The organism is Streptomyces sp. ISL-11 (genome assembly GCF_018614525.1).
In the GTDB taxonomy this organism is placed as follows: domain Bacteria; phylum Actinomycetota; class Actinomycetes; order Streptomycetales; family Streptomycetaceae; genus Streptomyces.
This window is the reverse complement of sequence record NZ_JAGGOL010000125.1, coordinates 1-49,497: the sequence shown is the minus strand read 5'-3', so window position 1 is coordinate 49,497 and position 49,497 is coordinate 1. Positions and strand designations below refer to the sequence as shown.

General features: G+C 70.5%; 51 protein-coding genes, 1 tRNA gene and 3 pseudogenes. 23 read left to right on the top strand and 32 right to left on the bottom strand.

Annotated features, from left to right (window positions below; translation table 11 throughout):
• Positions 1-734: 734 nt before the first annotated feature.
• Positions 735-1,889: a methyltransferase domain-containing protein gene (locus J7E86_RS23815; protein ID WP_308312703.1), complete on the bottom strand. Its 1,155-nt coding sequence runs from the start codon at positions 1,887-1,889 to the stop codon at positions 735-737.
• A gap of 445 nt (positions 1,890-2,334) precedes the next feature.
• Here J7E86_RS23815 and J7E86_RS23810 point away from each other — a divergent pair, with 445 nt between their 5' ends.
• Positions 2,335-4,902, top strand: coding sequence for a DEAD/DEAH box helicase (locus J7E86_RS23810; RefSeq protein WP_215084011.1), 2,568 nt, complete (start codon positions 2,335-2,337; stop codon positions 4,900-4,902).
• Between the two features lie 293 nt (positions 4,903-5,195).
• Here J7E86_RS23810 and J7E86_RS23805 read toward each other — a convergent pair whose 3' ends face one another.
• Positions 5,196-5,510, bottom strand: coding sequence for a hypothetical protein (locus J7E86_RS23805; protein WP_215084009.1), 315 nt, complete (start codon positions 5,508-5,510; stop codon positions 5,196-5,198).
• A gap of 316 nt (positions 5,511-5,826) precedes the next feature.
• Between J7E86_RS23805 and J7E86_RS23800 the strand changes: the two genes are divergently transcribed.
• Positions 5,827-6,330: a hypothetical protein gene (locus tag J7E86_RS23800; RefSeq protein ID WP_215084008.1), complete on the top strand. Its 504-nt coding sequence runs from the start codon at positions 5,827-5,829 to the stop codon at positions 6,328-6,330.
• A gap of 252 nt (positions 6,331-6,582) precedes the next feature.
• On the opposite strand, the gene J7E86_RS23795 is transcribed toward J7E86_RS23800, so the two are convergent.
• A complete protein-coding gene (locus J7E86_RS23795; protein ID WP_308312702.1) occupies positions 6,583-7,233 on the bottom strand; it encodes an HAD-IA family hydrolase in 651 nt (216 codons plus the stop codon).
• Positions 7,234-8,125: 892 nt separating this feature from the next.
• On the opposite strand from J7E86_RS23795, the gene J7E86_RS31330 reads away from it, so the two are divergent.
• On the top strand, positions 8,126-8,635 hold the full coding sequence (locus tag J7E86_RS31330; RefSeq protein ID WP_251019573.1) for a helix-turn-helix domain-containing protein: 510 nt from the start codon (positions 8,126-8,128) through the stop codon (positions 8,633-8,635).
• 299 nt (positions 8,636-8,934) lie between these two features.
• Here the strand turns inward: J7E86_RS31330 and J7E86_RS23785 are convergent, their stop codons facing one another.
• From J7E86_RS23785 to J7E86_RS23760, 6 genes are all read right to left on the bottom strand, one after another.
• Positions 8,935-9,681: an alpha/beta hydrolase gene (locus J7E86_RS23785; RefSeq protein ID WP_215084004.1), complete on the bottom strand. Its 747-nt coding sequence runs from the start codon at positions 9,679-9,681 to the stop codon at positions 8,935-8,937.
• Positions 9,682-9,846: 165 nt separating this feature from the next.
• On the bottom strand, positions 9,847-10,047 hold the full coding sequence (locus tag J7E86_RS31325; protein WP_251019572.1) for a hypothetical protein: 201 nt from the start codon (positions 10,045-10,047) through the stop codon (positions 9,847-9,849).
• A gap of 73 nt (positions 10,048-10,120) precedes the next feature.
• The gene (locus tag J7E86_RS23775) at positions 10,121-10,492 is read right to left on the bottom strand and encodes a hypothetical protein (RefSeq protein WP_215084002.1); all 372 of its coding nucleotides are present in this window, start codon (positions 10,490-10,492) and stop codon (positions 10,121-10,123) included.
• Positions 10,493-10,648: 156 nt separating this feature from the next.
• Positions 10,649-10,861, bottom strand: coding sequence for a DUF4287 domain-containing protein (locus tag J7E86_RS23770; RefSeq protein WP_215084000.1), 213 nt, complete (start codon positions 10,859-10,861; stop codon positions 10,649-10,651).
• 52 nt (positions 10,862-10,913) lie between these two features.
• The gene (locus J7E86_RS23765) at positions 10,914-11,486 is read right to left on the bottom strand and encodes a dihydrofolate reductase family protein (RefSeq protein WP_215083998.1); all 573 of its coding nucleotides are present in this window, start codon (positions 11,484-11,486) and stop codon (positions 10,914-10,916) included.
• Between the two features lie 159 nt (positions 11,487-11,645).
• Positions 11,646-12,206 (bottom strand): dihydrofolate reductase family protein, encoded by a 561-nt coding sequence (locus J7E86_RS23760; RefSeq protein WP_215083996.1) that lies wholly within the window; start codon positions 12,204-12,206, stop codon positions 11,646-11,648.
• A 131-nt stretch (positions 12,207-12,337) separates the two neighbouring features.
• On the opposite strand from J7E86_RS23760, the gene J7E86_RS23755 reads away from it, so the two are divergent.
• Positions 12,338-13,009 (top strand): TetR/AcrR family transcriptional regulator, encoded by a 672-nt coding sequence (locus J7E86_RS23755; protein WP_251019571.1) that lies wholly within the window; start codon positions 12,338-12,340, stop codon positions 13,007-13,009.
• Between the two features lie 350 nt (positions 13,010-13,359).
• On the opposite strand, the pseudogene J7E86_RS23750 reads toward J7E86_RS23755, so the two are convergent.
• Positions 13,360-13,610: pseudogene (locus J7E86_RS23750) on the bottom strand (transcriptional regulator); the annotation flags it as partial.
• Between the two features lie 156 nt (positions 13,611-13,766).
• On the opposite strand from J7E86_RS23750, the gene J7E86_RS23745 reads away from it, so the two are divergent.
• The 6 genes from J7E86_RS23745 (at position 13,767) to J7E86_RS23720 (ending at position 21,997) form a co-directional block, all read left to right on the top strand.
• A complete protein-coding gene (locus J7E86_RS23745; protein ID WP_215083994.1) occupies positions 13,767-14,459 on the top strand; it encodes a GNAT family N-acetyltransferase in 693 nt (230 codons plus the stop codon).
• Between the two features lie 223 nt (positions 14,460-14,682).
• The gene (locus J7E86_RS23740) at positions 14,683-15,102 is read left to right on the top strand and encodes a VOC family protein (RefSeq protein WP_215083992.1); all 420 of its coding nucleotides are present in this window, start codon (positions 14,683-14,685) and stop codon (positions 15,100-15,102) included.
• Between the two features lie 170 nt (positions 15,103-15,272).
• A complete protein-coding gene (locus tag J7E86_RS23735; RefSeq protein WP_215083990.1) occupies positions 15,273-15,710 on the top strand; it encodes a glutaredoxin domain-containing protein in 438 nt (145 codons plus the stop codon).
• Between the two features lie 1,159 nt (positions 15,711-16,869).
• The gene (locus J7E86_RS23730) at positions 16,870-18,279 is read left to right on the top strand and encodes an aminotransferase class I/II-fold pyridoxal phosphate-dependent enzyme (protein ID WP_215083989.1); all 1,410 of its coding nucleotides are present in this window, start codon (positions 16,870-16,872) and stop codon (positions 18,277-18,279) included.
• Positions 18,276-19,190, top strand: a complete 915-nt coding sequence (locus J7E86_RS23725; protein WP_215083987.1) for a hypothetical protein — start codon at positions 18,276-18,278, stop codon at positions 19,188-19,190. Before J7E86_RS23730 ends, J7E86_RS23725 begins: the two co-directional genes overlap by 4 nt.
• A complete protein-coding gene (locus J7E86_RS23720) occupies positions 19,178-21,997 on the top strand; it encodes a pyridoxal-dependent decarboxylase (protein ID WP_215083985.1) in 2,820 nt (939 codons plus the stop codon). The genes J7E86_RS23725 and J7E86_RS23720 overlap by 13 nt, the downstream gene beginning before the upstream one ends.
• Here the strand turns inward: J7E86_RS23720 and J7E86_RS23715 are convergent.
• From J7E86_RS23715 to J7E86_RS23680, 8 genes are all read right to left on the bottom strand, one after another.
• On the bottom strand, positions 21,977-22,396 hold the full coding sequence (locus J7E86_RS23715; protein WP_215083983.1) for a hypothetical protein: 420 nt from the start codon (positions 22,394-22,396) through the stop codon (positions 21,977-21,979). The two genes, J7E86_RS23720 and J7E86_RS23715, sit on opposite strands and share 21 nt — an antisense overlap.
• 719 nt (positions 22,397-23,115) lie before the next feature.
• Positions 23,116-23,189, bottom strand: a tRNA-Met gene (locus tag J7E86_RS23710).
• A 187-nt stretch (positions 23,190-23,376) separates the two neighbouring features.
• The gene (locus tag J7E86_RS23705) at positions 23,377-23,802 is read right to left on the bottom strand and encodes a contact-dependent growth inhibition system immunity protein (RefSeq protein WP_215083982.1); all 426 of its coding nucleotides are present in this window, start codon (positions 23,800-23,802) and stop codon (positions 23,377-23,379) included.
• Between the two features lie 113 nt (positions 23,803-23,915).
• Positions 23,916-24,488, bottom strand: coding sequence for a transcriptional regulator (locus J7E86_RS23700; protein ID WP_215083981.1), 573 nt, complete (start codon positions 24,486-24,488; stop codon positions 23,916-23,918).
• Complete coding sequence (locus J7E86_RS23695; protein WP_215083980.1) at positions 24,488-26,035, bottom strand: helix-turn-helix transcriptional regulator; 1,548 nt, start codon at positions 26,033-26,035, stop codon at positions 24,488-24,490. Before J7E86_RS23695 ends, J7E86_RS23700 begins: the two co-directional genes overlap by 1 nt.
• A complete protein-coding gene (locus J7E86_RS23690) occupies positions 26,028-26,315 on the bottom strand; it encodes a helix-turn-helix domain-containing protein (RefSeq protein WP_215083979.1) in 288 nt (95 codons plus the stop codon). Before J7E86_RS23690 ends, J7E86_RS23695 begins: the two co-directional genes overlap by 8 nt.
• A 202-nt stretch (positions 26,316-26,517) precedes the next feature.
• Positions 26,518-26,901, bottom strand: coding sequence for a VOC family protein (locus tag J7E86_RS23685; protein WP_215083978.1), 384 nt, complete (start codon positions 26,899-26,901; stop codon positions 26,518-26,520).
• Positions 26,902-27,248: 347 nt separating this feature from the next.
• The gene (locus J7E86_RS23680) at positions 27,249-28,484 is read right to left on the bottom strand and encodes an MFS transporter (RefSeq protein WP_215083977.1); all 1,236 of its coding nucleotides are present in this window, start codon (positions 28,482-28,484) and stop codon (positions 27,249-27,251) included.
• Positions 28,485-28,567: 83 nt separating this feature from the next.
• Between J7E86_RS23680 and J7E86_RS23675 the strand changes: the two genes are divergently transcribed.
• Entirely contained in the window at positions 28,568-29,041 is a 474-nt protein-coding gene (locus tag J7E86_RS23675) for a helix-turn-helix domain-containing protein (RefSeq protein WP_215083976.1), read from the top strand.
• A 129-nt stretch (positions 29,042-29,170) separates the two neighbouring features.
• Here the strand turns inward: J7E86_RS23675 and J7E86_RS23670 are convergent, their stop codons facing one another.
• The 5 genes and pseudogenes from J7E86_RS23670 to J7E86_RS23650 all read right to left on the bottom strand — a co-directional run bounded on the left by J7E86_RS23670 (position 29,171) and on the right by J7E86_RS23650 (position 31,340).
• Complete coding sequence (locus J7E86_RS23670) at positions 29,171-29,332, bottom strand: DUF885 family protein (protein WP_308312705.1); 162 nt, start codon at positions 29,330-29,332, stop codon at positions 29,171-29,173.
• Positions 29,333-29,452: 120 nt separating this feature from the next.
• A pseudogene (locus tag J7E86_RS31320) lies at positions 29,453-29,759 on the bottom strand (DUF885 family protein); the annotation flags it as partial.
• A gap of 71 nt (positions 29,760-29,830) precedes the next feature.
• The gene (locus tag J7E86_RS23660; protein ID WP_215083975.1) at positions 29,831-30,136 is read right to left on the bottom strand and encodes an EamA family transporter; all 306 of its coding nucleotides are present in this window, start codon (positions 30,134-30,136) and stop codon (positions 29,831-29,833) included.
• A 170-nt stretch (positions 30,137-30,306) separates the two neighbouring features.
• Entirely contained in the window at positions 30,307-30,738 is a 432-nt protein-coding gene (locus tag J7E86_RS23655) for a nitroreductase/quinone reductase family protein (RefSeq protein WP_215083973.1), read from the bottom strand.
• Positions 30,735-31,340 (bottom strand): NAD(P)-dependent oxidoreductase, encoded by a 606-nt coding sequence (locus tag J7E86_RS23650; RefSeq protein ID WP_215083971.1) that lies wholly within the window; start codon positions 31,338-31,340, stop codon positions 30,735-30,737. Before J7E86_RS23650 ends, J7E86_RS23655 begins: the two co-directional genes overlap by 4 nt.
• Before the next feature lie 59 nt (positions 31,341-31,399).
• Here J7E86_RS23650 and J7E86_RS23645 point away from each other — a divergent pair, with 59 nt between their 5' ends.
• Entirely contained in the window at positions 31,400-31,780 is a 381-nt protein-coding gene (locus J7E86_RS23645; RefSeq protein ID WP_215083969.1) for a helix-turn-helix domain-containing protein, read from the top strand.
• 144 nt (positions 31,781-31,924) lie between these two features.
• Here the strand turns inward: J7E86_RS23645 and J7E86_RS23640 are convergent, their stop codons facing one another.
• The 3 genes from J7E86_RS23640 to J7E86_RS23630 form a co-directional block, all read right to left on the bottom strand.
• Entirely contained in the window at positions 31,925-32,245 is a 321-nt protein-coding gene (locus J7E86_RS23640; protein WP_215084015.1) for a hypothetical protein, read from the bottom strand.
• Between the two features lie 187 nt (positions 32,246-32,432).
• Positions 32,433-32,840, bottom strand: a complete 408-nt coding sequence (locus tag J7E86_RS23635; RefSeq protein ID WP_215083967.1) for a peptidase inhibitor family I36 protein — start codon at positions 32,838-32,840, stop codon at positions 32,433-32,435.
• Positions 32,841-32,912: 72 nt separating this feature from the next.
• The gene (locus tag J7E86_RS23630; RefSeq protein ID WP_215083966.1) at positions 32,913-34,139 is read right to left on the bottom strand and encodes an RNA-guided endonuclease TnpB family protein; all 1,227 of its coding nucleotides are present in this window, start codon (positions 34,137-34,139) and stop codon (positions 32,913-32,915) included.
• Positions 34,140-34,165: 26 nt separating this feature from the next.
• On the opposite strand from J7E86_RS23630, the gene tnpA reads away from it, so the two are divergent.
• Complete coding sequence (tnpA, locus tag J7E86_RS23625; RefSeq protein ID WP_215083964.1) at positions 34,166-34,582, top strand: IS200/IS605 family transposase; 417 nt, start codon at positions 34,166-34,168, stop codon at positions 34,580-34,582.
• A 182-nt stretch (positions 34,583-34,764) separates the two neighbouring features.
• Positions 34,765-36,147 carry a S8 family serine peptidase gene (locus tag J7E86_RS23620; protein WP_215083962.1) on the top strand — a complete coding sequence of 461 codons (1,383 nt, stop codon included), beginning with the start codon at positions 34,765-34,767 and terminating at the stop codon, positions 36,145-36,147.
• A gap of 128 nt (positions 36,148-36,275) precedes the next feature.
• Here the strand turns inward: J7E86_RS23620 and J7E86_RS23615 are convergent, their stop codons facing one another.
• Entirely contained in the window at positions 36,276-36,578 is a 303-nt protein-coding gene (locus J7E86_RS23615; RefSeq protein WP_215083955.1) for a DUF1232 domain-containing protein, read from the bottom strand.
• Between the two features lie 201 nt (positions 36,579-36,779).
• On the opposite strand from J7E86_RS23615, the gene J7E86_RS23610 reads away from it, so the two are divergent.
• Both J7E86_RS23610 and J7E86_RS23605 read left to right on the top strand, forming a co-directional pair.
• Positions 36,780-37,286 (top strand): carboxymuconolactone decarboxylase family protein, encoded by a 507-nt coding sequence (locus J7E86_RS23610; RefSeq protein ID WP_215083953.1) that lies wholly within the window; start codon positions 36,780-36,782, stop codon positions 37,284-37,286.
• A gap of 251 nt (positions 37,287-37,537) precedes the next feature.
• Positions 37,538-38,014 (top strand): VOC family protein, encoded by a 477-nt coding sequence (locus tag J7E86_RS23605; RefSeq protein ID WP_215083951.1) that lies wholly within the window; start codon positions 37,538-37,540, stop codon positions 38,012-38,014.
• 35 nt (positions 38,015-38,049) lie between these two features.
• On the opposite strand, the gene J7E86_RS23600 is transcribed toward J7E86_RS23605, so the two are convergent.
• Positions 38,050-38,367: a hypothetical protein gene (locus J7E86_RS23600; RefSeq protein WP_215083949.1), complete on the bottom strand. Its 318-nt coding sequence runs from the start codon at positions 38,365-38,367 to the stop codon at positions 38,050-38,052.
• A 402-nt stretch (positions 38,368-38,769) separates the two neighbouring features.
• Between J7E86_RS23600 and J7E86_RS23595 the strand changes: the two genes are divergently transcribed.
• The gene (locus J7E86_RS23595; protein WP_215083947.1) at positions 38,770-39,429 is read left to right on the top strand and encodes an NAD(P)-binding domain-containing protein; all 660 of its coding nucleotides are present in this window, start codon (positions 38,770-38,772) and stop codon (positions 39,427-39,429) included.
• Between the two features lie 47 nt (positions 39,430-39,476).
• Here J7E86_RS23595 and J7E86_RS23590 read toward each other — a convergent pair whose 3' ends face one another.
• Positions 39,477-40,604 (bottom strand): amidase domain-containing protein, encoded by a 1,128-nt coding sequence (locus J7E86_RS23590; protein WP_215083945.1) that lies wholly within the window; start codon positions 40,602-40,604, stop codon positions 39,477-39,479.
• A 137-nt stretch (positions 40,605-40,741) separates the two neighbouring features.
• A complete protein-coding gene (locus tag J7E86_RS23585) occupies positions 40,742-40,966 on the bottom strand; it encodes a hypothetical protein (RefSeq protein WP_215083943.1) in 225 nt (74 codons plus the stop codon).
• Positions 40,967-41,033: 67 nt separating this feature from the next.
• Between J7E86_RS23585 and J7E86_RS23580 the strand changes: the two genes are divergently transcribed.
• The 3 genes from J7E86_RS23580 to J7E86_RS23570 all read left to right on the top strand — a co-directional run bounded on the left by J7E86_RS23580 (position 41,034) and on the right by J7E86_RS23570 (position 43,513).
• Positions 41,034-41,273 (top strand): DUF6480 family protein, encoded by a 240-nt coding sequence (locus J7E86_RS23580; RefSeq protein ID WP_215083942.1) that lies wholly within the window; start codon positions 41,034-41,036, stop codon positions 41,271-41,273.
• 291 nt (positions 41,274-41,564) lie between these two features.
• Positions 41,565-43,244, top strand: coding sequence for a ubiquinol-cytochrome c reductase cytochrome b subunit (locus J7E86_RS23575; protein ID WP_215083940.1), 1,680 nt, complete (start codon positions 41,565-41,567; stop codon positions 43,242-43,244).
• The gene (locus J7E86_RS23570) at positions 43,244-43,513 is read left to right on the top strand and encodes a hypothetical protein (protein ID WP_215083938.1); all 270 of its coding nucleotides are present in this window, start codon (positions 43,244-43,246) and stop codon (positions 43,511-43,513) included. The genes J7E86_RS23575 and J7E86_RS23570 overlap by 1 nt, the downstream gene beginning before the upstream one ends.
• A gap of 19 nt (positions 43,514-43,532) precedes the next feature.
• Here J7E86_RS23570 and J7E86_RS23565 read toward each other — a convergent pair whose 3' ends face one another.
• Positions 43,533-45,713 carry a SpoIIE family protein phosphatase gene (locus J7E86_RS23565; protein ID WP_215083936.1) on the bottom strand — a complete coding sequence of 727 codons (2,181 nt, stop codon included), beginning with the start codon at positions 45,711-45,713 and terminating at the stop codon, positions 43,533-43,535.
• A 1,177-nt stretch (positions 45,714-46,890) separates the two neighbouring features.
• Here J7E86_RS23565 and J7E86_RS23560 point away from each other — a divergent pair.
• The 3 genes and pseudogenes from J7E86_RS23560 to J7E86_RS31315 form a co-directional block, all read left to right on the top strand.
• Positions 46,891-47,301 carry an SRPBCC family protein gene (locus tag J7E86_RS23560; protein WP_215083934.1) on the top strand — a complete coding sequence of 137 codons (411 nt, stop codon included), beginning with the start codon at positions 46,891-46,893 and terminating at the stop codon, positions 47,299-47,301.
• Between the two features lie 165 nt (positions 47,302-47,466).
• The gene (locus J7E86_RS23555) at positions 47,467-47,700 is read left to right on the top strand and encodes a hypothetical protein (RefSeq protein WP_215084013.1); all 234 of its coding nucleotides are present in this window, start codon (positions 47,467-47,469) and stop codon (positions 47,698-47,700) included.
• Positions 47,701-47,751: 51 nt separating this feature from the next.
• Positions 47,752-48,684 (top strand): annotated as a pseudogene (locus J7E86_RS31315) (DUF5995 family protein); the annotation flags it as partial.
• Positions 48,685-48,837: 153 nt separating this feature from the next.
• On the opposite strand, the gene J7E86_RS23545 reads toward J7E86_RS31315, so the two are convergent.
• Complete coding sequence (locus tag J7E86_RS23545; protein WP_215083930.1) at positions 48,838-49,209, bottom strand: hypothetical protein; 372 nt, start codon at positions 49,207-49,209, stop codon at positions 48,838-48,840.
• Positions 49,210-49,497: the final 288 nt, after the last annotated feature.

The window sequence follows — 49,497 nt, the reverse complement described above, 5'->3', positions numbered from 1 at the left end:
GTGCGGTGCGTCTTTCCGTCGCTACGCGACGGAAAGACGCACCGCACTCCGTGCGGAACCGGGACTCCGTCCCGGGAATCTGGGTCACTCCGTGACCCCCGAGTCCAACTCCGTTGGACTCGGGCCCGGATCGCTCCGCGATCCGGGCAACGGACCGCGCTCCGCGCGGTCCTACAGGCTGACTGGGGGCGGGAGTTGGCGCAGTGTCGGTTGACGGTTTCAGGTGGAGTGGGTCCTGACGGTGTGCCGCACGTCTGGAAACGGCCTGCCCGAGAACAGGAGGGAGCCAGAACTGCCTTGGAGCCCACGGTAGCAGGACTGGTCATTTCTGAACAGTTCCCACGACCCGTGTGCGTCATCTTGAGTGAGCCGCTACCTTATGGGGGATCAGGCCACCCCCGACACGGGGGTTGGACGAGCTCCGCTGAGGATGGCGGGCAACTTAATAAACGGCCACAAACTGGCTCGTGCAAGTCTTTCCGGTTTCCGGTAATTCGATTGAAAAACCGGGTTCCAGTGACCGTTAAAGCGCGTGTCGAAAATGTCAGAGCAGCAATTGGAAAGAGGAGCGAATGCCGGGGAAGCTGTTCCCGCATCAAGTGGAAGCAGTAGACGTCGTGCTGAGGGACCTACAGGCACCCGCCGGTGGACCCATGCCGCCCCAGGGACTACGGACACAGGTCTCATTGGGAGATGAACCGGCGTATTCCTCCGGCCTGTTTCATGATTCTGCGTCAGGCGATGGCGGGATGATCCGTGCGGTGGATCGGCCATCGAGGTCCCGTGGCTGCATCGTTGGCCCACATGTACTGCGTGCCGTCCGCTTTGATCGTCATGCCGAAGTCGTACAGCTCGGGACTGCCCGCCGTGATCCAGCGGTCCCAGGCTTCCTCGAGCTCGTCGGCCAGGCGGCGTGGCCCGCCCTGGTCGACGACGGTTGTGCCGTCCCCGAGGGCGGAGAGCACCGCCCAGGAAGCGATGCCGTCGTGGATCCAGGCGTTGAGCCCGTCACCGTCCTCGGCCATGGTGATCTGGACGTCCGGCAGTGCGACGCGCACGGCGAAGCGCAGGTGCCAGTCCTGTTGGAGGGGTTGAAGGTCGCGCACGAAGGGCCGTTTGTCGTCGGCTGCCTGGGTGCCGCGTACCTGGCCGAAGCCGTGGGCGCGGTGGGTGGTGGTGCTGCGGGCCGGCATGAACTGGGCGAGGCCCTGGACCCAGCCGCTGGCCGACTGGCCGTCGTCGGCGACGGTGAGCGCCACGTGTCCCAGCTGCCCCCAGGGGGTGACGATCCTGCCCCCGGGTCGGGTCTGTTCCACCCACGCCCACGGGAGGTACTCCACAGCGTACGTCGAGATGACGCGTTCGTACGGCGCCCCCAGGGGCCAGCCCGCAGCACCGTCCCCAACCTTCACCATGACTCCGGGATGTAGCGCATCCAGGCGCGTGCGGGCCGGCGTCGCGAGGTCCGGGTCTACTTCGACACTGATCACCTGGCCCGGGCCCGTCCGCCACGCGAGCAGGGCGGCGTTCCAGCCTGTGCCGGTGCCCAGTTCCAGAACCCGCTGCCCGGGTTCGAGTAGGAGGGAGTCGAGCATGTCGACCACGACCGCCTGGCAGGACAGGCTCGAGGTCGCCAGCCCGGCGGTGACCTGGGTGACCGCCGCGGCATCCGGGCTGGCGTATACCTCGGCCGCCCAGCGTGCGGCATCGTCACTTCTGTCCACGGGTACGTAGGCGTGGCCGTCCCAGTGCCAGAGGCGGTCCGGGGCGAACTGATGGCGGGGCAGGGCGTCGATGGCCGCGCGGATCCACGGGGACCGGGCGGGCCAGGTGCCACGCCGGGTCATGTCGGCTGCCAGGCGCCGGCGCTCCTTATCGAACTGGGCCACAGCTCCTACTTCTTGTGCTTGCCATCGGAAGGAGGCGGGGGCGGTACTTGTCCGTCCGTGTTCCCGGGGGGCGGCTTGCCCTGCGACGGATCCGGCGGCGGCTTCTCATGCTTGGCCACAGCAGTTCCCCCTTCGGCATCGGAACAGCACGTCCATCGTGACGCACGATCGGGCTGCTTGATAGAAGGCGGGACGGCACGGTGCGTACGAGCGGCACAGAGTCGCCTTCCTCCAGCTGATGCCAGAGGGTCCGCAGCCGCCTCTCGCGCACCGGGCCGCGAGGACGGTACGGGACATGCAGTAGGAGACAACACGCATCGTCCCTGTTCACAGGCCATGCCATGTATCGCTGAGCGCCACTCGTACGTCTCACAACCGGACGACCCGTTCCCCTTCAAGGGAAACGACCACCAGCCCAGAAAACACGGGCCAGAAGGGGAAACATATGCGGGGGAAAGAGCTGTTCCCACATCAGGTGGAGGCGGTCGATGCCGTTCTCCGCGTCCTACAGACGCCCGCCAGCGGGCTCATGCCACCGCAGGGACTGCGGACACAGGTCATCGCCGCCACAGGCTCAGGCAAGACCCTCATCGCCGCTGAAACAGCTCAGAAACTGAGTGCGCGGCGGGTGCTGGTCCTGGTGCCGACGCTCGATCTGTTGGTCCAGACGGCGGCCGCGTGGCGCGAGGGAGGCCGTACGGGGGCGATGGTGGGGGTCTGCTCGCTCCGGGCCGAGGATTCCGACGGCGTGCCGTGTACAACGGATCCGCGGGAACTGGTCGCCTGGGTACAGGGGTCGGAGCGGTTGGTGGTGTTTGCCACGTATGCCGCTGTCGGCCTCGGCATCCTCCAGCGCGCGCATGCGGCAGGGCTGGGGGTGTGGGACCTGATGGTCGTGGACGAGGCGCACCGCACCAGCGGGGACGCGGGCAAGCCATGGGCGGCCGTACACGACCAGGAGAAGATCCCGGCGGTGCGCCGGCTGTACATGACGGCCACGCGCAGGATCTGGGAAGCGCCCGAGGACGCGCGCGGGGACGGGTACGGGCAGCCGCGGCTGATCGCGAGCATGGACCCGGACTCGCCGGTGTTCGGGCCGGTGGCGTTCAAGTTGACCCTGTCCGAGGCCATCAGCCGCGGCCTGGTCGCGCCGTACCAGGTGGTGTGCGTGGATATCGCCGATCCCGAGCTCCACGAGGCTCGTCAGGCGGCCGGCCCCGGCTCCGACGTGGCACGCGGAGCGCGGCTGGCAGCGCTCCAGACCGGCGTGCTGACGGCGGCCACGCAGGAGAACCTGCGGAAGGTCCTGGCGTTCCACAGCAAGGTCAGCGAGGCCGAGGCCATGGCCGCCGGGGTCGTCGACGTCGCGACGCGGCTGCGGGAGGAGGATCCGCGGCGGTTCCCCCAGCCGGAACGGGTGTGGGCCGACTGGCTGTACGGCGAGCACTCCCCCGGCCACCGGCGGGCCGTGCTCACCGAGTTCGCCTCGGACGTCATCGACGACGGGCAGGGGCTCCGGCCGGCCGCGCTGCGTGTGCTCAGCTCGGTGAAGGTGCTGGGTGAAGGCGTCGATACAGCTAATTGTGATGCGGTCGCCTTTTGTGATGCGCGAGGGTCGATGGTCGACATCGTGCAAATGGTCGGCCGCGCCCTTCGCATGAAGCCCGGCGAGGGGAAAATTGCCTCGCTGATCGTTCCAGTATTTCTCGCGCCGGGTGAAAGTCCGGACGAAATGCTGACCTCGGAGGCGTACGGGGCCCTGGCAAAGATCCTTGAAGCGCTCCGCGCGCACGACATCGACACCATCGAAGCGCTCGCCGACCCGCGTGTGCGCAGCGGGAGTTACGGGCCGCAGGAGGAAGCCTGGGCGGGTGAGCCAGGCGCCGGCGATGGCGGCCAAGAGCAGGTGGAGGGTGAGCAGCTCCCGAGTGGGCCCGCGCGGGAGCTGCTGAAGTTCTCCACGCCGCGGGATCCGGCGATGCTGGCGCGGTTCGTGAAGCTGCGGGTGATCGAGCCGGAGAACGCGTTCTGGCGGCGCGGGATCGAGGCGTGCGTGCGGTACGTGAAGGAGACCGGGACCGAGGAACTGCGGGTGTCCTACGACTTCGTCACCCCCGACGACTGGTCGCCGGGCGGATTCCCGCTGGGGACATGGCTGGCGGACCAGCGCAGGTTCAACAAGGCCGGACACCTCGCCCAGCCCCGTGTCGCCGAGCTGGACCAGCTCGGGATGGTGTGGTCGCACCAGGAAGTCGCCTTCGACGAAGGGCTCGCCGCCGCCCGCGCCTGGGCAGCGGTGCACGGGCACTTCCTCCCGCCGGCCACCGCCGTCTGGGACGGCTACCCGGTCGGGACCTGGGCGAAGAACATGCGAACGGCCGGCAGGCTGGCGGACCGAATCCGTGAGCGCCGGGAGGCCGGCCTCCTTGTCGAGTCCACCACCAAAGTTCTGACCGAGGCGCGGCGCGAGGCCCTGGAGGACATCGACCCCGGATGGTGCCCTGCCTGGGACACTGGGTGGCAGCGCTGCTTCCGCCTCACCCAAGCCCACCTCCAGGCAGGCGGGACAGCACCGGCCGTGCCCGGCGAACTCCTGGTCCAGGGAGAAGACCTCGGCCGCTGGGTGATGTCCTGCCAGCTCGGGTGGGACGCTCTCCAACCCGCTCAGCAGTGGCTGTGCGAGAACGTCCTCGGCATCACCGAGGCCATGGAGGAAGAACGGCCCGTGAAGCGGACCCAGGAGGACAAGTGGGCGCTCAACCTCTGCGCAGCACGCCAGTTCCACGCCCGTGAGGGTCATTTGAACGTCTCCCGAAAGCACGTCGAGCGTCTGGCGCCGGAGGACGGCCTGCCTAGCCGTCAGGACGGCGCTGAGAGGTCCGAGGCGGTAAAGCTCGGCATGGTGCTCGACAACATTAGGAAACGAGCCGACAAACTCACCGAACAACGCCGGGCCGACCTCGACACCCTCGGCATGCGCTGGACCACCACCACGGCGGGCAGGCGGAAGTAGTGATCTTCCAGGGACATAGCCAGCCTGCGGCTATGCGGAGAGACCGGTCAGGCCGGAACGGCGGTGTTGGGGCGACCCGTCACCGTGGGCGCCTCCACGGCCGACCTCCTCAAGCAGCACCTGGCGCGCCATGTTGCAGCCGTCCGGGCCTGCACGCCGAGCCTGACTAGCTGTGCTTAATCCCCTGATCAATGACGCTCGGTGAGCGGAGGCTGGGGAAGTGTCGCCGGTCACGCATTTCCCCAGCTTTCGGCTCTGTCGCAGATCTTGGATGCTGTTGGTGTCTTGTGATGTCAGATCTCAAAGGAACAGAGGGCGACACTGTCCGTTTCGACGCGGATCTCCACCCAGGCGCCGTCGCTGCCTTCAGGGAGCGGCGCGGCGACGTCGAACATGACGTGCGCGCCACATACCTCCAGGGTCGCCACGTCGTCGTCGTGCAGGGCAAGCCTGCCACGCAGGACCACGTGATCGCGTTCCTGCCAGAGACCCGGTTCGGCAAGAGCGGCAGCCTGCGTGTTGCGCCCCCAGAGAATGTCCTCGTCCACGGTCCACTCGACGTGGTGCCGGTGGTCCGCCGACTCCGGACCATCGCGCCAGAGCACCACGGCGGTTCCGACGGGCGAGTGAACCCGAACCTTCCCCGACTGCTCCACGATCCCGCCCCGGCCAGCTGTGGATGGCCGTCCATCACAAGATCACCAACAGTCTCGATCTTGTGATGCTGGGTAGACCGAAGCTCGCCCTGACGTCGATCCCCCTTAAACGGCCTGCTCGGAATGCCGTGTCATGCTGGCCGACCACGGGCGATCGTGATCGCCATCGCTGCAAGCAGAAAGGGACACGATGCGAATCCCATGGCGCCGACGGTCGGCCGGGCGGTCACGGCGGCTCCTCGACATCGCGGGTGTTAAGCCAGGGCCGGTGGACAACACCGACGACTTGGACGTCTGCCGACAGGTCGCCTTTCGGGCAGCCCAGCGGGACCACGGCGCGACCGCTGAGGTTCTGGCGGTCGTCGAGGAACTGCTGAAAGATGATGCCGAGTACGAGTTCGTCGTCGCGTTCCTGGAGAACCTCCAGAACCTCGTGTCCCACGGCCTCGACACGCTTCGGTCTCCTGACGAGATACGTCTGCTGCTCGGACCCCGAAGCGCGATCTGCTGGGACACCGTGAGCGATTTCTGGGCTGCGGTAGCTGACTGGCGCATTCGCACCGGCGTGCCGCTGGAGTCTGCCGCCCCCCTCCTTGATGTCCAGAACGAACCCCTGCGAATGCTGCTGTGGACGGCGAGCAGAACACTCTCCACGGGCGAGAAACTCGGGATCGCTGACGCTGTGCGCTACGAGAAGGCCGTCGGGTTGCCTATCCCTGGCTACAGCCACATCGCGGTCGCACTGCGCATCACGGGGCAGGGCAGACCCTGACCCGGCAACGGGGGAGGACGCCAACACTCAGACCTCACAAGATCAGCGACAGAGCCGAATTACGTGATCGTCCACAGAGAGATTGGGTGAACCAACTGCAAGCCGCATCGGCAGACGCGATGCTGCCCGGCGGGGATGCTGTTTGCCGGCGGGTGCTGAGGTGTTCGTTGGAGCGCGCTGGATCACGTCACGGCGGGCAGCATGGTTTTCGGGTCGGGTCGGGTCAGGCGAGGGCGCCCAGGGCAGCGCAGCTCAGGATGAGTCGTCCCCGACCAGCCGAAGGACAGCGTCAAGGCCCCGAACCTCGCCGGGAGCGGCTCCGGCAGGGAGCACATAGGCGCGCAGTCCCGCGCTGACGGCTCCGCCGTCTTTGGCGGGGTGATCTCCCACCATCAGGGTTTCGGCCGGATCGACGCCCAGCTCGCCGCACGCATGCTGGAACAGCAGCGGGTCGGGCTTCTCCGTTTCGAACTCGAAGGAGTGGGTCCAGGAGGAGAAGTAGCGGTCCAGGCCGCGATGAGCGAAGGTGGCCCGCAGGTCCCAGCCCACATCGCTGACCACTCCCATGGCCACGCCGTCGCGCCTCAGCTGGATCAGCGTGGACTCGCTGTCTGTATACGGCACCCAGTGTTCGGGAGCTTTGAGCTGCTCATAGAGCAGCTCTGCCACCGGTGCCAGCTCCGGGACTGAGGCATACCAGGTGGTAAAAGCGTGCCGATGGGCTTTGGCCGAAACGTCCCGCGCTCGCTGAGCCACCACGACTTCGGGGTCCGACAGGCCGGCTTCGAGCCCGCTCAGCAGCACGTCCATCGCTGCGTCGTCTACCGGCCGCGCTAACGCCGCTCGGATTCTGTCTGCATACGTTCCGATCTGGAACAGCGTGCCGGAGAAGTCGAACAGCACAGCGCGCACAGCAGGCGGTGCTTCTCGCGAGTCGGTGGTGACGCGGATGGGGCCTTCAGGGCCGCAGACAGGAATCATCCGATCTTCCTACCTCACCCCTCGGGAGGAGGGGTAGATGCCGCTTCTGCAGGTTGAACGCCACGAGAATCTCGGTCCACCCCACCGTGTCGGCCTCTCGTGGGGCACCAACCAGCGGACTTTCCACGCCGCAACGCAGCGTTACTGGTCGAGAGATATGGCACGGCTTCTGACCGGGAGCTACACGCGGGTCGATTGTCAGTGCCCTCTGCTCTCATCCGTTCATGGCCCCTTCGACCGTGCCGGCGCCGCGGCTGTCCCGTATCGCGCACCTGCTGGTGATCAGCGATGACCGGCGGATACTGCTGTGCCGCACCGGCGAGGTAGCGGCGCCTGGCGCTTGGTGCCTGCCGCATCTCGTGCTGTCCGCCGGGGCTCTGCCCGAGGAGCAGCTCCGGCAGCTGCTCGGCTGTCTGCCCTGTACGGCGCCGTGCGGCTACGGGGCCCTCATCGGGCACCGGTGGGCGCCGGACGGCGCGAGCAGCACCGCATCTACGTCCTGCGCGCGCAGCCGGGTGCTGCCGCGGGCCCGGTTGGCTGTGCGGGCCCTTTCACGGCCTGGTTTCCGCTGCGGGACCTGCGGTGGGACTGCGGGTTCTGGGGCGAGGTGGGGCGACTTGCCGAGGGGTGCGTCGAGGGTTGGCTGCCGGACGGCGTGATCCGCCTGGAGTGGCAGTGACGCTCTGTACGGCCTCAGCCGGTGGGCAACCAGGGTGATCTGGCGGCGACACGCCCAGCGGCCGCCCGTAGCGGCCCCTGCGATGTGGTCGCCTGTTCGTAGGTGGAACACCAGACCGATATGAGGAGGTGTTGCATGACCCAGACCACCGAGGTCGTGCGCGCTTTCCGTTTCGCTCTCGACCCGACCGCCGCCCAGGTCGCCGCGTTCAAGCGCCACGCCGGGGCCGCCCGGTGGGCGTTCAACCACGCGCTGGGCGTCAAGATCGGCGCTCACCGGCAATGGCGCGGTGACGTCGACGCCCTGGTGGCGGGCGGGATAACGGAGAAGGACGCCCGCAAGACCGCCCGGCTGGAGCTTCCGAAGAAGCTGCAGATTCAAAAGCACCTGAACGCGATCAAGGTGACAACCGACGGCTCCAGGTACCTGAGGGGTCCCTCGGTCCGCACCGGCCGTGCCCGTGGTGGCACGAGGTGGGCACCTACGCCTTCCAGAGCGCGTTCCAGGACGCTGACGCGGCGTTCAAGAACTGGCTGGACTCCCTCACCGGGCGGCGGGCCGGCCGCAAGGTCGGCTACCCCCGGTTCAAGTGCAAGGCCACCGCACGGCCGTCCGCACGCACGGGTGCTTCGTCGTCGACGATGACGACCGCGCGCCCGCGCTGGTGCGACCCACGCACACACTCGAACTTCTCCACCGTGCTCTGCGTGGCGGCGGTGTGTGGCTTTGTTCACGAGAACCGACAGCACCTGTACACGAGTTTGGGCAGCACTCGAAGCTCTGCAGAAATCGAACAGTTCATGACTTCAGGCAGCACGGGCCCCTGCCGAGAGTTCAGCAGGGGCCCACGGTGCAGAAAGCTGCGGAGGGCCGGGACCTGTCCTCGATGAGCGGCATGCCGGCCGACATCAGCTACCGTCTGCTGCCGGTCTGACGGCCCGGCCTCACTTCAGATGCCGGGTGAAGAACTGGGCCGCGGCGTCCCCCGCGAACTGCGGGACGCCGGTGTGGCCGCCCATGTTGGCGTGCAGGGACTTCTCCTTGGAGCCGAAGGCGTCGAACAGGTCCAGGGCCGTCTGCCGGTCGTTCCCTTCGTCGTCCCACTGCAGCAGGACGTGCAGCGGAATGGTGACCTGGCGGGCCTCCTCGAACATGGCGCGAGGCACGAAGCTCCCGGCGAACAGAACGGCGGCCGAGATGCGCGGCTCGACCACCGCCAGGCGGATGCCGATGGAGATCACTCCCCCTGAGTAACCGACCGGTCCGCCGATCTCGGGCAGCGAAAGGAGGGCGTCCAGGGCGGCCTGCCATTCCGGGACCGCCTTCTCGACTAGCGGGAGGATGAGGGCGTCGACGATCTCGTCGCTGACCGGCTCGCCGGCCTCCATCGCCCGGCGCAGGTCGGCGCGGGCCTGCTCGGCGGCGGCCCATCGGGGGCGTTCACCGCTTCCGGGGAGCTCGATGGTGGCCGTGGCGAAGCCATCCGCCGCGGAGTGCCGGGCCCGAGCCACCAGCCGGGGGTACATCTTGCGCAGCCCGAGGGGAGGGTGGCCGAGCAGGATCAGCGGCACCGGTGCGGATGCGGATGCGGATGCGGATGGGGGCATCCACAGGATGCCGGGGATGTCACCGAGGGTGAATTCGCGTTCGAGGACGCCGTCGTCGAGGCGCTGCTCGGAAGTGAATTGCATGGTCGTGCCTTTCGGGAGTGCTCAGAGCGGCGCTCCCGGACGACCTATCTATCGTCCGACCGTGACCCCGGAGGGGAGCACCCATGTCGATACTGCGTTCACGGGTACCACCTCCTCGTTCTCTCGCACGGCCTCCGAAAATGTAGCAGTGGTGCCCTCGTCCGCCTAGCGGGTTTTTGCGGAGTCTCCGTGGCCGGATGTCACGGAGACTCTGCGCTTGGCGGTCGCCGGGGTGGCGATGCCGCCGGCGAGTTCGTCGAGCTTGCGGGCGACGGCGTCGCTGCCCCTGATGCCCTGGACGCCGGCTGCGGGCGACTGCGCCGCCGACTCGGCCACCTGGCGCCGGCAGCTGTGGACAGACGCCACGCCATCGGCGCCATCGCTCGCCCGGCTCGGTGGTGCCATCACCGGACGCATCGTTGCTGACCGGCGTCGCTGGTCACGTGCCTCGGAGGAACTCCGCCGTCTCCAGGTCCAGCCCGGCGGCCAGCTCGCCCATCCGCAGCTTCTGCTCCGCGCTCAGCCCCAGCACCTCGTCCTGGGCGACGCCCTCCAGCGCCGAGGCAGCGAACCCCTGCGCGACCGCCTCCAGCGCGCGACTCATCGCCTCGTTGGCCGTATCCAGATCGCCATCATCCGCGTCATGCAGGGCGATTCCGTATGCCTCCGCGGCCCGCCCGACCAGACGCTGGAACGCCTGGGCACGGTGCAGATCACCGGCGTTGTATCCCCGTGCGAGATCTGCCACGAGCTCGCGCCCCGCCGGACCGGTGTCACCGCTCACGACCAGAACAACGACACGGATCCCCACGACGTTCTGCTCCACCGGACGACCGACGGAACGGACAGGATCCGGGGCGCCCGCGCGCTGTCCCGGCCGGGAAGTGGTCAACGGATGAGGGCCTGCCGCCAAGGCATCTGGGGCGTGTCTGACGGGTCGGTAACGGGCCTGGACCGTAGAGGAGATTCAGTTGCCGGTATCTTCGGCGAGGGTGTGGGCGACAAGGGCGTTGGCGTGGCCGTGCCCCAGGCCGTGTGCGGTCTTGAGCCAGGTGACGAGCTCCATGTGCTTGGTCAGCGGGGAGGAGCGGATGAGGTCTTTCCACTCCGCGACCGGGCGGCCGTACTTCTTCTCGATGGAGGGGAAGTAGCTGGCAGGGCCTTTGACTGCGGCAGTCATGTCGGAGGTTCTGTCCTTCTGTCCGTGTGTGTACCGCGGCTGGGGAACTTCGTCAGCGGACGACGTCGAAGACGTTCTTCTGCAGGCCGTTGGCGTAGGCCTCGTGCTCGACGAGCTTCAGCTTCTGGGTGTCCTTGTCCGTGGCGCTGAACAGGCGCTTGCCCGCGCCGAGCAGGAGCGGGAAGACCAGCAGGTGGTAGCGGTCGATCAGACCGGCGTCCGAGAGGGCCCGGTTCAGCGAGGCGCTGCCGTGGACGATGATCGGGCCGCCCTCGGTCTCCTTCAGCGCGGCGACGTCGTCGAGCGAGCGCAGGATCGTGGTCTCGCCCCAGTTCGACACGAGGTCGTCCTCGGTGAGGGTGGTGGAGACGACGTACTTCGGCATCACCTTGTAGTCGGCGAAGTCCGCCATGTCGGGCCACACCGGGCTGAACGCCTCGTAGCTGGTGCGGCCCAGCAGCATGGCGGTGGCTTCCTTCTGCTCCCGGCCCTTGATCTCGAACGCCTCGGGCAGGAACTCCGTGTGCTTGAAGGTCCACCCGGAGTTCCGGTACCCGGGCTCGCCGCCAGGGGCCTCCACGACACCGTCGAGCGAGATGAACGCGGTGCTGATCAGGGTACGCATTTTCGGGTTCCTCGGTGTCTCGTGTCTGGGTGCAAGAAGGTTCAGCGGGTGCGTGCTTCGGTCGTACTCGTTGCCGCGCTCCAGCCGTGGTCTTTGACTGCCGGCCGCGGAGAAACTCATGGGTCGTCGACCGCCCGTCGGGGGGCCGGGGTGAAACGGCTAGTTGGCCCGTTCGTGACGGAGGAGGACCACCTGGGAGTCGAAGGTCCTGGCCTCGGTGAGCATCAGGTCGAACCGCTGGTGCGGGGTGGCGAAGACGGGCTTGCCGCCGCCGAGTACGACGGGGTGGACGAAGATCTGGTACTCGTCGATCAGCTGGTGCTCGGTGAGGTAGCCGGCCAGCGTGGAGCCGCCGAACAGCAGCAGGTGCGCGCCGCTGTCCTTGAGGGCGGTCAGCTCCTCGACCACGTTGGTGCTGATGACGCGGGTGTTCCAGTCCGCCTCGGTCAGCGTCGAGGAGACGACGACCTTGGACGCCTTGCGCCAGACAGGCGCGAAGGCGAGGTCGTGCTCGTGGGAGGAGAACTCCTCGGCGCGGGGCCAGAAGCCGGACATCATGTCCCACACCACGCGGCCGTACAGGAAGATGTCGGCGCTGTTGGTGAGGCTCTGCGAGTAGGCGGACAGTTCGCCGTCCATGCGGGGCCAGTCGAACTCCCCGTTCGGGCCCTCGATGAAGCCGTCCAGCGACTGGTGCACGAAGTGCGTGATCTTGCCCATGAGTATCGGGTCCCCTGGCGACAGATGTCCGGACGGCAGTTGACCGCCCCTTGTGTACGATGTCCACATTCGGAGGGTGCGGTGCTCCTCGCCCCCGAGTGATCATGCGAAAGCCTAGACGACTTAAGTGGATGCTGTCCACATTGGAGGCGGCGGCCATGGCGGCGACCGGGAACGGCAAGCCCAAGCGGGACACCTACCGCCACGGCGACCTGCGCAACGCACTCATCGACGCGGCCCTCGAACTCGCCCGCCAAGGCGGCCCGGAGGCCGTCGTGCTGCGCGCCGCCACCAGGCAGGCCGGAGTCGTCCCCAACGCCGCCTACCGGCACTTCGCCGACCGCGACGCCCTGCTCCACGCCGTCTCCCAGGCCGCCATGGCCCAGGTCGCCCGTACCATGGAGGCCGAACAGGCCGCCCTGCCGCCCGCCGAGGACCCAGTGGCCGCCGCCCGGGCCCGCTTCCGTGCCGTCGGCACTGGGTACCTCCGCTTCGCCCAGGAGGAACCCGGCCTGTTCCGCACCGCCTTCCACGTCCCCGGCGACATGACCCACGCCGCCGCCGACACCGCCGCGGGCATCACCGGCAAGACCCCCTTCGAGCTGCTCGGAGAAGCCCTCGACGGCCTTGTGGACACCGGGCTCCTGGCCGAGGACCGGCGCCCCGGAGCCGAGTTCCTCGCATGGTCGGCCGTCCACGGCCTCGCCGTCCTCCTCATCGACGGCCCCCTCCGCGGCCTCCACCCCACCCAGGCCCATGACGCCGGCCAGCATGTCATCGACATGATCGAACGCGGCATCTGACACCACCAGGGGCGGCAGAAACCCTCAACACCCTCGACCCGTCAGACAGGCTCTAGTACGGTCCGCCACACCGAGCCGGTCACCGTCGGCGACGCGCGACAGCACTCCGGCTCACCGGGAATGAGAGAGATGCGACAGGCGAGCACTTTCCCTGCCGCGAGCCAGGCACCGCACCGTGAGCCGGCAACCGGCCCGCAACAACCCGCCCAGGGACCACGGCCAGACCGGAGCACTCCGGCCCGGCACCCGGTCAGGCCACCGCATCGTCCCCATAACGCCACGGGTACCACCGGCCGGCGGTACCCGCCCCCGCCAACACCACCCAACCCGGGAGTGCCGGTCGCACTCGGCTATGCGGCGAAGCCGATGTTGGTGATGTACTCGCACTGGCCCCGCTGGCTGCCCAGGTCGGGCAGGACATCGGCGGTCCACGCGTCGTCGAGGCCTTGGTGGTCGCCGGCCGCCCAGGAGCCGACGATCTTGTCCCAGCGGCGCACGTTCATCGTCCGGACTCCACCACGCGCTGGAGCGGGCGCGGCGCGCCGGACTGGTTGAGGGAGTGGATCTCCACCCGGGTGCCGCACAGGCAACGACCTGTGCGGGTACCCCAAGCGGCGAACCGGGGAGCGGTCAGCGAGCACGCCGTGATGAGACCCGGCCCGTCCACGAATCCCGCGCCGTGGCTGCCCCCCCCCACGCTGTTTCAGCGGTTCGCGAAAGTCCAGGCCCCGTGTGTTGCAGCGTGATCCAATAGGGGATGACATCGTTCTGGACTGGCAAACGGGTACGCCTGCGCGGTATCGAGCCTGACGACTGGACGGCATTCATGCGTTTCGCCGAGGACGAGGAGCGGTTGGGAGACCTGCTGCACCCGCCCCGTTCTGCCGAGGGGTTCCGGGCCTGGGCAAAGGAGCAGGCTGTTGCCGGCTTCGATGGCGACCGCTTCCAGTTGGCGATCGAAGCCGTCAGTACGGGGCAGATAGTCGGTGCTGTCGGCTCGCATCACGCTGAGCTACATTCGGGCTGGTTCGAGTACGGCGTCACGATCGGCTCTGATCACCGGGGTGAAGGCTATGCGGCAGAGGCCGCTGTGCTGCTGCTGCGCTTCATGTTCGCCGAACGGCGCTATCACAAGTGCCAAGCACGGGTCTTCGCACACAACGATGCCTCGCTGGCACTTCAACGTCGGCTCGGTTTCATCGAGGAGGGTCACCTCCGCGATCACGTGTTCCTCGCCGGCCAGTACCACGATGTTGTCATGATGGGCCTGCTCGCTGACGAGTTCGCCCAACTGCACTCGATGGACGATGTCAAGGACCACCCCGCCCCCGCCGCGGCGAAGACGGCGCCCGCGCCCTCCGATGCCATCGGCCCCATGGCAGCCCTCCCGGCGTCCATCGACCGCGCCGACACCGACACCGGTATGGAAGCCACCGGCTCCGCTGGCTGAAAGATCCCGGCGAAGAAGATATCCGCGCGCAGCGGCGGACGGAGCGGGACGAGGAAAGAAGGCTGCGTCCCCGGCGAAACACCGGACCGGGTGAGCCCCACAGAAACCCGGGAGCCAGGAACCCCTCCAGCTCCTGGCAGACCCCGGATGACATGTCGGTCGAGCCTCAGTTGTCACACCTGCTGTGTACGGTCGTGTCATCCGTCGAGGAGGGGGTACCGGGGTGGCATTCAGGATCGACTTGACGCTCGACTGCGCGGACCCTACTCGGCTCGCGGAGTTCTGGAAGCTGGCGCTGGGATACGTGGACGAGCCTCCGCCGGCTCCGTTCGCCACCAGGGAGGAGTGGCTTCAGCAGTTCGACCTCTCCGAGGACGATGCGGAGGACGGCGCCTGGCTCTGCGACCCGGCCGGTGCAGGCCCTCGGCTGTTTCTTCAGCAGGTGCGAGAGCCGAAGGTGGCGAAGAACCGGCTCCACCTGGACGTCCGTGTTACCGGCCAGGACAGCGCAGGCGATCGATGGGCCGTGATCACCAGGACAGTCGGGCGGCTGGCAGCGGCCGGAGCCACCGTGCTGCGGGAAGTCCAGGATCACCATGTCGTCATGGCCGATCCCGAGGGTCACGAGTTCTGCGTCTGCTGAGCTCGTCCTTCACCTGCATCAGGGTCGCCGGACAGAGAAACGGCCTCCGTCTGATCATGTGCTCCGACCAAGGAATACACGTGATCACGACGAAGGCCGTTTCCCTGCGAACCCCGAGGTGAGTGACCTAGTTCGAGGAGTATTTCGACTCATCGATAGCCTTCGTCTTCATGACGCGCGCTTGGATCTTGCCGATGCTGTTTGTGCTCTGCGGCTCAGTCGTTGCGACTGGGCTGATCTTCAGCGGGACCCCTGGCGCAGCCGCAGCACTCCTGCTGGTGTTTGTGCTGCTCGCAGGCGTGAACTCGCCTCTTATTTTCCCGAGGTCGATCGGTGCGCTGGAGGCACACCGCCGCAACGCGGTCGACGGCCGGCCGGTCGTCTTCTGGCGGCCGGGCTGCAAGTACTGCCTCCGACTGCGCATCCGGTTGGGCCGTGGCGCCCGCGAAGTGCATTGGGTCGACATCTGGCGTGACCCGGCTGGAGCGGCAGTGGTGAGGGCAGCCAACGATGGCAATGAGACCGTGCCGACTGTCGTCGTGGCGGGTCAGCCGCATGTCAACCCTGATTCTGAATGGGTGCGCGAACAACTTTCTCGCTCCGCGTGATGGGAGCGGTGCCTTATCGGAGAGACGTCCGCAAGAGCTGCAGCACCCACCGACTCTGCCCTGAGGTGAACTCGGCCCACCGCTCGCCTAAGACGCTTCCCAGAGTTCCCAGTCGACCTGTCAGCGGCGGGACGTCACTTTCATCCATGTCACCGTCGGCAGCTCGCGCGCCCACGAGTGGGAGAAACGCTTGGCGTCGAAAACCAGGGCGTGGGCGCCGTGGTGCAGGAGTTGGGCAGTGAGGGTGTGCAGGATGGTCGTGCTGCCGCCGCCGCTCCCGGTGCAGACGAGGCTGCACGCGGCGGCACCCAGGTCGAAGCGACCGGCTGCCCGTCCGTCCCAAGGCCGATCAGCGCCGCCGATTCGGGCAGCGCCTCCAGCTGCTCGCGGATGCCGGGGTCGGTCAGGCTAAGAGCTCCGGGAGCTCGGTCGTCGTGGGCGTGGGCGTCATGGTGCGGTGTTCCTTCCGGTGGTGGGTTCTTGGTGAACCGAGGCGTTCTCCAGGGCGGGGTCATCGTGGTGGCTGAACCGGACAGGGCCCGGTTCGCGGTCTTCGGCGGCAGGGCCCGGGGGCCGTCAGTTCAGGTCGGTGGTGCCGAAGGCGGCGCGGAGCCGGTTGCGTGCCCAGCGTTTGAGGTCACCGACGCGGTAGAGGAACTCGGCGCCGCGCTTGTCGACGTGGGCCGGGAAGGTCGGATCGTTCTGGCGGCCCGGCGCAGGGCTTTGAGACTGGCGGTTGCCGGCAGGTGCCGCTCGAACGCCTCGCGAAGTCCCACCGCCCGGCCGTCGTCGACCGAGGCCGGGTTCGCCCACGACGTCGCCGCGGCGGTGGTGCCGACCGGGCCGGCGGCCGGCGGTGTGCTGTTCCAGGCGTCGGTGAAGAAATCGCCGGCGACGCCCGCCTCTTCCTCGGCTTCGCCTCGGGCGACCCGGGCGGCTGCCGCTCCAACCTCTTGTGCAAGGACGTGCTGGTCCAGCAGGCACCCCGCCGGGCGGCGGCCGTGGAGCGGCGCAGACGGTGCACCGATGCGTGGTCACCTGCGCTGAGGTGTCCTTACTACCTTCCTTCGGGTGATTGACGCCGATTGTCGCTATGAGGTGATTTACCGCCGCTATGGTGATCCGGTCGGGGAGGGGTCCGGCCGGTGCGGGGGTGGGGATGGAGCTGGAGTACTGGCTTGAGCGGGGCGCCGTGGCGTTCCGGGAGTGGGCGCGGACGTACGGGGAGTTCGCGGGCCATCCCGCGACGGCGGTGGACGAGGCGGCGTTCGAGGTGGCCTTCGAGGAGCTGACCGCTCGGCTGCGCGGCAGCTACCCCTTCTTCCATCCCTGCTACGCCGGGCAGATGCTCAAGCCGCCGCATCCGGTCGCGGTCGCCGGTTACGTGGCCGCCATGCTGGTCAACTCCAACAACCATGCCCTGGACGGGGGTCCGGCGACCTCCGCCATGGAGGAGGAGGTGGTCGGGCAGCTGGCGGCCATGGCCGGGTTCGCCGATCACCTCGGGCACCTGACCAGCAGCGGTACGCAGGCGAACCTCGAGGCGTTGTTCGTCGCCCGCGAGAGCCGGCCCGGTGCGGGCGTGGCCGTCAGCAGCGACGCCCACTACACGCACACCCGGATGTGTCACCTTCTGGGCATCCCCGTGCAGACGGTGCCGGTGGACGACCGAGGGCGCATGGACGTGAGCGAGCTGGAGCGGCTGCTGTGCGCCGGGGACGTCGGGACGGTCGTGGCCACCACGGGGACGACGGCGTTCGGCGCCGTCGACCCGCTGCACCGCATCGTTCCGCTGGCGCGCCGGTACGGGGTGCGCGTCCACGCCGACGCCGCTTACGGCGGGTTCTTCAGGCTGCTCGCCGACGGTGAAGCGCAGTTGCTGGCCCCGGAGACCGGCGATGCCCTGCGGGCGGTGGCCCGGTGCGACTCGGTGGCGATCGATCCGCACAAGCACGGCCTGCAGCCGTACGGTTGCGGGGCGGTGCTGTTCCGGGATCCTGAGGTCGCCCGGTTCTTCCGGCACGACTCGCCCTACACCTACTACACGTCCCGCCGGCCGCACCTGGGGGAGATCAGCCTCGAGTGCTCCCGCTCGGGGGCCGCGGCCGCCGCTCTGTGGCTGACGCTCAGGCTGCTGCCGCTCACCCGCGAGGGGCTCGGAGGAGTGCTCGCCGCCGGGCGGCGCGCCGCCCTCCGCTGGGCCGAACTGATCGGCGCCAGCCCGTACCTGGAGGTGTACCAGCCGCCCCAGCTCGACATCGTGACGTACTATCCGGCGTCCGCGGCGGACGCGCCGTCCCGGCTGTCGCTCATCGCTGCCAGGAGCAGTGAGGTGATGCGCCGGGGGATGAACACCAAGGAGGAACCCGTTTTCCTCAGTGTCGCCCGGGTCCCCGCCGCAGAGTTCACCGCGCGGCGCGCGGATGCCGTAGCGGACAGCGACCACACCCGGGTCCTGCGCAGCGTGCTGATGAAGCCGGAGAGCGAGCCGTATCTGGAGCATCTGCACCACCGGGTGGAGAAGCTGGCCAAGGCGGCGTGCGCCGACCTGCGGGGGGACGGCCGATGAGCCTGGAGCGGGATGGCGTGGTTCCGCCGTGGACGACGTCGCCGGCGCCGCTGGCCCTGGCCGCCGACTCACGCGTCCCGTCTCTCGTCGTCGGTGCGGCGACCGCCGACTACGAGCGCTATTTCCGCATCGTGCGCGGCGCGCCGGACCTGGTCTCCTGGACGCGCGACGTGCTGCGGCTCCAGAGCGCCGTCCTCGCCGACCTTCCGGCGACCGGCCTGGACGCTCCCCAGCGCGCCGACGTCCTGACCGGCCTGCTGCACGCCTCCCACGTCACCCTGACCGCGTGGCTGCGGACGCGTTCGCTGCCGGACGAGCCCCCGGCCGGGGCCACGGCCGGGGCCACGGCGGCGGGCGCGGCGGCGGGCGCGGGTACGCCCACCGGTGGCCCGGTCGGTGACGACCACGGCGATGCACTGCGCCGCTGGAAGCTGGGGCACCAGCTCTTCCACCTCCTGCTGGCCGCCATGAACAGTGTTCTGGACGACACCCTCACCCAGGTGCGCGGAGCGCACTGGGCATCGGTCTGCCGCGACTTGGAGCGGCTGCGGGCGCTCTACGACGCGGCCACCGCCGCCATGGCCTACGCCTCGGACTTCCCCGCGTCCGTCTACCGGGACGACGTACGGCCCACGATGGAACCGCCGTTCCTGGCCCCGGGGTTCTCCGGGGTCCTCAACCGGGAGCACCAGGTGATGGCGGAGCGGATGCGCGCGCTGAGGGACGCGCTCGGGGAGCTGCCGCGCACGGTACCCGTCGCCGCGCTGCGCCGCGCGGAAGCACTGCTCCGGGCGGCGCAGCGGCGCAATCGCAGGGCGCACGCGGCGATCTGTGAGCGCTGCGTCCCCGGTGGCGCCTCGCTCCTGCAGCAGCACAGGGCCGGCACCGGGGAGCGGCCGTGGGAGAGCTGACCGGGCACACGAGCGGTGTCGCCGGCGCCGTGGGAGACATCGAGGGCATCGACGCGGGCACCGGCCTGCGGCTGCTGGCCGAGCTGGTCGACGAGGCCGTATGGCTCGATCACTGCCCGTTCCTGAGCGCGTCGTTTGGGCCGGGACCTGCCTGGCTGCGGCATGAACCGGTGTCCGCCTGGCAACCGCTGCCGCAACCCCCGCCCGGTCACCGGCCGCCTCCGCCCGGCCCTGGTCGCGTCTGCGTGTCCTTCGCCCCCGAGCACGGGGACAACGCCCGCACCTGGGCCCGGACGCACGGTTACCGGTTGCTCGCCCCGGACCCCGCCGTCACAGCCCGGGCGGCCGACAAGATCAGCGTCACCGGGTTGTTCGCCGAGGCCGGCGTCCCCGTACCGCCCTTCCTGGTGATCCCCGCCATGGACCGCGAGCCGGCCGAGGCCTACTGGGACGGCCGGTGGTCCCGGGCGGTCGCCCAGCGCAGGGAGAACAACCTCATCGGTCGCGGCACGGTGCCCGTCGCCGGGCTGCCGGGACTGCGAGCCCGTCTGGAGGCGTGGCCGGACGAACCCGTGAAGCTCAGCCGGTTCGCCCCGGGTATCTCCTTGACCGTCAGCGCGTGCGCGGGCCCGGACCGGACCGTCGTCTCGGCGGTCTCCCACCAGTTGGTCGGGCTGCCGGAGACGGCTGCCTCCTGGGGCGCACACTGCGGCAACCAGCTGGTCGGCCCGGACGATCTGCCCGCCGGGCTGTATGCGCAGGCGCGCTCGGCCGCGCATCGCGTCGGTGACGTCCTGCGGGCGCGCGGCTTTCGCGGCGTCTTCGGCCTGGACCTCGTGGAGGAGAACGGCCGGCTGCTGGCCGTCGAGGTCAACCCGCGCTTCCAGACGGTGGTCTCCCTCGTCCAGGCGGTCGAACGGGCGGCTGGGCTGCTGCCCTGCCTGGGGCTGCACATCCTGTCCTTCCTCCTGCCCGCCCTGCCCCCTTCGGTGGCCAGGCCCTTCCCGCCGGGGCCACGCCCCAGCCAGCTCGTCGTGCACGCCGGCTCCGGCAACACCATGCACCGCCTGCCCGCCACCGGGCGCTATCGCCGGGACGGTGAGAAGGCGGCCGGGCCGCTGCCCGGGCCGCCCGACGTCAGGGAGCTGGCCGCCGACGAGGCACTGTGGTGGCCCATCGCCCGCCCCGGGCCTGTCGCCACGGGCCAGGAGCTCGCCCTCGTCCAGTTCCCCGGGCCGGTCGCCGACCTGGAACCGCGCCCGCGACCACGGCCCGGCGCCCTGGCCTGGGTCGCCTTCTTCCGCCGGCAGACCGTGGGGGGCCCGCCCCCACTACGGCTGGACGAACAGCTGATGCGCGAGGCCGGCCGCCACGCCGTCGAGCTCGTCATCGAGCGGATGACCGCGCCCGATCCCCGGCCACCCCTGCGCGTCCCCTCGGCCGGCGCCCTGCGTGCCGTCCTGGACGAGCCTCTCCCCGAGCACGGCACGCACGACCTGCCCGGTCTCCTCGACCACGTGACCCGGCAGGCCCTCACCCAGGCGACCCGCCTCGACCACCCCCGCTGCTTCGCCTTCGTACCGTCCACCGGCAACTTCCCGGCCGTCCTCGCCGACGCCCTCGCCTCCGCCCACCTGTCCGTGCCCGGGGCCTGGCTCGTGGGAGCGGGACCCACCCAGCTCGAACTGACCACCCTCGGCTGGCTGAAGGCCTTCCTCGGCCTCCCGGACGGCCACGGCGGCCTGTTCGTCAGCGGCGGATCCACGGCGAACCTCACCTGCCTGGCCGCCGCCCGCGACCACCACCTCGACGGACGGCTGCACAACGCCCGTCTTTACTGCTCCTCCCAGGCCCACCCCTCCGTCGCCCAGGCGGTCCACCTGCTGGGACTCACCCGCGGACAACTCACCGTCCTGCCCGTCGACGACCGGCTGCGCCTGGACGCCGACGCCGTGGCCGACCGCGTCCGCCGCGACCGGCACGCGGGACTACGGCCCTTCGCCGCCGTCGCCACCCTCGGCACGACCGGCACGGGGACCGTCGACCCGCTCGACGACCTCGCGGACCTGTGCGAGGCCGAGGGCCTGTGGTTGCACATCGACGGCGCCCACGGCGCGGCCGCCGCCGGCACCCCCCGTGGGCACCACCTACAAGGCGCCCTCGGCCGGGCCGACTCCCTCACCATCGACCCGCACAAATGGCTCTTCCAGCCCTACGAGATCGGCTGTGCGCTGCTGCGACGACCGGAACTGCTCCCCGCCACCTTCGGCATGGCGCGCCACGCCCTGGACGACGGCTACCTCAGGCCGGCCCACGCGCCACATCCCGCCGGTGCCACGGACGGGGAGGTCAACCTCTCCGACTACGGACCTCAGCAGAGCCGCGGCCTGCGCGCGCTGAAACTCTGGCTGTCCCTGAAGACCTTCGGCGCCCAGGCGTTCCGGCAGGCCATCGAGCACGGCATGGACCTGGCCGAGTACGCCGCCGCTCTCATCGACGCCCACCCGGACCTGAGGCTGGTCACACCGCCCAGCCTCGCCGTCCTGACCTTCCGTTACCACCCCCGCGACACGCCTGTGGGCTGGGATACCGATGCCGCTGCCGATGCCGTCCAGAGCCGCATCAGCCGGAGGGTGTGTGCGGACGGCCAGGCGATACTCCTCACCACCACCGTGCGCGGCGCCACCGTGCTGCGCATGTGCACCATCAACCCGCTCAGCACCCGGGCCGATGTGGCGCACGTCCTGGACCTGGCTGCTCGGTACGGCCGGGAGGATGTGCGGGCGTCAGACAATCAGCAGCGTTGACGGTCCGGTGATCCGCTCCACACCGCCCTTCGACGCGCACTCCAGCGGGTTCAGCACGGTCTGAAGACCCGGCGAGGTCACCGTCCGGCCCTTGAACCTGCCCTCCACCACCCGGCCCACCACCAGGACGACCGCCTGGCCGGCGACCTGCTGGACGGTGCCCAAGTGGTACACGACCTTCGTCTTCTCCCCGGTGTTCCACGTGATGCGCTCAACGGTGGTCGCGTCGGAGAAGAAACAGCCGTTGCGTCCGCCGCCGCTGATCGAGGACCTCCCCCACTTCACCGCCGGGTCCGTGGACAGACAGCTGTAGGAACCGCTTCCGCCGATCCGGGTGTGCTGCGCGGTCAGCGACAGGCCGGGCGAGAACGAGATGGTGTTGCTTCCCGTGCAACTCACGGCGGCGCGAGACGGGTGCGCCGATGCCGACGCTCCGGGCACGGCGGTCCCCAGCACGGCCAGCGTGACCGACGCTGTAACAGCCGTGAAACGGCGGATCCTTGAAGGCTTCTTCCAGCCCATGGTCGCCCACCCTCTCCTTCTGCGTCCCCGTGCACCAACGGCACCATCCTCCCGGCTCGGGAACCTGTGCGTCCGGGCGCATCGCAGAATCCGGAGGCCAATCGCAGCACGACGTTCACGGGAGGCGCGGGATGCCATCGACGCGCCCCGGGCCGGCACCGTGGAACGGCGTGACACCGCCATCGGCTGGTCGCTGAACCGGTCGCGCACGTCGTGCCGGCGTAGAAGCCCTGTCGCGCCGCTACGGTGCCTTCGGAGGCGGCTGCGAGGTGGCCGATTGCGGTCATCCGCCGGGCTGTCGCGGCGGCGCGGGCGTTCACCGTGTCAGGGACCAAAGGGCAAGAGAACGCCCGGACAAACGCCGCCCGGTCCGCCGGCGCCATCCGCACTACCACCGGGGCGGTTTCCGGACCGAGCCGCCCGACCGCGGCGTCCGGAGCGTCGCCGATGAGCCTGCACCCGGCCGTCTCTGTACAGTCCGAATACCCGAACGCCACCCGCAGGAGACGGTAGCGCGGTGCCGCGTCGGCAAGGACCTCGCTCACAATCTGAAGAGGGCCCGGATCCCATATGGGATCCGGGCCCTCTTCAGGCAGTAGCGGGGACAGGATTTGAACCTGCGACCTCTGGGTTATGAGCCCAGCGAGCTACCGAGCTGCTCCACCCCGCGTCGGTGATCCCTACCGTACGCCATCACAGCTGGTGCCGGAGACCACTTTCCGCTCGGGAGTGAGGTGGTTGTGACGGCGGCCAGGCCGATGCGGCGGAGGGTGGAGAGGAGGGCGCCGGTCGGAACGGAACCGCCGGGCGGTCATGTGCGAGGCCAGGGCGGATCCCTCTCCGTCATCTTCATCGGGTCAGCCAGGGGGTTCGGGCCGCGCGAGGAAGCGGGTGAGTTTCTCGGCGGCGCCGCGCGGCAGTTCGGCGACCGCCGCCTCCGGCAGAGCCGTGATCACGGCGCGCAGCCGCGCGGCGAGGTCCGGCAGCACGGCCCAGGCTGAAGCCGGGGCTTCGACGGCCGCGTGCAGCAGGTCCCCCTCGTAGAAGTACGCCTCCAGCAGCGGCTCATCGAGCAGCAAGCGCACCGCGAGCGGCAGGACGTACGGCAGGGCCACTCGCTGAGAGATGAGCGTGCGCAGATCCTCCGGGCGGAGTTCGTTCAGTGGCACGCACCGCAACTCATGCACCGTGCGGACCAGGCGGGTCTCGTCGGCGGCCGGAGTCGTCCAGGGGGGTGGGTCCAGCTGGTCGAGTGTGCGGTCGAGGTGTAGCAGGCGTTCCATGGGTTTCATTCTCGGGGGTCGGCGGCGTCCGCTGCGGCCGGCTGCCGCCGTGCACCGTCCGGAAGGAAGACTTTCCGACCGGTGTCAGGTCGGGGCCATGCCTGCGAAGGTTCCTATGCGGCGAAGCCGATGTTGGTGACGTACTCGTACTGGCCCCACTGCGAGCCCAGGTCCGGGAGCACGTCGGTGGTCCACGCGTCGTCCAGGCCCTGGTGGTCGCCGGCCGCCCAGGAGTCGACGATCTTGTCCCAGCGGCGGACGTTCATCGTCCGGTACTCCACGACGCGTTGGAGGGGGCGCGGCACCTGGGACTGGTTGAGGGGGTGGATCTCCACCCGGGTCCCGCCGCCCGCGTTGAGGCGTCCCAGGAGGTGGCGGGCGACGTTCTGGCGGCGCACTGCCCGGTAGGCGGCGTCGATGCGTTCGAGGTTGGTCTTCGACGGGCGGCGTTTGCCCTCCAGCCACGCCTTCAGCGTGCGGTCGGTGACCGTCAGCCCGGCCTGTTTGGCGGCCTGGCGGCTCTTGCCCGACTTCGTCAGGTAGTGCAGGCGTGCCATCAGGCCGCGTTTGGCGGTCACCGGGGTGGCGATGCCGCCGGCGAGTTCGTCGAGCTTGCGGGCGACGGCGTCGCTGCCCTTGATGCCGCGGGCGCCGAACTTCCCGAAGTCGAGATTCTTCTCCGGCATTACTCCTCCTCCCCTGCTGCCCCGGTGTGCTCGGTGCCGGCGGTGTAGGTGTCCTTGACCTTGACCTCGGTAACGCCGCGGCCTTCGGGGAAGACACGGCGCCAGTCACCGGTGACGTGGAGCTCGTCGGTGCCCATCGCACGCACGACCGCCAAGCCCTCGTCGTGGGCCTTGAGGGCCTTCAGCCACAGGTTCGCAAACGCCTGGGAGCGGATGATGTGCATCCAGTCAGGGCGGTACAGCTCCCGGTTGTAGTTCGACTCCCCCATGGTGGAGACGAACTTGGAGTACATCGCCTTGACGTATTCCAGGGTGACCTCGTCGCCCTGCTCGATCGCCACGTCGCGGGCGTCCTTGAGGACGGTGCGGAACTTCTCCAGGAGATTTTCCGTGGCGCCGGAGGTGTAGGACTCGTGGATCTCCGGCGGCTCGCACAACCCGTACTTCGGGCCCGACACGCGCAGCAGGAGGCGCAGGGTGGGCTCGGTGACCCACAGGGGGCCGGGTTCGTCCCGGTGGCCGATCGGGTTGGGCAGTACCGCTTCGTGGTCCCAGGCGGGTGGGGTGATGAGGTGGACGCCGGCGCGGCGGCGGTCGTGGGCGAGGCCGGCGGAGTGCTCGAGTTGTCCGAGCGGGAGGTGGGTTTTGAGGGCGGAGAGGTAGGCGCCGTTGATGTCGAGGGCGGTCACCTCGTGGAGGCCGGGCGGGAGCTCGGATCGGGTCCATTTGGGGCGGGCTTCCCAGATCTGGTCGGCGCCGCGGGAGGTCTGCTTCTTGAGGATGTCGGGGATCCAGGGGTGGGCGACGATGTCGTAGCGGGCGCCCTTGCGGGTCTCGTCCAGCAGCCGCATCGCGTCCGGGATCGCCCGCTTCAGCAGCGTTGCCGTCGCGGCCTCGACGTCGCCCTGGTGCTCGGCGAGGGCGGCCCGCACCGCTTGGCCGATCAGATCGGCCGGGCCGGACGGCTCCTGGAACGCCCGCCGGGCCGGACCCTGGGAACGCCCGGAGGGCCGCGACGTGCTCGTCGCCGGCTTGCCGGCCTGAGGAGCCTCGGGCGGTCCGGGCGTAGCGGGTGGCGCGGCGGCGGTGGTGGTCTGGCAGTCGGCCGGGTGAAGGTGCTGGGCGAACCCCGCCACGCGGTGCCTGGCCGGGCGGCCGCAGAGCACACACGGCTCGGGCACGGCGAGGACCTCGACCTCGTCCCCACCCTCCTCCCCGGGCTCCGGCGAGGGGCCGTCAGCTGTCGGGCCGCCGGCCGGCGGAGCGGTCGGTTCGGCAGCGGGGGCCGGCTGTGGTTCGGTTTCGGCGGCGAACTTGGCGGCCAATCCGTCCAGGAGGTAGGCGTACTTGGTCCGGGTCTCGCCGGAGGGGTCCCGGCTGCTCTCCCACGCGGCGACCGTGCTCGGGCTCACCCCGAGCGCCCGGGCCACCTGTGCCTTGGACAATTGGGCCCGCTCGCGCAGCTCCCGCCGCCTCTCCGGGGCCGGGAGTTCGGCTTCCGGGCCGACGGCCGCGAGCAGCGAGTCGATCGCGTCGAAGTCACTCACCGGCCCGCGCCCTCTCCGCGTTGGTGTTACGGCGCCGGGCGGCGGGCAGCGTCTCGCAGGCCCGGGTCGGCCCTGCCAGCAGGTCCAGCGCAGTGAGGCCGTAGTGCTCGGCCAGGACATCGGCGTCGCGCAGGGTCCACGAAGTGGCCCCGGACTGCCGGCGCGAGACCTGCGTTTGCGTCAGGCCCAGCACCGCGGCGATCACCCGCTGCGAGTCGCCCGTCGCCTGCATCAACGCCGCCACCGTCAGCCGGAGCGACTCCTCCAGACTCAGTCCCATGGCTCCCATGATATCCGAAATCGATGCGGTACACGCATGAGAATTCACTTTGGCGCATCAATCATGCGAGTACGGCTCGCTTTGGCGACTAGCGGCCGGCTCCTGCCGTCGCCGCCGCGACGCGGCCCGGGCGCTGACACCGGCGGGCAGATCCCCGGCCTCACTCGGACGGCCGAGCGGTTTGGCGCCAGGACGCATGGGGTCAGAGGGGCTGGAGCCGGGTGGGCAGGAGGCAGAATTGGTTGCCTTCAGGGTCGGCCAGGCGGTGCCGGCTCTCGGTGCCGGTCCGGCCGACGTCGATGGGCCTGGCGCCGAGAGCGAGCAGCCGCTCCAGCTCGGCGTCCTGGTCGCGGTCGGTGGCGTTGACGTCGATGTGCAGGGGGAGCTTCCCGGTCCGCGGGTCGCTACTGGGGCTGAGGACGAGGGTGGGCCGCGGGCCGCCGAAGCCGGCGTCGGGCGGCCCTATCCCGATGCTTCCGTCGTCCTCCCGGCCGAGTTCTACGTAGCCGAGGGCCTTGCTCCAGAATGCGGCGAGCCGGTCGGGGTCGGTGCAGTCGATGACCAGTTCACTGATGCGGCATGCCATGCCGTCAGTGCAGGGAGACAAGCCGGAGTCGATCGTCGGCCGCATGCTGGGCGCCTGCGTCCCCGGCCCGCGGGCCGGGGACGTCGCGCAGTGGGTTCCGGTACGGTCCCCGGCGGCGGGGGTCCACCGGGAACCGGGCCGGAGCCCACTGCGCACGCACCGGCCGTGACGGCACCGGGAGTTCGGCGAGGAAACGGCGTTCGCCATCAGGCTGACCGGGAAGGACGCACCCCCTGCCGGTCAGCCGGTCTGGTGCCCGCCGGCCGCGTCCCGCAGCACCTTGCCGGAGCGAGCCGAACCAGGCCCGCTCCTGCCCCGGGTGCGTCATGACGGAGACCAGGGAGCGCTCAAAGAACTGCTTGGCCGGTCTCTTGTATTTCCTCCCGCGCCTGGCGCGTGCCCGCTTCCTCGGATCGGAGGTTCGCGCCAGGGTGGGGCAGTCGCCTGTCGATCGCCCAGACGGCCAGCGCGCAGGCCGCGAATCCGGCCCCGAGGAGACTGGATCCCACCCAGCCGTGGACGGTGAAGATGGCGGTGGTCGCGGCTGCGCCGAGGGCGGAGCCGAGCGAGTAGAAGACCATGTAGCAGCCGATGACGCTGCTGATGCGATCGGGATGCGCGGTGGTGAGCAGGTGCTGGTTGCTCACATGCACGGCCTGGACCGCGAAGTCGAGAGCCACGATTCCGATGATGGGGAGCCACAGTGTCCACGGCAGCTGCCCGATCACCGCCCAGGAGAGGATGAGCAGGACGAGCGCGAGACCGGTGACCGGGGTCGTCCGTCCTGCGTCCGCCCACCGTCCCGCGCGTGCCGCGCCGAGTGCGCCGGCTAGTCCGACGATGCCGAACAGTCCGATCTGGCTCTCGCTCAGGTGCCACGGCGCGTCCGCCAGCGGCAGGGACAGTCCGCTCCACAGGGTTCCGAACGATGCGAACAAGAAGAACGCGATGAGCCCGCGCGTCAGGAAGAGGCGCTGCCTGAACAGTCCGCCGAGTGAGACGACGGCCTGCCCGTACCCCGTGGTTCGGCTGGGGCGCTCCCCCGAGGGCAGTACGGCCAGGACGAGGGCCGCGAGAGCGAGTGAGAGCACCGCGAGCACGGCATAGACGCTGCGCCAGCCCCATACCTCGGCGAGCGTGCCGGTGACGACCCGCGCGCCCAGGATGCCGACCACGACGCCGGAGGTCACGACACCGATGTTCCGTCCGCGTTCGGCAGGCGGCGAGACCGACGCGGCGTAGGCCACCGTGGTCTGCACCACGACCGCGAACACCCCGGCCGCCGCGAGCCCCGCGAACGCCACCCATGCGGCTGACGCCGAGGCCGTCAGGATCATGCCCACCGCGGTGATCGCCAGGTGCACGGCGATGAGCCGGCGCCTGTCGACCACGTCGCCGAGCGGCACCAGCAGCACCAGTCCTAACAGGTAGCCGAACTGGCCGGTCGCGACGATCCACCCGGTGAGTTCTGCCGGCACACCGAGGTCGCGTCCCATCGGTGCCAGGACCGGTTGCGCGGCATAGATGCTCGCCACAGCGACACCACACACCACCGCGAGCAGCAACCGCCGCCACACGTTCATCCCACTCCCCAATGAGTAGCAGATTGCAACCGTTTTAACGGTACGGCATGATGGTTTCAATCCGCAACTCATTGGGAGGTGTCATGTCGCGCACCACCACGCGCGCCCCGAACCCCGGCCGGACCGACGCCGACTGGACCGACCCCGAGTGCCCCGTCGCCCGCACGATCGACCTCGTCGGCGACAGGTGGAGCCTTCTCCTCATCCGCGACGCGATGGACGGGGCACGATCGTTCACCGAGTTCCAGCGACGCACCGGCATCGCCCGCAACATCCTCACCGGCCGCCTCCGCAAGCTCACCGCTCACGGGCTCCTCGCCCAGCGCACCGCGCCGTCGGGCCGCCGCCAGGAATACGTGCTCACCGACGCCGGCCGCGACCTCTTCCCCGTCATCCTCACCCTGCGGCAGTGGGGAGAACGCCACGCCTTCGCCCCCGGCGAGACCCACTCCACCCTTGTCGACCAGCACGGCAACCCTGTGCCGGACATCGCGCCGACCGGCGCCGACGGCACCCTCCTGGACACCGATACCACCCACGTGCAGAAGACGCGGTAGAAAGCAGACCCCCGCCGCCCACGCGCCCCTCGGAGGAGGCCACTACGTGGTGCCGGTGGCGTGCGCCCGGCAGGGACTGTGGTCCGCCACACCCGGCCGGGCCGCTCGACGCGCTGCCGGCCCTGCGCGTCAGTCCTTGCGGGTCAGTTCGGCGCGCAGCAGGTCCAGGCCCATCGGCCCCAGGCCCAGGGCGTGGTGGTGGAACCGCTTGAGGTCGAACGCGGCGCCGTCGCGGCGGCGGGCCTCCTCCCGCGCCTCCAGCCACACCTTCTCCCCCAACTTGTAGGCGATGGCCTGCCCGGGGCGCCCCAGATACCGGTCGATCTCGAACTCGACGAACCGGCGCGACCCGGCCGCCGCGCCGCGCGGCCTGAAGGCTCTCGCGCAGGCCCGCCAGCGTTCCCGGGACGGCCCGCAGCCGTGCCAGCAACGCGTCCCACGCGGCCTCGCCGCCCTGTTCGAGCAGCCCCACCGCGTGCCGCACCCGCTGGACGGGCCCGTCGAGGGTGTCCAGCAGCGTGCCGTAGGCGTCGGCTTCGGCCAGTGCCACCTCCGTGGCGAGCCGCTCACGCAGCACCGCCGCCGCGACCCGCTCCGGCTCCCCCGCGACCGGCGTGGCCTCGACCACCTTCAGCGTGCGACGTGCCAGCTCCGCCCGCGCCCGCGCCGCCTGCGGGCCGAAGTCGGTCAGCCGCTCCTCCTGCCCGGCGATGCCCATCACCGCGGCCAGGCACGGATCCAGCACGGCCAGCTCGTCCACGTACCGGTCCGCGAGATCGTTCAGGGCGGTCATCGGCTCACCGACGGGACCCGGGCGGCGGTCCTGGACCCGGCCAGCCGCTTGCCGTACAGGCCGATGACCAGACCGGCGACGACCAGGGCTCCGGCCACCCGCTTGAGCGGCGGCAGCGACTCGTCGAAGATCAGCACCGAGCCCGCCACGCCGAAGACCGGAACGAGCAGGGAGAGCGGCGCGACGGTCGATACCGGGTACTCGCGGAGCAGCCAGTTCCACACGACGTACCCCAGCACGGTGTTCGGGTATGCCTGGAAGAGGAGGGACAGGATGGCCGTCCACCCGATCTGGTGGGGCAACTCGGCGTAGCCCTTGGTGCCGTTGACGACCAGGTCCAGCAGAAGCGGCCGCAGGTGGCGTGGCGGAAGGACACCGCGGGCAGCGCGCAGAGCGCGAACCTGATCCCGGCCAGGATGAGCGGGGCGACGCTTGAGCCCGATCCGGAATCAGCGGCGCGGAAACCGTACCGTCAGGCCGTTCGCCCCAGGGGGGTGACCAGGACCAGGGGGATCTCCCGGGTCGTCGCGGTGCGGTAGGCCGCGTACGAGGGCATCGCGGCCACCACCGCCGGCCACAGGCGTGCCGACTCGGCTGCCGTGGCCGGCCGGGCCGTCGCGGTGAAGGTGGCCGCGCCGACCTGGAGGGTGACCTCCGGGGTGGCCAACAGGTTCAGGTACCAGGCCGGGTGGCGGTCCGCGCCCGCGTTGGACGCCGTCAGGACGTACGCGTCCCCGTCCCGGACGTACGCCAGTGCCGTGCGGCGCAGCAGGCCGGACTTGCGGCCGCGGGTGGTCAGGAGCAGGTCGGCCATCCCGGGGCGGGGGTGGCCGCCGGTCTCCTCGAAGCGGCGGATGTGGTCGGCGATCCAGGGGGTCGGGTTGTCGTGGATCGTGCCGGTCATGCGGCGGATACCCCGGTGTGCGTCCGGTGCAGGGTCGGGGCCTCGGCCTCGTCCAGCAGTGCGCGGGCGAAGTCGGCGGGGGTGATCCGGCTGTCGGCGGTGGCGGGGGCGAGCGCGTACCCGCCCGTGGGCTCGCCCTCATGGTCGAAGTCCCCCGCCGGGCTCAGTACCACCCAGTCCAGCGCCTCGGGCGCGGCCGCGCGCAGCGCCTCGGTGCCGGCGCCGTGGCCGATGTAGAACTCCCGCCACTCCTGGGGGTACCCGGGGGTGTCCATCAGCAAGTTCCCGGACGCGGTGGGCAGTACGGACGCCAGCCCGACCGATACCAGCCGCTTCACCCCGGCCGCCGGGAGCCCTTCCGCGAGGGCGCGGGCGACGGCGGGGAAGAACTCGCCCGGGAGCGCCCCGGGGTCGTACACGGCGACGATCGCCGCGTCGTGCCCGGCCGCGAGCCGCGCCACGGCCGCCGGGTCCGTCACCTCACCGTCGGGCCGCCCGGCCGCCGTGACCTCGTGGCCCCGCCGCCGGGCCTCCGCCACGGCCGCCCGGCCGGCCCGGCCGCCCGCCCCGAACACGATGATCCTGCTGCTCTTCGTTTCCATGATCGGGAGCGTAGGCCGGGGGCTGGTTTCCGATCGGATACCGGCCTACGGTGTAGGTCATGACGAAGCCGCAGGCCGGACGGGCCCCACTCGATCCCGAGATGTTCGATCCCGTCTGCCCGTCCCCCCTGGTGCCGTTCCGCGTGGGCGACAAGTGGGCGACGCTGATCCTGCGCTGCCTGCAGGACGGCCCGCGCCGGTTCTCGGAGCTCAAGGTCCCCCTGCGCGGCATCACGGCCAAGTCGCTGACCCAGTCACTGCGCGGACTGGAACGGGACGGCTTCGTCGTACGGGAGGAGCACGAGGAGCGTCGCGTCGAATACGCCCTGACCCCGCTCGGCCGTGGCCTGCTGGGCCCGTTGGACACGGCCTGCGAATGGACGCGGGAGCACTGGGACGAGCTGATCGACGCGCAGGAGGCGAGCGTTTCGGGCCGCTGATCATGGGCGGCCCGTGCCCGCGTCCCAGTGGGCGTAGCGCGGCGGGCGCTGTATCGGCCCGGGCCGGGCGTGGTCGGCCTGCTCGGCCGGCGGCCAGAGGTTCCAGCGCTCGGCGCCCCGACGCCAGCGATGCGGCGCCGTGTCCTATGCGGTGGCGGGACCGTCGAGGAAGCGAAGCAGCACGGCGGCCTCCGTGCGGAGCCGCGCGGCTCGGTCGGCGTGCGCGGGCGCGGTCAACTGCGCTGCGGCCTCCAGTCGCTCGGCGGCCTCGGCGCGCACGACATCCGCCACACCGCGCTCGCTCAGCTCACGCCGCACGGCTTCGGTGACGCCGACGCCAAACGGCGAGTGTTCAAGGGCCGGGCCGCGGACATCGGCTTCGTCCACGGGCACCGCCTCGGCGTTGTCCAGCGCGGCAAGCGTTGCGCGCAGGGCGCTCACCGTGGCCTTGTCACGGGCGCGCATCGCTTCCGGCAGTGCTTGGCGCATACGAAGACGTACCGACATGCCGGTGACCTTATGGTGGCGCCCCTGGACTCACAACGCGATATGCGTGCAGTACGCGTCCTTCCGGGTGGTGATCGCGTGGCGGGCCGCGAGTGCGAAGTGGGGTCACCGTCCCGCGCAGGTGAGTCCGGCCGGCCCGTGGGGCTCAGCCGCCCTCGCCGGGTGGTGTGCCGCAGCTCGGGCCGCCCGGACCGTCGAACTGCACGGAGCTGAAGTAGTCCTGGTAGGCAGGGAAGAAGTTGCCTTTGCCGGTCGGGCCGGATGAGGTCACGGCTGTGCAGCCGGAGTAGTTCGCATCGGACCAGAGGTGGATGGTCGAGGGTGTCCGGTTCCAGTCCGACTTGGCCCGGTCGTTCATGCCGAGTGCCGCGAGGTCCGGGGTGTTCCCTCTGAGCTTGATCATGTCGCCGCTGCCGTCGAGGCCCGAGAACAGGCAGTAGTAGCCGTCGGGGCACCGGTCGTACCCGTCGGCCGCGTGTGCCGTGGAGAGCGGCATCACAGCGGCGGTCGTGGCGGCCACCGCCACGAGCAGTGCGGAGAGCTTCTTCCTCATGTGATGCTCCTTGGCCGATATGCCGTGAACACGTGTGAACTCCTTGAACGCAACATTGACGTGCTCCCCGCCCTAAAGGGCGGGGATTCCTGCCACGGTCGTCTGACCGTCTCGGTGGCTTCCTGCTTCACCGCGCTGTGCCGGGGCTTTCGTCCTGGTCTTACCGGCGCTCCACGAGGCGTTTAGCCTGTCCGCCCGTCCGGCGGCCAGGGTGTTCTTGGCGGCGTTGTGGTCGCGGTCGTGGACGGTCCCGCACTCGTTGCAGGTCCATTCCCGGACGTGCAGGGGCTTGGGGCCGTCCTTGACGCCGCAGGCCGAGCAGACCTGAGAGGTCGGCTCGAAGCGTCCGATCTTGCCGAAGTACCGGCCGTGTTTGGCGGCCTTGTATTCCAGCATGTTGACGAACGCCGACCATCCGGCGTCGTGTACGGACTTGGCGAGGCGGGTGCGTCCGAGACCGGATACCGCGAGGTGTTCCACGTACACCGCTTGGCTGTCGCGGATGATCTTCGTGGATTCCTTGTGGTGCCAGTCCCGGCGCCGGTCGGCCACTTTGGCGTGCTGCCGGGCGACCTTGATGCGGGCCTTGGCTCGGTTGTTGCTGCCCTTGGCCTTGCGGGACAGGTCTCGCTGCAACCGCTTGAGCTTCTTCTCCGCCCGCCGCAGGAAGCGGGGGGCGGCGATCTTGCGGCCGTCGGAGAGGACCGCGAACGCGGACAAGCCGAGGTCGATCCCGGTTTCGGTGTCCGTCTCGGCCAGGATCTCGGGATCGGTGTCGATCACGAAGGAGAGGAAGTACCGGCCGGAGGAGTCCTTGACCACGGTCAGGGATGTCGGCGCGGCCGGGAGCGGCCGGGACCACTTCACCTTGAGGTTGCCGATCTTGGCCACGTACACCGTGCCGTTGCTCTGGAGGGAGAAAGCGTTGGTGTTGAGCCGGATCGACTGCCGGGTGTCCTTCTTCGACTTGTACCGGGGCGCAGCGACCTTCGGCCCCTTGCGCTTGCCCTTGATGGAGTCGAAGAAGTTCTTGTAGGCAGTATCCAGGTCCCTCAGGGCCTGTTGCAGCACCACGGCCGACACGTCGGCCAGCCAGGCCCGCTCCTCGGTCCGCTTGGCCTGCGTGATGCGGAGTCTGGACAGATCGGCCGACTTCACATACGGCAGGCCGGCTGCGTGCGCTTCCTTCCGGTCGCGCAGACAGTCATTCCACACCACGCGGGCACACCCGAACGCCTGAGCCAGCGCACGGCACTGCGGGGCGTCCGGGTAGACCCGGTACTGGTATCGAAGCCGCATCTCTTGACCATACTACGATTGGTCTCATGGACACACAGAATGATTTTTGCCGTGGCAGGCATGTAGTTTCGGCGATGCACGTCCATTTGGTCTTCGTGACGAAGTACCGGCGCGGTGTCTTCGACGACGAGATGCTGACGCGCTGCGAAGAGGTCATGCGGAAGGTGTGTGAGGACTTCGGGGCAGACCTCAAGGAGTTCAACGGCGAGCGCGATCACGTGCACCTACTGGTCCACTACCCGCCCAAGGTCTCGGTCTCCGGCTTGGTCAACAGCCTCAAGGGCGTATCCGCCCGTCGCATACGCCAGGAGTTCACCGGCCGGATCAACGGCGCCATCATGCACGGACACCTGTGGTCACCCTCGTACTTCGCGGCCTCATGCGGCGGAGCACCGTTGGCGATCATTCGTCAGTACATCGAGCAACAAAAACATCCGCTGTGACCTGCGGATCAGAGCAGCCACAGGATGCATTCATCCCCGGCCTGAAGGCCGGGGCCTTCAGCAAGAGTTTCGGTAAAACGTTCGACATTAAGTCATCAACGCTCTTGTTATGCGCATGACCAGCAGGTGGGATCGCGGAGGCCGCTCTGTCCAGCCAGCCCGCCCCCTACCAGGGAGACTTCATGCGCACTTCCCGCCCCAGGCCCCGCACCATGGCGGTGACGGCCGCCGGCGCCGCTGTCGTGGTCACCGCCCTGACGGTCGCCCCGCCGAGCGGGACCGCCGCGCACGCCGAGGCCGTCCCGCACACCAAGGTGATCCCCGCCCTCGCCGGACACCAACTGGTGCGCGCCGTGGGCAGCCCGCTCACCATCGAGCAGTGCCGGGCGAAGTGGAAGCTCAACTGCTACACCCCGCTGCAGTACCGCGAGGCCTACCGCCTGAACCCGCTGTACAAGGCCGGCATCACCGGCAAGGGCCGCACGATCGTGATCGTGGACTCCTTCGGCTCGCCGACGATCCAGCACGACCTGGACGTCTACAGCAAGCAGTTCGGGATACCCAGCACCAAGGTGCAGGTCGTCAGGTGGGGCAAGGTGCCCGCGTTCGACCCCAAGAACAGCGACATGACGGGCTGGGCGGGCGAGAGCACCCTCGACGTCGAGATGGCACACGCCGTGGCACCCGACGCGAAGATCGTCCTGGTGGAGACGGCAGTCGCGGAGACCGAGGGCACCACCGGCCTGCCGGAGATGATGGACGCCGAGAAGGCCATGATCGACCGGGGCATCGGCGACGTGATCACGCAGAGCTTCGGGGCCACGGAGAACACGTTCCCGGGCTTCGACAAGGGCGACTTCTCCAGCATCACCAACCTGCGGTACGCCTTCAAGGCCGCGGCCCGCAACCACGTGACCGTGCTCGCCTCCTCCGGGGACGGCGGTGCCACCGACAACACCGCGGACGGCGAGGGCTATTACAACGAGCGCGTCAACTCCTGGCCTTCCTCCGACCCGCTGGTGACCTCGGTCGGCGGCACCCAGCTGCACCTGAACGACAAGGGCGAGCGCACCGCCCCCGACAGCGTCTACAACGACCACGGCGCGGGCGGCGGCGGCCAGTCCCACGTCTTCGGCCGGCCGGCGTTCCAGAACGGCGTCAAGAGCGTCGTCGGCGACCGCCGCGGCACCCCGGACATCTCGATGGCCGCGGCGGTCGACGGCGGGGCGTGGATGTACTCCAGCTACGACCCGGCCGCGACCGGCTGGGACATCACCGGCGGAACCAGCGAGGCCAGCCCGCTGTTCTCCGGCATCGTGGCCCTGGCCGACCAGGCCGCCGGCCACCGGGTGGGCAGCATCAACGACGCGCTGTACACCCTCTCGGCCCGCTCCCGCCACGACCGGCGCACCGGGATCGTCGACGTCAACGACGGTACGAACAACAGCTACCAGGGCGTGACCGGCTACACCGCGGTCGACGGCTACGACATGGCCACCGGCGTCGGCACCCTGGACGCTTCCCGCTTCGTCGCGGCCCTCGCCCGGGCGAGCCGCCGCGGCTGACGGTCGCGGCACGTCCGAGGCGGCCTGGTGGGAGCTGGTGCGGTAACGGCTGCGGAACTCGGCCGGCTGCGTAGCCCGCGCGACCGCCCCTGCCGGCGGTTCCCGCCCTCGCGCGGCCCCCGGCGCGCTCACGGTGGTGGCGTGGGCCCGTTCGCGGTGAGGGGATGGCGGGCGGCCTTGCGAAGGGAGTGCAGGGCCAGGAGCAGGACGCCGATGTCGTCCAGGTAGATGGGGTCGGGGAGGAGGTCGAGGGGGGAGAGCAGGTAGATCAGGGCTCCCCAGAAGGCCAGCTTGTTGCTCTCGGGCACGCCCGCGTGCCGCAGCAGCCGCCGGGCCCGGAAGAGCCGGACCGCCACGAGCACGGCGGCCACGGCCGCCGCCACCAGCAGAAGGGCCACCCCGCAGACCAGGGCCCAGAATTCGATGCTCATAGCCCACCGTGTACCCCTGTCACGGTCCTTCCGGTACCCGGGGCCCCCGGCCGTTGTCCTGACCCGGCCTGCGGCTGCGCCGGTCGGAAGGTGCTTCCTTCGTGCCGGGCAGGGACGGCCGGGCTCCAGCGGTCACACTTTCGCGCCGCCATCCGTCAGTGCGGTGACAGCAACATGAAAGCGCGAATGATGGAGATGGCGATGCAAGCACGTTCGATCACTGCCGAGGTTGCGATGGAGCCGCGGATGGCCGAGGACCCTCTGGACCTCGTCCCCGAGCTGGCGGAGGTATCGGCGGCGCTGTTCAAGGCCACCGGCAACCGGTCGGTGCCGCGGACCACGATCAGCCTGGTCCAGCTGCGGGCCGGCCAGATCGTCGGCAACACCTATCTGACCGTCCTGCACACGGATTTCCTGCGCAAGGCGGAGGTGAGCGAGGCTCGGATCACGGCGGTGGCGTCCTGGAAGGACGCACCGTACTTCAGCGCTGCCGAGCGCGCCGCGCTGGCGCTGGTCGAAGCCGTGTTCCTGCCCGCCCCGCACGGCGAGAGGGTCTCCGACGAGCTGTACGCCCAGGTGGCCGAGCACTATGACGCCAAGGCGCTGGCCACCTTGACGATCGCCATCGGACAGGTCGGTTTCTTCATCCCGGTGGCGCTGATCGCCAAGCCGGTCCCCGGCCGGTCGTTCACCGACCCCTGGAAGTAGGACCACCCGGGGCACGGCACGGTGCCGCCGTCCGCGCGCCGGCACGGGCACGGCTACCGGGCGCGCGCCCGCCTCGGCCGACGGGCCGGCCCGGGGCGGGCCTCCCCCGGGTCTCGCTCGTACTGCGGGACCTTTGCGGCCGACCGGGGTGCCGGTGCGCCACCCCTTCGCCGGCGTGCCGCTGGACCGCGCGGGGCTGTTCGGTCAGTACTGGTGGAGAACCGATGCCCCGGCTACGTCAGGAGACGGCCATGCCCAGGATCACTCCGAACCTCTGGTTCGACACGCGGAGCAAGGAGGCGGCCGAGTTCTACTGCTCGGTGTTCCCGAACTCGGAGATCACCAATGTCACGTACTACGGGGAAGCCGGACCCCGGGAGGCCGGCACGGTGATGACCGTGGACTTCGTGCTCGACGGCCAGGAGTTCACCGCCATCGACGGCGGACCGGAGTTCACCTTCGACGAGGCGGTCTCGTTCCTGATCAACTGTGACGGGCAGCGGGAGGTGGACCACTACTGGGAGAAGCTCACCGCGGACGGCGGCCAGGAGGTCCAGTGCGGCTGGCTCAAGGACAGGTTCGGCCTGTCGTGGCAGGTGTGGCCCACTCAGGCCAACGAGATCCTCGCCGATCCCGACAAGGACCGTTCCGGCCGGGCCATGCGGGCCATGCTGGGCCAGAAGAAGATCGATCTGGCCGCGCTGCGGGCGGCCGCCGAGGGGGCGTAGGGTTCCTCGGCCCGGCCGGGGCGTGGAGCGGGTGTTCAGCGCGGGCCGAAGCGCACGCTGGAGAAAACAGTGCCGCGTGGTGCCTGTCGCCCGGGGGCGAGGCGGAGCGCCTTCCCGTTGCACTGCTTGCCGGAGAAGATCACGGCCGGTGTCCCGGTCCCGTTGCGGGCACCGTGGGCTTCCTGGCTCATGGTGAAGCACCGGCCGTCAGGCAGGTTCTCGACGAAGAACGGCCTGTCCTTGGGGCCCAGCCAGCTGAACGGGCCTTTCGCGGCGCATGCCGCGCCCGTGTGGGCGGCCAGGGTCAGGGCGAGGCCGAGGAGAGCGACGACGGCCGGGCGGGTGCAACGCATCGTGCGTCCCTTTCTCTGGACAGCGGGCGATCGGCCCGGGATGTCTTCATGCGCTCAACGACGCTCGGCCCCGCACGGCACGGTGGCCGGCCTGGCACGGTGGCCGGCCTGGCGGGTTCTGCGGCGGACACGTGTGCCGCACCGGTCGCTTCGCCGTGGCGCGCGGGCGGGTGCCGCCCCTCGTCCGGCTGTTCGAGGCCATGGGGTTGCGGCTGTCCCGGGTCGTTCCCACGTCCACCGTGGTGTCGGTGGTGGAGGGCGTGGCCCGGGACACGGATGCCGGTGACGGCGTACCGGCCCTGATCCCCGGGCCGGCGGCAGGGGGCGTGGGCGGAATAGCGGCGGTGGCGGGGTGGTTGGGGCGGGCACGACATCGTCGATCAGTCTTCGAAGGACGCTCCCATGAAAATCGGCATCATCGGCGCCGGCAACATCGGCGGCAACCTCACCCGCCGGCTCACCGCTCTGGGCCACGACGTGGCCGTCGCCAACTCGCGTGGTCCGCAGACCCTGGGGGATCTCGCCGCCGAGACGGGGGCGAGGCCGGTCACCGTCGCCGAGGCGGCGCGGGGCGCCGAGGTCGTGGTGGTGACCGTTCCGCTCAAGGCGGTCCCCGATCTGCCGGCCGGGCTGTTCGACGGGGCGGCGCAGGGGGTCGTCGTCATCGATACCGGCAACTACTACCCCAGGGAGCGGGACGGGCGGATCCCGGCGATCGAGGAGGGGCTGACGGAGAGCCGGTGGACCGAGCGGCACATCGGCCATGGGGTCATCAAGGTGTTCAACGGCACCTATGCCCAGGACCTTCTCGACAAGCCCTTGCCCGCCGGTCATCCGGAGCGGATCGCGGTGCCGGTGGCCGGTGACGACGAGGCGGCCAAGGCGGTCGTGCGGGCTCTGGTCGACGAGCTGGGCTTCGACAGCGTCGACGCCGGTGGCATCGACGACTCCTGGCGGCAGCAGCCGGACACGCCCGTCTACGGGCTGCGGGCGGGGGCGAAGGAGGTCACCGCGGCGCTCGCCGGGGCGTCGCGGGAGCGCACCGAGGCGTTTAGGGCGTAGTGAAGGCCCGGGGTGGGCCCCGCCGGGGGGCGGGGCCCACGGGTGGGTCAGGTGCGGTAGGCGTAGTAGACCGCGTCCGGGTTGGAGGCCACGATGCTGGCGACCGACTTCCGGTAGGTGTTGGTGGAGTGGTAGGTGACGTAGGGGACGCCGGCCCTGCTGCGGTAAGTGGTGATCATCGAGTGGTCCTTGGACCCGTCGTCGTCGAAGTCCATCTGGAGGATGTCGCCGACGTCCATCTGGAAGACGTTGGGCAGGCTGGTGACGCGCCGGGAGTTCAGCGCGGACCAGGACCATTCGTTGGCGCCGACCCAGGAGGTGGACTGGGTGGAGGAGTCGTAGAACCAGCTGCGGTAGTCCTCGGCGCCGCCGGGGAGGTTCTTCCAGCCGCCGGCCTTGAGGGCCTGGCTGATGAAGTTGGTGCAGTCGCCGCCCTGGCTGTTGAAACTGCGGTAGGAGGGGTTGTAGTTCCTCCAGTACTTCTCCGCGTAGGCGGCCATGGCGGCGTAGTTGTAGCCGCTGGTGGTGCGGCTCTTGGGGGCCAGGCGCATGGTGAAGGAGGTGGCGGCGGGGGTGGCGCTGGGCAGGCCGGCCACCTTGTTCGTCACCGCCTTGGCGACGGGTGCGTTGACGGGGCGGGGGCCGTCGTCCTTGAGCTTGACGGCCGTCAGCTCCCACGTGCCGCCCGGCTTGGCGGTCAGGACGAGCTCGTGGCGCGCCTTGAAGCCGGTGGTGGTGGGTTCGTCGCCGCGGATCTTCTTGTAGGTGAGCGTGGTGGTCTCGGTGACCTGGACGGTGGCCCGGGCGCCCTTGACCTCGGTGGTGTCCACGCTGACCTGGGTGTCGGCGGCGGTGTATGCCTCGCCCAGGGCGGCGAGGCGGGTCTTGCGGGTGCGCAGGGAGGACAGTGCGGTGTCCTCCGCCCGTGCGAAGGCGGCCGAGAGGCGTATGTGGCCGCCGGTGACCGGTGCGCGGTGGGCCCGTCCGCTGTCGAGGAGGGCTGTGGTGCGCTCGGTCAGCAGGGTGTCGGCGATGCGGGCGATGGAGGCGGCCGTGGCGCTGTCCACGGTGCGGTTCTGCCCGCTGGCGCTCGCCGTGGTGGCGGGCAGGAGTACGGCCGAGACGGCCACTGTCAGTACGGCGCCGACAGCGGGTGTGAATGTCGCTGGTCTCACGTTGTTTCCCCTTGTCACCCGGTCCGGACGGACCGGGGGACGGAATCTTCGCACGAACTTCCGCTTTATCGGCACAGGTGTTCGCAAGATGCCAAGGGGCGGGCCACAGCGGGCCCGAAAGACGCTCTGAGGTGCAGTTACTCCCGGTCGGCGCCCGCGGCCTCGACCACCCTCCTGGCCGCCTCGTCGGCCGCCGCGGGAGGCGAGAGCTCGCTGTAGGTGTCCAGGTCGGTGTCGTCGCGCAGCTCGGCCCGCCAGGCGGCGGCCAGTTCCTCCTGCCGCCCCTCGGGCTGCCCCAGCACCCACTGGCGGTGAGCGGGGCCCAGGGCACCCAGGAACGCGGTGACGGCGTCGGTCGGCATCGTCTCTCCCTCGTACATCGACCCCCCTGCGGTGAATGAATACGCGTACTTTGCGTACTCATACGGCATGACTTCCCCCAGCATGGACCCTGACCCCGACGACACCACCGGTCTGGAGCCGGGCGGGGGCGTGCCGCCCGGTGAGACCCCGCCCGCCGAGGGCAGTACCTCCGAGGCCGGGCCGCGCGAGCCCAGAGGCAACGCCCCGGCCTGGCGGTCGAAACTTCCGCTCGTGCTGATCCTGGTGGTGGTGCTGGCGGTCGCCGCGCTCTTCGTCGCGATGGTGGTGTCCCTCCTGGGGAACTGAGGCCGGCGCCCTCCCGGCAGCTTCCCGGCATCCTCGCGGTGTTCCGCGGCGTCTTCGGGCGCCCTGCGGCGTTTCCGGCTTCCCGCGGCCGTTTCCGGCGCTTTTCGGACGGTCCCACGGTAGGACCGGGGCGCGGCGTCTCCCCGGCCCGTCACTCTTCCGACACTCCCCGCAAAGCGCGCGTTCTGCGGCGACACGGGTAGAAGATGGGGCATAGCGCAAGCATGGCGACTTGTACGTATCAGGGGCAGGACGGGAAACACTGCCCACCAGGCTCCGGGAGCGCGGCGCATGACGAAGACGCATCACACCCCTGCGGCCGGGACGGGTCCCTCCGGCGGGGCGTCCAGGGGTGAGAAGCTCGCGACCTGGGCCGACGGCCGGCTCGGGCTGTTCTCGCTCGCCAAGGCGAATCTGAGGAAGATCTTCCCGGACCACTGGTCCTTCATGCTGGGCGAGGTCGCCCTCTACTCGTTCATCGTCATCATCCTCACCGGCGTCTATCTCACGTTCTTCTTCAAGCCCAGCATGGGTGAGGTCGTCTACCACGGCTCGTACACGCCGCTGAACGGCATTCTCATGTCGGACGCCTACGCCTCGACCGTCGACATCAGCTTCGACGTGCGCGGCGGTCTGCTGCTGCGTCAGCTGCACCACTGGGCGGCGCTGGTGTTCATCATGGCGATGCTGGTGCACATGATGCGCGTCTTCTTCACCGGGGCGTTCCGCAAGCCGCGCGAGATCAACTGGCTGTTCGGGGCCGGGCTGTTGTTCCTGGGCATGTTCGACGGCTTCATGGGCTACTCCCTTCCCGACGACCTGCTCTCGGGCACGGGCATCCGCTTCCTGGAGGGCGCGATCCTCTCCGTGCCGATCGTGGGCACCTACCTGGTGATGTTCGTCTTCGGCGGCGAGTTCCCCGGCCACATCTGGGTGCCCCGGCTGTTCACCGTCCACGTCCTGCTCATCCCCGGCATCATGCTGGGCCTGCTGGTGGCCCACCTGATCCTCGTCTTCTACCACAAGCACACCCAGGGCTTCGGGCCCGGCCGGACCAACAAGAACGTGGTCGGCATGCCCCTGATGCCCGTCTACATGGCCAAGGCCGGCGGCTTCTTCTTCATCGTCTCCGGCGTCCTGGCCGCCTTCTCCGCCGTCGCGCAGATCAACCCCATCTGGTCCTACGGCCCCTACCGGGCCGACCACGTGACCACCGACGCGCAGCCCGACTGGTACATGGGCTTCTCCGAGGGCCTGATCCGCCTCATGCCCGGCTGGGAGATCAACCTCTGGGGACACACCCTGGTGCTCGGGGTGTTCGTCCCCCTGATGGTCTTCCCGCTGATCCTGCTCGTCCTGTGGGGCTACCCCTTCTTCGAGGCCTGGCTGACCGGGGACACCGGCGAGCACCACATCGCCGAACGCCCCCGCAACAACCCCTCCCGCACCGCCTTCGGCGCGGCCTGGATCTCGGAGTACGTGCTCCTGCTCATCGCCGGCGGCAACGACCTGTTCGCCACCCGCTTCCACCTCTCGCTCAACGCGATCACCTGGACCTGCCGGATCGGCTTCTTCGTGCTGCCCGTGCTCGTCTTCATCGCCACCAAACGCTGGTGCCTGGGACTGCAGCGCCGCGACCGGGACAAGCTCCTGCACGGGCGCGAGTCCGGCATCATCCTGCGCAAACCGCACGGCGAGTACGTCGAGGTCCACGAACCGCTGGCCCAGGCCGACCGCTACTTCCTCACCGCGCACCAGCAGTACACCCCCGGCGAACTCCCCCCGCCGGTGGACGAGAACGGCGTACCCCGCAAGGTCTCCTGGGCGCAAAGAGCGCGGGCACGGCTGTCGGCGGCCTTCTTCCACGACGGCACGGGCCAGATCATGAAACCGACCGTCCAGGAGTACCGCGAGGTCACCGAGGCGCACGCGGGCGGCGAGCACGAGCGGGTCCCCGAAGGCCGCCACTGATGCGCACCCCGCCCGCCGGGCGGCGGCCCTACCCGTACGGGCTGCTGGTGCCGGTCGCACGGGTGGCCACCGCGAGCGCCGCCGAGGAGATCCGCCGCTTCCTCGACACCTGCGGCATCCGCTCCACCGCCGCCCCCTGCGCCCGGCGGCGGCGCAGCCCTTGGCGGCTGCAGGTGCTGGTCTTCGCCGATGACGCGGGGCGGGCCAGACGGCTCGTCAACGACTGGACGCTTCCGGTGGCGCCGGGCCCTGCCGGCGGCGGGCGATAGGCGGGCCCGGGGCGGCGCGTCAGGCGGCCGCGTCCGGTACGCGCAGGGCGATCAGGCAGATGTCGTCGCGGCCGGTCGCGGCCGGCTCGGCCAGCAGCGTGTCGCACAGGACGTCCAGGGGTTCGTCGGCCAGCAGGGCCGCGGCGCGGCGCAGGCGCTCCAGCCCCTGGTCGATGTCCTCGTCGGGGCGCTCGACGAGGCCGTCGGTGTAGAGCAGGAGGGTGCCGGCGGCGGGCAGCGGCTCGACCGCGCTGATGCGCCAGTCGTCGCAGGTGGGCAGGCCCAGCAGGGGGGAGCCGGCCTCGTCGAGGAAGCGGGTCCGGCCGCCGGGGGCGATGAGCAGCGGCGGGGGGTGGCCGGCGACGCTGTAGTGGGCCTGCCAGCCGCCGGTGGGGGTCTTCTCCAGGCGGGCCAGGGCGCAGGTGGCGGTGCCCTCCTCGGGGTTGAGGGTCTGGGTGGCCCGGTCCAGGCGGCGGATGATGTCACCGGGCGGTTCCTGGCGGTCGGTGGCCAGGCCCCGCATCATGTTGCGCATCTTGCTCATGGTCACGGCCGCGGCGATGTCGTGGCCGGCGACGTCACCGATGACCATCACCGGGGCTCCGTCGGGCAGGACGAAGCTGTCGTACCAGTCCCCGCCGACCTCGGCGGCGGTCGGGCTGGGCAGGTAGCGGGCGGTGATGCGCAGCCCCTGGGGCTGGGGCGGTTCGGTGAGCAGGCTGTGCTGGAGGGCGAGCGCGACGCGCCGGGTGCGCTGGAACTCGGCGATGTGCCGCAGGGGTTCGTGGGCCTGTTCCAGGAATTCGCGCATCAGGGCGACGTCGGAGGGGCCGATCGGCTCCCGGTCGCCGCAGGCGAAGGCGTCCACGACGGCGGCGAGGGTGCCGTCGATGACGATGGGCACGATCACCATGCTGTGGGCGCCGGCTCGCTCCAGCCAGGAGACCGTCGCCGGCGGTGCGGTGCCCGGCGGGATGGCTTGGGGGGTGAACGTGGCGTGGATCGTGCGCCGTTCGCGGATCGCCCGGGCGAACGCGCTGTGGGCCTCCAGCCGTTCCTCCCGCCTCCCGGGCAACTCCGGGGGAAATCCCTCGCGGGTGCGGGTGGCGATGCGTTCGACGGTGATCGGACCGTCGGGGGCCACATGGCCGTCGGGGGCCGGCAGGAGGTAGATGCCGCACTTGTCGGCCAGGGCCGGGACGATCACCTCACCGAGGGCGGTGAGCGCGTCGCGGGGCTGGGTGGCCTCCGCCAGGACCGCAGCCGCATGGGCCAGGAGGTCCCGGCGCCGCTGTTCGCGCCACTGCTGCTCGATGTCGGTGCAGGTGCCCACCCACTCCACGACCGTGTCCCCCTCGCGGACCGGGACGGCCTTGACGTCGAAGTGCCGGTACGTGCCGTCGACGGTGCGCAGCCGGTAGACGTACTCGAACTGCTCGGGCACCTCCTCCAGGGCCCGCCGCCAGGCGGCCAGCATCGGGGCACGGTCGTGGGGGTGCAGGGCGTCGAGCCAGCCGTCGCCGCGGAACTCCTCCCAGCTCTGGCCCGTCACCTCCTCCCATCCCGGGCTGGGCTCGATGGTGCCGCCCTTGGCGGCGGTCACCCACATCATCCGGGTGCCGGTGGCCGCCAGGCTCTCGTAGCGGCGCAGGGCGCGGCGGCGTTCCTCCGACTGCTGCCGGGCCCGTTCGGTGGTGCGGACCTGTTCGGTCACGTCCACGGCCACGACCAGGACGCCGCGCCGGCCGGCGTCGCCGGGGGGCTGTCCGGGGGCGGCCGCACGGCCCTCGCCGTCGCCGTGGCGGTCGCTGTGGCCGGGTGTGAGGGCGGAGAGGCTGAAGGTGAAGAAGCGTTCGCCGTCCTCCTCCCGCGCCCGGCCGTCCTCCTCCCCCGGGCCGGAGGCGATGCGGACGGGCGCGGCGGTGACGGAGACCGCCTCGCCGGTGTCCAGGACCCGGTCGAAGAGGTCGAAGTACTCGCGCTCGCGCAGGTCGGCGAAGGCCTCGGCCAGGGGCTGCCCCAGGGGGCGGTCGCCGAAGACCTCGCGGTAGACGCGGTTGGTGTAGGCCAGGGTGTGGCGCGGGCCCCGGGTGACGGCCATGGCGACGGGGGCGGGGTCGAACATGGACCAGTCCGGGCCCCAGGGCGGCGGTGCGCCGTCCTGGGCGTCGAAGGCGGGTCGTCCTGGCGGCCGTGTCATAGGTCCCAGAGTGCCGTACGGGCGCCGGAGCGGGCGGTGCGGCGCCGCGGGGACGTCTGGTGCGTCAGGGTGACGGCGGGCCTTGCGTGCGGCCGGGGTGGCGGGCGGTGCCGGGGCGGGGCCGGGGGTGCTTCCCGCCCTGCCGGCGGGTGTTCCGCGCGGTGTTCGGTTGGTACGAGAGGATGGTTTTCCACCCATCGGCCCGCGCTCCCGTCCGCCGCCGTCGGCGGCGGACGCGCCACTGCCCCACCGGCGGCCCCGTGACCGGTGTTCGGGGCATAAGCGCTGGTGGAAGCGGTGGCCGGAGGTCTGCGGCGGGCGGGCGGGGGCGCGGCGCGTGTCCTGGCGGGCCCTCAGATCGCTTGGCTGCGGGGGTTTTCGGGCGGATCGCGGGTATCGCGGTGCCGGGTGGGTATCGCGGGGGCCCGGTAATCTACCGGTACCAACTCCCCTTCCGGGACCGTTCGGTACTTCGCGGGCGTCGCCCATGGGGTCCACGAACAGTACTGGGCTCCGGGAGGGAGGTGACCTCATGGAGGCTGCTCCAAAGGGCCACCGCGGCGACAGGTGGGACCGGCTCTACCGCTGGGTCCGCTGGGTCGGCCCGCTCTACACGGCCGCCAAGGCCGTGCGGGAGCTGCTGACCTGACCGAACCGCCTGTAGCGAAGGCCCCGACCCGGTGGTCGAGGCCCCGCCGTAGTTGCAGAGGGCCTCATCCCCGAGGGCTTGGCCGGCACGGAGGGGGTGGGGCTCTCGCATTTTCCGCGGGCATGCCGCCGCCGGGGCGGGTGCGAGGGAAACGCGTCTTCCGACACCGCCACTAAACACCGCCTCCTTGGCACTGTCAAAGGCATCACCACGCGTGGCCACGACCCGCCCGGACCATCAACAAGGGCGCTGAGCTGGGGAAACGGCGGGGATGCGCCGTGGGGTGCGGGTCAGCGCTGACACGCCGAACTCCTCCATGTGGCGAGCGGGACGCAGGGGCCGCGCCCCCGGTCGGCGCCGGGTGCGGTGGTGCGTGGCCGCCGGGGCCGGAAGGGCCGGTGCGCGGGCCGCTTGGGGCCGATGGGCGGAGCCGGCCGGCGGCGAACGGGTGGTTGTGCGCCGCCGGGCGCCGCCACCGGGCAGGGGCTCACCAGAGGTAGGCCATTGACGTCAAGGGATGGGTTGGGCATGAGCGAATACGAGAGTTCCCGTACGATGCCCGCGCTGCCGGAGCATGTCTTCGACCAGGCCAGGGAGGTGCGCCGGCTCGACAGCTGGATGCCGGCGGAACTGCACGTACGGGCCGAGGACCTGCCGGCCGTCACCGTGCACGAGGACACCAGCGGCCAGGACGCGCCCGCGCTGTTCCGCGCCCAGCCGGAGCAGCTGCGCCTGGAGTGGGGCACGCGCGAGAGCGGCAGTTACGCCGGATGGCTGCAAGTGGCCGGGATCGGCAGCGGCGCCAGCGAGGTGACGGTCCATCTGTCGTTCTTCGACGAGGGCCATGACCCCGGCGCCGAGACGGTGCGCTCGGCGCTGGAGAACAGTCTGGAGCGGCTGGAGGAACAGGTGCGGCTGCGCGTGGACGACGGCGGCTGAACGGGCGCCCGCGGTTGCTCCCGGCGGGCGACGTGCAGGCCCCGATTCCCGCATGCGCCGTGGCGCTGCCGTCCGGCGGGGTCTCCTGTGCTGCATCCTGGCGGCCGGGCGCCGGACGGCGAACGAAGCGGTTTGCGGCGGGCGATCAGCAAAGGGATGAACGACATGGCGGTGTGCGAGGTCTGCGAGAACGACTACGAGATGGCCTTCGAGGTGCGCGCGGCGGGAGCCGTGCACGTCTTCGACAGCTTCGAGTGCGCCGCGCACAAGCTCGCGCCGATCTGCGACACCTGCGGGTGCCGCATCCTGGGCCACGGCCTGGAGACCGACGGGATGTTCTTCTGCTGCGCCCACTGCGCGCGGGCCAAGGGCTACTCCGGGCTGGCCGACCACGCCTGAGCCCTGGCGGGGCGGCGGGCTCTCGTCGGTGAAGGAGACCCGCACCACGGTGTGGGGGCCGGGCTGCCGGTGCCGCCGGGGCGCGCGTTCACCCGTACGGCCGTACGTGGTGCTGTCCGGTGGGGGTTGCCCGGTGGGGGCCCTCTCGTTGGGCAGGGCCGGGGGTGGCCTTCGGCTGTTTCCCGCCAGGCGTCGGAAGGTTGCTGGTGTGCGCGTGAGCAAGCCCGTTCGGGCGGTCGCGGCCGCGGTGGCGGTGGGCGTGCTGTGGGCCGGCGGTTGGGGTGCCGGCGGGTGCGGCCGGGGCGGGTGCCGGCGTCCTGCGACGGGCCGGTGGCGGGGTGTGTGGCGGTCCTGGAGCGGGCCCTGGCGGGGGTCCGTGACGGGCTGGGCTGTGACCGCCGGGCGCCGTTCGCGGCGCTGTACGTGCGGGTGCAGGAGGCGCTGGCGGGCACGCTGCGGGAGCGGCCGGGGCTTTTCGACGAGCCGTCGTGGGCGGCCGGGGATCTCAACGCCGCGTTCGTGTCCGCCTACCTGCGGTCGTACGAGGCCGACCGGGCGGGGCGGCCGGTGCCGTAGGCGTGGCGCATCGCCTTCGCCACGGCGCGCGGGGGCGACAGCAACGCCGGGCAGGACGCCTTGTTGGGTGCGAACGCCCCTATCCAGCGCGACATGCCCTACGTCCTGGCCGGGCTGGGGCTCGTCCGCGCCGACGGCACCTCGCGCAAGGGCGATTTCGACCGGGCCCAGGCCGTCCTGGACCGTGCGTACGGGCCGGCGGTGCGGGACATCGCCCGCCGCTACGATCCGCTGCTCGCCGTGGCCGACGGCCGGTGGAACCCCCTGGCGCGGCTCACCGCGCGCGAGCTGCTGGTGCTGTGGCGGCAGAACGCCTGGCACCACGCCCGGCGGCTGGCCGTCGCCGGCAGCGGCGAGCGGTGGCGGGCGGCCTCGCGGGCCGTCGAGGCGAACGCCACCGCGTGGGGGACGCTGCTGGCGGCCGTGAGGGTGCCGGGCTACGGGCGGGTGCGCGACGGGTACTGCCACCGGGGGCCGGGCGTCGCGGTGGGCCGGCCGGCGGTGAAGTGGGCGCCGCCGGGCTCGGGCGGGTGCGGGAGGGCGGCTGAGTGCGCCGGGCGGTCATCTGGGGGCGGTGCACAGGACGAAGGCCCGCATGGACTCGGGCGCCGAGCCGGTGTTCGTGCCCCGGGTGACCCAGCTGGCGCCCTGGGCGAAGGAGTCGGTGACGAAGATGCGGAACGCGGAGGTCTCACCGCCGCCGCCGACGGGGACGCGGCCGACGGGGCAGACCGCCGTCGAGCGGCCGTTGGCGCCCGGGGCCACTTCCACGGCGTCGCCGAAGACCTGGTCGAAGCCGCCGACGTCCATGCCCGCCCGCACGGATCTCTCCTTCGGGCGCGGGGTGCCCGGATCGCCGTGGGCGGTGGCACTGGCCACGCCGCCGGCCAGGGCCGCGACGGCGGCCAGGGCGAGGATGGCGGTGCGCTGCATCTCGACCTCCTCGAAGGATGCGGAAGCTCCGATTCCTCGACGCTACGGAGGGGGGTCGTACGGCTACAAGGCGTGACGGGGTGGTGTTGTGGGGGCGCACGGGAGTGAGAGCACTCCCCCGCCGTGCGCGGCCGGAGGGAGTGGTGGGATCGGTGAGACGCAGGAGGGGGAGGATCGCGCAGCGGAGGCAGGCATGAGCGGCGGGCGCGGGCGGGGCGGGGGGCGCGCCGCCAGGCGCCCGTACTCGCGCCCCGGCGGCGTTCCGGCGCGCGGCGCGCCGACCACGGT

Coding starts and splice junctions, on each gene's coding strand:
- J7E86_RS23810 (WP_215084011.1), top strand. CDS start 2,335: ATGCGGGGGAAAGAGCTGTTCCCACATCAGGTGGAGGCGGTCGATGCC.
- J7E86_RS31330 (WP_251019573.1), top strand. CDS start 8,126: ATGACCCAGACCACCGAGGTCGTGCGCGCTTTCCGTTTCGCTCTCGAC.
- J7E86_RS23785 (WP_215084004.1), bottom strand. CDS start 9,681: ATGCAATTCACTTCCGAGCAGCGCCTCGACGACGGCGTCCTCGAACGC.
- J7E86_RS23770 (WP_215084000.1), bottom strand. CDS start 10,861: ATGACTGCCGCAGTCAAAGGCCCTGCCAGCTACTTCCCCTCCATCGAG.
- J7E86_RS23765 (WP_215083998.1), bottom strand. CDS start 11,486: ATGCGTACCCTGATCAGCACCGCGTTCATCTCGCTCGACGGTGTCGTG.
- J7E86_RS23760 (WP_215083996.1), bottom strand. CDS start 12,206: ATGGGCAAGATCACGCACTTCGTGCACCAGTCGCTGGACGGCTTCATC.
- J7E86_RS23755 (WP_251019571.1), top strand. CDS start 12,338: ATGCTGTCCACATTGGAGGCGGCGGCCATGGCGGCGACCGGGAACGGC.
- J7E86_RS23745 (WP_215083994.1), top strand. CDS start 13,767: ATGACATCGTTCTGGACTGGCAAACGGGTACGCCTGCGCGGTATCGAG.
- J7E86_RS23735 (WP_215083990.1), top strand. CDS start 15,273: ATGACGCGCGCTTGGATCTTGCCGATGCTGTTTGTGCTCTGCGGCTCA.
- J7E86_RS23730 (WP_215083989.1), top strand. CDS start 16,870: ATGGAGCTGGAGTACTGGCTTGAGCGGGGCGCCGTGGCGTTCCGGGAG.
- J7E86_RS23725 (WP_215083987.1), top strand. CDS start 18,276: ATGAGCCTGGAGCGGGATGGCGTGGTTCCGCCGTGGACGACGTCGCCG.
- J7E86_RS23705 (WP_215083982.1), bottom strand. CDS start 23,802: ATGGAACGCCTGCTACACCTCGACCGCACACTCGACCAGCTGGACCCA.
- J7E86_RS23700 (WP_215083981.1), bottom strand. CDS start 24,488: ATGCCGGAGAAGAATCTCGACTTCGGGAAGTTCGGCGCCCGCGGCATC.
- J7E86_RS23690 (WP_215083979.1), bottom strand. CDS start 26,315: ATGGGACTGAGTCTGGAGGAGTCGCTCCGGCTGACGGTGGCGGCGTTG.
- J7E86_RS23685 (WP_215083978.1), bottom strand. CDS start 26,901: ATGGCATGCCGCATCAGTGAACTGGTCATCGACTGCACCGACCCCGAC.
- J7E86_RS23680 (WP_215083977.1), bottom strand. CDS start 28,484: ATGAACGTGTGGCGGCGGTTGCTGCTCGCGGTGGTGTGTGGTGTCGCT.
- J7E86_RS23675 (WP_215083976.1), top strand. CDS start 28,568: ATGTCGCGCACCACCACGCGCGCCCCGAACCCCGGCCGGACCGACGCC.
- J7E86_RS23655 (WP_215083973.1), bottom strand. CDS start 30,738: ATGACCGGCACGATCCACGACAACCCGACCCCCTGGATCGCCGACCAC.
- J7E86_RS23650 (WP_215083971.1), bottom strand. CDS start 31,340: ATGGAAACGAAGAGCAGCAGGATCATCGTGTTCGGGGCGGGCGGCCGG.
- J7E86_RS23645 (WP_215083969.1), top strand. CDS start 31,400: ATGACGAAGCCGCAGGCCGGACGGGCCCCACTCGATCCCGAGATGTTC.
- J7E86_RS23640 (WP_215084015.1), bottom strand. CDS start 32,245: ATGCGCGCCCGTGACAAGGCCACGGTGAGCGCCCTGCGCGCAACGCTT.
- J7E86_RS23635 (WP_215083967.1), bottom strand. CDS start 32,840: ATGAGGAAGAAGCTCTCCGCACTGCTCGTGGCGGTGGCCGCCACGACC.
- J7E86_RS23630 (WP_215083966.1), bottom strand. CDS start 34,139: ATGCGGCTTCGATACCAGTACCGGGTCTACCCGGACGCCCCGCAGTGC.
- tnpA (WP_215083964.1), top strand. CDS start 34,166: ATGGACACACAGAATGATTTTTGCCGTGGCAGGCATGTAGTTTCGGCG.
- J7E86_RS23620 (WP_215083962.1), top strand. CDS start 34,765: ATGCGCACTTCCCGCCCCAGGCCCCGCACCATGGCGGTGACGGCCGCC.
- J7E86_RS23615 (WP_215083955.1), bottom strand. CDS start 36,578: ATGAGCATCGAATTCTGGGCCCTGGTCTGCGGGGTGGCCCTTCTGCTG.
- J7E86_RS23610 (WP_215083953.1), top strand. CDS start 36,780: ATGCAAGCACGTTCGATCACTGCCGAGGTTGCGATGGAGCCGCGGATG.
- J7E86_RS23605 (WP_215083951.1), top strand. CDS start 37,538: ATGCCCAGGATCACTCCGAACCTCTGGTTCGACACGCGGAGCAAGGAG.
- J7E86_RS23600 (WP_215083949.1), bottom strand. CDS start 38,367: ATGCGTTGCACCCGCCCGGCCGTCGTCGCTCTCCTCGGCCTCGCCCTG.
- J7E86_RS23595 (WP_215083947.1), top strand. CDS start 38,770: ATGAAAATCGGCATCATCGGCGCCGGCAACATCGGCGGCAACCTCACC.
- J7E86_RS23585 (WP_215083943.1), bottom strand. CDS start 40,966: ATGCCGACCGACGCCGTCACCGCGTTCCTGGGTGCCCTGGGCCCCGCT.
- J7E86_RS23580 (WP_215083942.1), top strand. CDS start 41,034: ATGACTTCCCCCAGCATGGACCCTGACCCCGACGACACCACCGGTCTG.
- J7E86_RS23575 (WP_215083940.1), top strand. CDS start 41,565: ATGACGAAGACGCATCACACCCCTGCGGCCGGGACGGGTCCCTCCGGC.
- J7E86_RS23570 (WP_215083938.1), top strand. CDS start 43,244: ATGCGCACCCCGCCCGCCGGGCGGCGGCCCTACCCGTACGGGCTGCTG.
- J7E86_RS23565 (WP_215083936.1), bottom strand. CDS start 45,713: ATGACACGGCCGCCAGGACGACCCGCCTTCGACGCCCAGGACGGCGCA.
- J7E86_RS23560 (WP_215083934.1), top strand. CDS start 46,891: ATGAGCGAATACGAGAGTTCCCGTACGATGCCCGCGCTGCCGGAGCAT.
- J7E86_RS23555 (WP_215084013.1), top strand. CDS start 47,467: ATGGCGGTGTGCGAGGTCTGCGAGAACGACTACGAGATGGCCTTCGAG.
- J7E86_RS23545 (WP_215083930.1), bottom strand. CDS start 49,209: ATGCAGCGCACCGCCATCCTCGCCCTGGCCGCCGTCGCGGCCCTGGCC.